A 55,594-nucleotide genomic window follows, 5' to 3' on the forward strand; every position below is an offset into this window, starting at 1 on the left:
TGCCGAGTTTTTGCGCGGCCACGATCAGGTATTTCATCAGCAGCGTGCCGAGTCCCTTGTTCTGCCACGCGTCGAGGACGGTCACGGCAAACTCGCAGTCCTTGCCGTCCGCCTGCGTGCTGAATCGCGCAACGCCCACCTCGAACTCCCTGGCCCCGTCCTCGACGACGGCCACATATGCCACGTCGGTCAGCGGATCGAGCGTCGTCAGCTTTTCAAGCAGCGCATCGCTGGGCGAGTTCAAGGTGTCCAGGAAGCGGAAGCGCCGGGATTGGGGCGACAAGGCCTCGATGAACCTGCGCTCCATTTCGACATCGTCTTTGTGAATCGGGCGAATCAGCACACGGTCGCCGCCGCGCAGCATTTCATGCCAGCCGCCGCTCGCCCCTTCCTTGCTGGAGGCGGAATTGCTGTTGGCCGCCTCGTCCATCGATGTCCTGATGCTGATCATGGTGTTTCCTTTGAGATCGCGAGTTGCTGCACCGCGGACACCACGCAGCGTCAGGGTTGCTCGATGCGTCTTCTGGAGCGAGGTGCTGGTATTCGTCATCGCGATGCAGTCATGTCTAAAGCTTGCGCCGGTTGTGGCAATCCAGTCTGTGCGGTGACGTACCTATCATGATCGCTTCCTTGCCGAGAAAGTGATCGATGCGGAAGATTGCATCTTCGTGGAAGACTTCGAGCGCAATGCGGCTGAGTTCACGCGCCGAGCCAGGTCGCGCCCGAACGGCTTCTCGATGACGACGCGTGCATCCGCGGCAAGCCCCGCTGCACCGAGCGCGCGGATGACGGTCGCAAACAGCGCGGGCGGTATCGCCAGGTAGTGCGTGGGGCGCCGTGCCGCGTCGAGGGTCTGCTTCAATGCGTCGAAAGTGTTGGCGTCGCCGGCCAAGCGAATTGTCGCCACCCACATCCGCACCGCGAGCGCACAACGTTCCTTGACGATGTCGCCACGGGCGCGGGTGCGAGCGGCTCGCCCAGGTGTCCGTCCTTGCGGATACGCCGGAAGAGAGCGCCCTCCTTGACCCCTCGTTCCTCTAATTCTGCGAGCCAGACCCGCATGGCCTGTGCCGCTCTGCCCACTTGAGCGAATTCTTCGTCGTGCAATCGAGCCGAAGAATGGGCGCCGAGGTGCGTTTCCCAAGTTGGATGTAGAGCCTGACCAGGTCAGGTACCACCATCCATTGGTATACACGATGCCTACGCCTCCTCCCAGCAGGTCGGTGGAAGCCGTTCGGGTTCTTCGTTGAGTTGATGGACGTCTGATCGATCGCCCCAGTCAATTCGTCGTTGAGTGTGAACACCCTCAGGCCGCCAAGAGAGGTGACCATGTAGGTTCTACCATCTGGACCAGTGTTGATGCCCATGTCGACGAGGCCGGGCGTGACGCCGGGGGCGTTCCGCGGCGCAAAGGGTGTGTTCCAGGGACCCGTGGGACTGCATGATCAGCATGGCGCCGTTGGCGCCCGCCTGTCCATCGAAGACCCACATGTTGTAAAGGCCGGTTTTGGGGGAATAGATCACCCGCGGCTTCTTGATGTAATAGTGCTTGCCCGTGGTCTGATCCTGGAAGTATTGCGTCCCCAGGAACTTCCAGTTCATCAAGTCCGTGGAGCTGTATACGGCAGTCCACAATAGCGGTAGAAGGATCGGGGGTTGGTCGGGATCACGGGGCCCGTGCTGACGCCGATGGCGATATTGAAGGAGCCGCAGGTGAACGAAGGACCGTACAGATAGTACCGGCCCTCGTAGTAGCGCAAATCGAATTCGTCGACTGCTTGGATTGCGTTCCCGTCAGTGTCGGCCACCATGTTAATCGCACCGTACTTCAACGGGGCTACGGGAGAGGGTGGGAGACCGTTGTCACCTGACAGCGGGTCGTCCGAAATGAAGTTCTGGAGGACCGCCTTCTCGGTGAGAGGCGGCCTCGACATCATCGGGGAGTCAGTCGACCCGCTCGTCGAACGTCTCAGGGGCAAGCGAATGACGGCAAATCGAGTCAGCCAGGCTCAGGGCCTAGCTCCGGCGCATTTCCTACCATCATCACGCTCAAGAGACGGGCCAGCGTCTCGCGCTGCTCCGCGTCAAACATTCGAAGCAGATGAAGCTCGGCTGCGGCATGTTTGGGCATTGCTTCATCCACGAGGCGGTGACCCTTTGCGGTCAGTCTGACCTGCACTCCGCGTCCATCTCTCGGATCGGTCGACCGCTTGATGAGTCCTTCACGCTCTAGTCTCTTCAGGAGATTCGAGAGTCCTCCCGATGTAAAAAGCAGCGTCGCTTGTAGAAGTGAAGGAGAAAGGCGATAGGGTGCCCCGGAGACCCTGAGGGTAGCTAACACGGCGTACTCCTGGTATTTCAGGCCGTACGGTTGCAAGACGGCGTTGATGGATCTCAATACGACTTCTTCGAGTCGAAGCAGCCGTCCGACGACTGCTTTTCCCGTGCTGTCGAGATCAGGTCGCTCCGCTTTCCATTGCTTGATACCGCGACCAACCAAGTCATCTTCTACCGCATAGCCGCTCGGCGGCAATATGGCGTGGACCTTGGATTGACGAGTTGCCGCTCCCTTTTGGGGCGCCGGCAAAGCGGACGGTTCATTTGTGTGCTTCATGGACGATTTCTCCGCCTTGTTCGCGCCAGTTCGATCCCAATTGGTGCGCTGCAGCATGTCGCGCAAACTCCGATTCTAAATGTCTTGCGTTTATCTTTTGCGAAAGATAAAGTGTGCCTGACGGTTGTCCTTTCCTTGGTTGGATCCGCAGAGGTTGCCCCTCCGGCTCGTAGTTCTTTTTTCAGGAGCTTCCATGAATCACACGTTCTCACGCGGTCTGGCTGCCGGTGTTCTGGCCGGACTCATGTCATGCGCGGCGCACGCCGAAGACCTGGTGGTAGGAATCTTCGGAGGCTCGTTTGCCGACGACTCGAAGACTTGTCATATCGCGGCCTTCGAGAAGAAGACGGGAGCCAAGGTCTCCCTGAAACTTGGAAGCTCCTCGCAATTTGCCGCGTCGATCCGGGCGACGGGCGGCAAATCCGATTTCGATGTGGTCTACATCGACAATTCGCTTGCGGCGCAGCTCAAGAACGAGAAGCTGTTGGAGTCGATCGACAAGACGAAGCTCGCAAACGCAGGAGAAATTTCTGCCAAGGCATTCGACAAGGATGGTCAGTACGTCGTCTTCATGACGGGTGCAACGGTGATCGTTTACGACACCAAGCAGATCAAGACCCCGCCCACTTCGTGGGCCGATCTTTCGAAGCCCGAATACGCCGGCAAGCTGGCGATCGGCGATATCAGCGGCACATCGGGCTCGCAGTTGCTGATGGCGCTCAATCGCATGAAAGGCGGCACGCTGAGCAACATGGATGCCGGGTTCGAGGCGGTAAAGCCGCTGGCCAAGGCTTCGGTGACGCTCTATACGCAAGCCGACCAGATCGTCTCGCTGTTCGAGCGCCAGGAGATTGCCATCGCCGTGTGGTACCCGGATCGCGCCGGTTCCGCTATCGACAAGGGCCTGCCGCTTGCCGTGGTCTACCCCAAAGAAGGGGCTGTGGGCATCCTTCCTGCGCTGGTGATCCCGAAGGGTGCCAAGTCGCCGGCGCTGGCGCTGAAGTACATCGACGAGGTCCTCTCGAAAGACGGACAAGCCTGCTTCGCGGAGCGCAAGTACGCAGGCCCCGTCAACACGCAGGTCAAGCTCAGCGACAAGGCCGCGAAGATCGTTCCCTACAAGGAGACGTTCGACAACCTGTGGTTGCCCGACCCGGAAGCCGTGGCGAAGTCGCTGCCGGATTGGACAAAGCGCTGGCAGCGTGAAGTCGCACGCTGAGCAGCCATCAAGGCCAGATCCCCATGCCAGCCCTCACACTCGAACGACTGGAAAAGCGCTATCCGGGTCACACGGCGGCGTCGTCAGTCTCGCTGTCGGTCAAGGATGGTGAGTTCATCTCCCTCCTGGGTCCTTCCGGGTGCGGCAAGACGACAGTGCTGCGCATGGTGGCAGGACTCATCCAGCCCATGAGCGGCCGCATCCTCATCGACACGAGGGATGTCACGAATCTTCCGACCAACAAGCGCAAGATCGGCCTGGTCTTTCAGTCCTACGCCCTGTTCCCGCACATGAGCGTATTCGACAACGTCGCATTCGGCCTTCGACGCCAGGGCATCGAAGGCGACGAGTTGAAAAAGCGCGTGAGCGAAGCATTGACAAGCGTGCGGCTCACGTCGTATGGCGATCGTCTGCCGCGACAGCTTTCTGGTGGACAGCAGCAGCGCGTCGCTGTGGCGCGCTCCATTGCGCCGCGTCCGAGCATCTTGCTTTTCGACGAGCCTCTTTCGAATCTCGACGCATCCTTGAGAGACGAGATGCAGATCGAACTCAAGCGTCTGCAGCGCGAAGTCGGAATCACGACGCTGTTCGTGACGCACGATCAGGGCGAGGCGATGTCGATGTCGGATCGCGTCTGCGTGCTCGCGCATGGGGTCGTGCAGCAATTTGCGACGCCCGAAGAGATCTATCACCGGCCGGCGACCGGATTCGTGGCCGGCTTCATCGGCCGCCCGAATCGTTTGTCGGGACGTCTCGTGCACCGCGCGGGTCAGGCATGCCACGTGCAGATCAAGGAGGGCCCGTTGCTTGCAGTCGGTTCGACGGCGGGACTTGCAGACGGTGCGCCGGTGGACGTGGTGGTTCGCCAGGAAGACCTTCGGTTCGTCCATGCGCAGGATGTGGGGCGGCCGGCGGTGGATGGGCGCATCTCCCTTCGCTCCTTCGTCGGATCCCGCGTTCAGTATGTGGTCGCGTTGGGAAGCGTGGAGGTCATCGTGGAAGCGCCCACGAACGGTCCTGATGCGGGCCTGGAGGTTGGCGCGCCGGTACGCATCGCCATCGACCCCGAGCACGTCTACGTCAACGCCGAACGAACCGCGGAGGGCGCATGAGATCGCGAAGGTTGCCGGGATTCATGCTCGTTTCCCCGCTCCTTCTCGTCCTTGTGCTGGTGTTCGTGGCGCCGGTGGTGCTCATGATGCCGTTGAGCTTGCACGAATACGTCCCCGGGACCGGCATCTCGGCCAACTGGACGCTGACCAACTACACCAGCATCCTCACCGATGAGTACTACCGCGAGGTGGTGTTGCGCACGCTTGTGCTGGGCTTCGGTGTGACTGCGATCTGCCTGGTGATGGGCTACCCGCTCGCGTACTACATCGCCAACGCGGGGCCGAAGATGAGGTTGACCCTGACGATGTTGGTCATCTTCCCGATGTTGCTGAACCTAGTCGTCCGCTCTTTTGGCTGGATCGCGCTCCTTGCCAACCGCGGACTCATCAACAACCTCCTGATCGACCTGGGTTTGATCGAGCGACCGATCAAGATGATGTTCAACCTGTTCGGCCTGCTCGTGGGGATGTCGCACATCTTCTTGCCGTTCATGGTCCTGATGCTTGTCCCCGCCATCCAGGCCATCTCCAAGGATGTCCAGGCGGCTGCCTACACGTTGTCGGCGAGCCGTCCGCGTGTGTTCTGGTCCGTGACGTTGCCGATGAGTGCGCCGGGCATTCTGTCGGGATCGATCCTGGTATTCGTCTTGACCATCAGTGCGCTGGTGACGCCGCGCATGCTAGGTGGCCCGACCTACAAGGTGATGGCCACGCTCATCTACGACGACTTCCTCCAGACACTGGACTGGCCCGCGGGCGCGGCGATGTCGTTTGCCCTGACCGGGCTGACCCTGTTGGTCATCGGGCTCTCGAGCGGGATCCTCAAGCGCTGGGGAGGCACGGCATGAACGACGAACGTGGGCAGGGGCGGCTGCTCGGCGCGGCGGCGATCGCGGTGGTGGTGTTCCTCCAGATTCCGGTTCTGGTGGTCATGCTGGCGGCGTTCAGCAAGACTGCTTACCTCACGATCCCGCCCAAGGGACTGACCTTTCACTGGTTCGAGGTCGTCCTGCGCGATCCTGAGTACCTCAGTGCCGCCTGGACCAGCCTCTGGCTCGCGGCGGGGTCGACGGCGGCCGCCCTGGTGATCGGGCTCATCGCGGCCTATGCGATCCATCGGCGCCTGGTGCCCGCGGCGGGCGCGCTGACATCGCTCTTCATGGCGCCCCTGATCCTGCCCTCCGTGGTGCTCGGCGTCGCGCTGCTGCAGTACTACACCCTGACCGGGATGCGCGGAAACTCGCTGGGCCTTTGGTTGGCCCACGTCGTCATCACGGTGCCCTATGTGGTGCGAGCCAGTCTGTCGAGCCTGTCCTCGATCGATGAGTCCCTGGAAGACGCGGCGCAGGTGCTGGGTGCAAACGGGTTCACGAGCTTTCACCTGATCACGTTCCCGCTGGTCAAGCCGGGCCTTGTGGCTGGAGGGCTGTTTGCCTTCATCACCTCGCTCGACAACGTGCCTGTCTCGGTGTTCCTGCTGTCGGCCAGCCAGACGACGCTGCCGGTGAAGATTTTCACGTCGGTGGAGCAGGGCGTTGACCCCAGCGTGGCTGCCGTATCAACGCTGCTGATCGTCACCACCGGAATCGTGCTGCTTCTAGCGGAGCGATGGACTGGCTTCCACAAACATGTTTGAAATCAAGGACCTCTCATGCCTGTAACCAGTAAGGGTTTCCCACTCATGCTGACGTTCGACCTGGACGCGGAAACCATGTGGACCGGTCGGGACCCAGCTAACGCGAAGCGGCCCATTCTCATGTCCCAGGGTGCATATGGCTGGAAGGTCGGCATGCCGCGTGTACTTGCCTTGCTCGACCGATTCGGCATCAAGGCCACGTTCTTCATCCCCGGAGAAGTGGCTGAACGCCAGCCGGCGCTGGTGCGCGAAGTGATCGACAAGGGCCACGAGGTCGCGCACCACAGTTACAGCCATCGTTGGATCGTCAGCCTGAGCCCGGAAGAAGAGCGCGAGGAGATGCGCAAGGGCATGGAGGTCCTCACCGCGCTGACCGGCTGCCGGCCGCGCGGGTGGCGCTCTCCCGCCGCGGAATTCAGCAGCATCACGCTCGATCTGATCAAGGAATACGGGTTCGACTATTCGTCGAACTTCTTTGACGACGATTCGCCCTACCTGCTGGAAATCGGTGGCCAACGTACCGACATTGTGGAATTGCCGTTCCGATGGGTGCTCGACGATGCCCCTTTCTTTCAGTACTCGATCGTGCTGCCCGGCCGCACCTTGCAGGCGCCTTCGGCCGTGTTGGAGGCGTGGAAAAGTGAATTCGATGTTCTCTACGCGGAGGACCGCATGATGATGGTGGGCATGCACCCCGAGATCATCGGGCAGCCCTCGCGCATCAAGGTGCTTGAAGGCCTGATCAAGCACGCGCTCGCGCACGAAGGGGTGTGGATCGACCGTTGCGACAAGATTTCAGACGACATGCGCCCGCGCCTCAAGGCGCAGGCCGCGGCGAGCGCGCAATGAGTCACCCGCGATCGCAGCAACGCTATGTCGTCAGCGGTGCCGCCAGCGGAATCGGCTTGGCGGTTGCGCGCCTGGCGGTGGCCAGGGGCGCAACAGTCGGCCTCCTGGATCGGGACACGGCGGCCCTGGCCGCGGCCGCGGAGGCGCTGGGCGAGTCGGTCGTGCCGATCGCCTGCGACGTAGCCGATGCGAACGCGGTCAAGGCCGCAGTCGATCAAGCTGCTCATTGGCTTGGGGGGATCGACGCCGTCGTCAACTGTGCCGGTATCGACGCGCGCGCTCCGCTCGAGCAGTTGAGCGATGCCGATTGGGCCCGTACGCTGGCGGTCAACCTGACCGGACCCATGCTGCTTTGCCGCGCGGCCTTGCCGTATCTGCGCAGTGCAGGTGGCGGAACGATCGTGAATGTGTCCTCTGCCGCGGGTCTGAGTCCACTGCTGCATCGCACGGCCTACTGCGCGGCGAAGGCCGGCGTCATCATGTTCGGGAAAGCGCTGGCCCTCGAAGTCGCATCGGACGGCATCCGGGTGAACGCCGTGTGTCCGGGGGCGGTCGACACGCCGTTGTTTCGCACCAGCTATGAGCAAAGCGATGATCCCGAGCGCGATCTGGAGGCCATTCGCCAACGCTATGCGATGCGCCGGATCGCGGCGCCGGAGGAGTTGGCTGAAGCCGTGCTCTACCTCAGCGGCCCGGGATCCAGCTACATCACCGGGACGGCGTTGGCCGTGGACGGCGGGCGCACGTTTCACTGACTCGGAGCATGACGATGAAATTCGACCACAGGGTTGCCGTCGTGACAGGGGGAGGGCAGGGGCTCGGTGCCGCCGCGGTACTAGATTTCCTCGCAAATGGCGCGCAGGTGGCCGTGTTGGATCTCGACTGTGAGCCTTTGATCCAGCGACTTTCCGACTTGCCTGTCGCGAGCGACCGCTCCATCTGCGTGAGCGGCGATTGCACTGATCCCACCGTGGTTTCGGCATTCTTCGATCGTGTCGAATCCGAGCTGGGTCCGGTCGACATCCTGTTCAACAATGTCGGGCAGAGCGCGCGCGAACGGGGTGGCCCATTCGCAGAATCCGAAGAGTCGACGTGGCGCTTTGTTATCGAGGTCTCGTTGCTGACCGCCATGCGTGCCTCGCGCCGGGTTGCATCCGGCATGCGTGATCGCGGCTTCGGACGCATCATCAACATGAGCACTGACGCGGCCTTCGTGGGCGACGTCGGTCTGGCGGACTATGCGGCCGCAAAAATGGGCATCGTGGGCTTCACCCGATCCCTCGCCCGCGAACTGGCGCCGCACGGTGTCACGGTCAATGCCGTGTGTCCCGGCGCCATCCGCACGCGTGCGCACGAACGACTCAAGCCGGAGGTGTTGGCAAAGATCGTGGCAGACACGCCGGCAGGATTCATCGGCGCGCCCGAAGACGTCGCTGCTGCGGTCAGCTTTCTCGCGGGCAACGATGCCCGCTTCATCACCGGCCAGACCTTGCTGATTGACGGCGGCCGCTGGATGGTTTGACGCCAATGACAGGAACGACAATGGACTTGATGAACCGCAGTGCCCGAGACCTTGCATCCCTGATCAGGCGCAAGGAGCTTTCTCCGGTCGAGGTGGTGCGCGCGGCCCTGGACCGCATCGATGCGCGCAGCGAATTGAATGCCTTCATCACCATCACCGCCGATCAGGCGATGGATGCGGCGCGCAAGGCGGAATCCGAAGTGATGGCCGGGGGCATTCTTCCGCCTTTGCATGGCATTCCCTATTCGGTCAAGGACCTGACTTTGACGGCCGGCGTGCGCACGACAATGGGTTCGGCCATCTACGAGGATTTTGTCCCCAAGGAGGATGCGGTGGCAGTGGCCCGGTCGAAGGCCGCCGGTGCGATCTTGATCGGCAAGACGACGACTCCCGAGTTCGGTCACAAACAGGTGCCGACTGCGCCGATCTTCGGTCGCACACTCAGCCCGATTAATCCACGGTACATCCCGGGGGCTTCGAGTTGCGGGGCCGCGGTGGCGATCGCCGCCGGCATGGGGTCGCTGGCGCTGGGCACGGACGGAGGGGGATCGATTCGCATACCCGCCTCCTGCTGCGGAATTGTCGGCCTGAAGCCGACCTTGGGGGTCGTGCCTCATCTCCAGGCGCCGGACCTGTTCTCCGTGAACTCCTTCGTCGGACCGATGGCGCGCGACACCGCCGATACGGCCCTATTGTTCGACGTGATCCGTGGTTTTGATTCGCGTGACCCCTATGGCCAGTGCCAGATGCCTGCGGGCAGGTCCGCTCCGCTCACGCTCAAGGGCGTGAAAGTGGCGTGGCTCCCGACGGCCGGAAACCCGGTTGATCCCGAGGTCGCGAGCATCACCGAGGCCGCTGTCCGCTTGATGGAGCGACAAGGCGCGATCGTCGAAGTCGTGAACCTGGACTTCGTCGCATTGGAGCGGCACTTCCTGGTGGTCCTGCAGTCGATGCTGGCCGCGCGTGTCGGCGCCAACCTCGAGCGGTTCGGCCCGCGCCTCGATGCATCGCTGATTGACACGGTGATGAAGGGCCGCCAACTGAGCGCCGTCGCGCTCAACGAGGCGGGCTTTGCGAAGACACAGTGCTTTGCGAAGCTGCAGGCGCTCTTCGAAACCTTCGATGTTTTGGTGTCACCCACCGTATCCGCGCCGCCCTTGCCGGTCGACATGGACGTCAGCGGCGACATCGAGATCGCCGGCAAGCCGGCGGGCACGGTTCGCGGCGCATGGTATCCCTACACCTATCCAATGAACCTGACCGGGCATCCGGCGCTCTCGATGCCCTGTGGTCATAGCGCCATCGGGCTCCCGATTGGTCTTCAGCTGGCCGGCCGTTGGTACGACGACGGCTATCTGCTGGGCATCGCGTCGCTGCTGGAAGAATTGCTCAAGCCATGAACCGGGTCACGCCCGACTCGCATGCGCAGCGAGCAGGCAGTCGGCGAACAGCTTCGTCGTCCGCGAGGGTGTTGGCGAGTTGCGTACGAGGCTGACAAATCGGCAGGTGTAGCGAAAGCGCTTGGGTGCGATGACTTTGAGCAGGCCGCGTTGCTCGAAGGCTTCGGCGTAGTGGTCGGGCAGAAAGCCCAGAAACCTGCCCGAGAGGATGAGCGTGGCAATGGCTTCCTGATCGAAGCCTGTCGCCTTGCGCGGCAGGCGCGCCCGATGGCTCAACTGCATGTTGGGCGAGTGATAGCCGAGCCCGGCGAACGCATGCGCTCGGAGTTTTTCCCAAGTCAGCCCCGTGTGGGGCGCTGAGAAGAGCGGGTGACCGGCGGCGCAATAGAGCAACATCGTCTCGCCGAAGAGATCAGCGTAGGCCAGGCTATGGGAATTGCGGTGGGACGGAATGATCCCGACCTGGAAGCCGCCGTCGATGACACCACGTTCGATTGAATTGATGCTCGCGACGTGGATGCTGAGACTCACGCCAGGCGCGGCTTCGCTGAAGCGCGCGACGGCCTCGCTCAGGCGAGCCTGAGGATTGGTCACCGTCTTGTCGAAGACCGCCACATCCAGTTGGCCACCAAGCTGATGATGGATGTCGTCAATGCTGTTGCGAAAAGCATCCACCGACGCCAGCAACTTGAGGGTCTGCTCGTACACCTGCTGCCCGTCCTGTGTCAGCGCAAAACCTGCGCGGCCTCGTCGGCACAGCACCAACGCCAGGCGTGTTTCGAGGTCCTTGATATGACGGCTGACGGTGGACGTGCCGATATTCAATTCGAGTTCGGCCGCCGCCATGCCGCCGCATTCGACGACGCTCTTGAATACCTTGAGAAGTCGCAGATCGACGTCGCTCAGCTGCCCCAGGACGGCGCGCGGTTTGGCAGTTGTCTTTACTTTCATGAATGGCCAAGTAAACAGCGACATTGATGCATTTGCAAGAGTAAGACTGTGCCAAAGAATCAAGGCACCGAAACCAACTGACTCGCATTGCATGCGGGAGATCGAATGCCTGACCTCACTCTCATTTCGCCGACCGCGGCACCCCGCACTGACGCCGCCTGGCTCGATGCCTATTGGATGCCATACACGGGGAATCGCCACTTCAAGGCCGATCCGAGAATCATCGTGGAGGCCAAGGGTTCCTACTTCACTGACGGGGACGGAAGAAAGGTGTTCGATGGGCTGTCCGGCCTCTGGTGCAGCGGTCTTGGCCATGGGCGGCCGGAAATCACCGAGGCCGTGGCCCGGCAGCTTGCAAAGCTCGACTACGCGCCCGCATTTCAGTTCGGGCATCCGCTCGCGTTCGAACTCGCCAACAAGCTGAAGGAACTGACGCCCGCAGGTCTGGACCGCGTGTTCTTCACCAATTCAGGGTCCGATGCCGCAGATACATCCTTGAAGATGGCGCGTGCTTATTGGCGAGCCAAGGGACGGGCCAGCAAGACACGCCTGATCGGCCGCCAGAAGGGCTATCACGGCGTCAACTATGGGGGAGTGTCCGTCGGTGGGATAGGCGCCAATCGGAAACTGTTCGGGCAGGGCCTGGAGGTCGACCATCTGCCGCACACACAACTGCCCGGTAGCGCCTTTAGTCGCGGCATGCCCGCGCAAGGCGCCGAACTCGCGGACCACTTGCATGAACTCGTCGCGTTGCACGACGCCTCCACTATTGCCGCTGTGATCGTGGAGCCGATGTCTGGCTCGGCGGGCGTGGTGGTGCCGCCGGTGGGCTACCTGAAGCGTTTGCGCGACATCTGTACGGCGCACGACATTCTGTTGATCTTCGACGAGGTCATCACTGGGTTCGGGCGTTGCGGTGCGATGACCGGGGCCGAGGCATTCGGTGTCGTGCCCGACATCTTGAATGTCGCCAAGCAAGTCACCAACGGTGCCCAGCCGCTCGGCGCAGTCATCGCCAGCAATGAGATCTACGAGACCTTCATGGAGGCGGGTGGCCCTGACTACATGGTGGAGTTTCCGCATGGCTACACCTACTCCGCGCACCCGGCCGCGTGCGCGGCCGGGATCGCGGCGCTCGGCGTGCTGCAAGCCGAAGACATGGTAGGTCGCGCCAAGGCGCTGGCGCCGCATTTCGAGGACGCGGTGCACAGTCTCAGGGGTAGGCAGCATGTGACTGACATCCGAAATTTCGGACTGGCAGCAGGGATTACGCTGGCTTCGCTGCCGGGCGAGCCGGCGAGACGGCCCTTCGAGGTCGCGATGGCTTGCTGGCGCAAAGGCTTCTATGTCCGCTCCGGCGCCGACACGATCCAGCTCGCACCTGCCTTCAACAACGAAAAGGCAGACATCGACCGCTTGGTCAATGCCCTTGCCGATGCGCTTGACGAATGTGCCTGATCCGGAGCAGGCAGTTTGGTCCTTGAAATGGGCGTGACCGCCGTCGAGTGCAGAAACTGTGCGACTTCGATGAGACGCCCGTTATCGGGGTACAAAAACCGTCTCAGGATAGCTAGGGGCGAATATTGCCTACGGATGCCAGGTCGACCGCGCCATCGTCACCCGCTGGACAGCAGAGTCGTCGTCATAGCTAAGCGAGGCTGACAGCGACTCTGCCGCGCGCTTCAATCGCGGAGCGAGTTTTGCCAGGCTGGCTGCGACATTGGCGTCGGCGGGTGCGCCGATGCACAGCGCGCCCACGACGCGCCAGCGGCTGCCGAATACCGGCACCGCGATGCTCGCCGATGCTTTCTTAGCCTCGCCGACCGTTACGTGAAAGCCGTTCGCCCTGATCTGGTCGTAGAGCTCGCCGCGCTGGCCCATCGCAGCCAGCATCACCTTGCCTGCCGCGCCCTGATCGAGTGGTGCGACTACGATCAGCGTGAAATGCCGGCTACGTTCATCCTGAATCGCCGACTACGCTCGTCTGAAACTGGCCTCCGGGCTCTTCACGTAGTCCCGGCTCATTAGGCCCCATGCCTTGCTGCTGGTGAGGATGGCCGTCCAGACCTGCTGCGCCTCCACGGTGCGCGCATAAGTCTGGGTGTTGTTGAAGCTCACGATCAGCGCCGTGGCCGTGCCGATCAGCGCCACCACCGTCCATGGAATGGCCAGCCAGTGCCAGCCTGCGAGCTCGTAGAGGCACACCGGCACGATGCCCAGCGCGAGCAGCACGTACAACTCGCGCCGCGTCCACAGGAAGAACTCGCGCAACCGGTACGCACGGCCGACGTTCACCGTGCAGCCAGCCAGGCGGCGAGCGTGGTAGCGCCGACCCGTGCATCTGCGCCAGTGGTGAGCGAGCCGTCATTCACCCGCACGCCGAAGTAGGGCGCGCTCGCGTCCGGCATCACGGTGCGCGCGTCACCGTTGGCGCGCAGCCAGCGCTCGACCATTGCAGCCATGCCTGCACGCTCCGGCCCCCCGACCTCGACCATGCCGTTGAGTGGCGCGCCCAGCGCCGCATCGGCCATGGCGGCGGCCACGTCCTGCGCGGCCACCGGCTGCAGGTGCGCCGACGGCAGCCGCACCGCGTCGCCCTCGGTGCCCGACTGGGCGATGGCCGGCAGGAACTCCATGAACTGCGTGGCCCGCACGATGGTGTAGGGCAAGCCTGACCCTTCGATCAGCTGCTCCTGCACAAGCTTGGCGCGGAAGTAGCCACTGCCCTGCAGACGCTCGGTGCCGACCACCGACAGGGCCACGTGGTGCTGCACGCCGGCCGCTACCTCGGCCGCGAGCAGGTTACGGCCCGAGGTCTGGAAGAAGCTCATGACCGCCGTGTCCTCGAACGAAGGCGAGTTGGCCACGTCGACCACCACCTGCGCGCGGGTCAGCGCTGCGGCCAGGCCCTCGCCGGTGAGGGTGTTGACGCCGGTGTTGCGCGAGGCCGCGACGGCTTCGTGTCCGCGCTGCCGGAGCAGCGCGATGAGCTTGCTGCCGATGAGGCCGGTGCCTCCGATGACGACGATCTTCATGGTGCGTGCCTTGGTGTGATCAGTTGTTGGTGCCTCGATGGTAGGCATGGAACAATATGGCTGAAATGACGAAGATGCCTGAAATACTGCCAAATACTTCCTCGCGCCGGCCGCGCCCGAAGCGTGTGCTTTTCGTCGCCTTTCCCGAAGTCGGCCTGCTCGACCTGACCGGCGCGCAGACCGTGTTCTGGGCCGCCACCAAGGCAATGGAGGCGCGGGGCTTGGCGGGCTACGAGCGCTGCACCGCCAGCCTCGAGGGTGGCCCGATTCGCAGCGCCGAAGGGCTTGTGCTGCACACCGATGCTCTCGCAGGTGTTCGTGCGTCGTCGGTCGACACGCTGATCGTGCCCGGCTCGCCGTACATGGCGCAGGTGCTCGACCACGCCGCGCTGCTGGTGAAATGGCTGCGTCGCGCGGCCGGCAAGACACGCCGCACCGCCTCGGTGTGCAGCGGCGCCTTCCTGTTGGCCGCGGCCGGGCTGCTCGACCACAAGCGCGCCACCACCCACTGGCTGATGTTCGACATGATGGGCCAGCGCTTTCCGTCGGTGCAGATTGACCGCGACGCCATCTTCGTGCAGCAGGGTGCGGTGTGGACGTCTGCTGGCGTGACGGCCGGGATCGACCTGGCCATGGCGCTGGTCGAGACTGACTGCGGGCACGAGGTGGCGATGGAGGTGGCGCGCGAGCTCGTGGTCTACCTGAAGCGCCCTGGCGGCCAGTCGCAGTTCAGCGGCATGCTGCAGGCCCAAGCCGAGGACTCGGCCGCAATGTTCGACGAACTCAACCTCTGGATCGCCGGCAACCTCCAGCGGCCGAACCTTGGCGTGGAGCAGTTGGCCGAGCAGGCCCGCATGAGCCCGCGCAACTTCGCCCGCGTCTACAAGCAGAAGACCGGCCGCACGCCGGCCAAGGCGGTGGAGCTGTTCCGGCTCGAGGCGGCCAAGCGCCTGCTGCAAGACTCCACCCGCAACGTCGATCAGATCGCCATGCAGTGCGGATTCGGCGCCGAGGAGCGCATGCGGGTGACGTTCCAGCGCCACTTGGGCGTGGCGCCGCGGGACTATCGGCGGCGCTTTGCGGCGCGAATTATTTAACTGTTAGCGCTCCAATTGCGTGAATCCCGCCAAGCAACCTCCCTGCGATGCAGCTTTAGACTGTCTGCTGTCCTTCGAGTTTGTCGGCCGAATGACAGCGACCATCGAAAGCTGAACTCGACGCTTTTCCTCGCGAACTACCGGTGTGCTTTGAAACCCGACCTTCGCCGACATCGATGAAAAAATCAGAGCGAAGGACAGCACTCCCGATCGGCGGGCGGCAACGGGGGGACCAAGGCCTCTTCGCGCACCAACGCCCGCTTCGAATTTCCATGAAATGGTGTTCGGGGCCCACTGCCGCCCTTGGGAATCGCGCCTTGATCGTCCGCTTGCAAATGCGAAGCAGCCGTTCGTGTCGTGCATTGATGTTCAGCCCTCCTCGTACCAGCGGTCCTTGGCCAGCATTACGCGATGGTGGCCCTGTCCTGACGGCATCATCGGAAAGCAATTCTCCAGTGGCGCAACCTGCACATCGAGGAAGAAGGGTCCATCGAAGGCCATGCACTCGGCCAGGGCAGCTCTCAACTCGGCCGGGTCGGACACGCGGCGCGCACCCCAACCGAAGGCCCTGGCCAAAGCCACGAAGTCAGGCAGCGCTTCGTTCCAGCTATGGCTCAACCGGTTGCCGTGGTTCAGCTCCTGCCATTGGCGCACCATGCCCATGTAGCCGTTGTTCGACAGCACGAGCTTCACGGGCGCACGGTGCTGCACTGCCGTCGAAAGTTCCTGGATGTTCATCAGCACCGACGCATCGCCGCTCACGCAGACCGTGAGCGCACCTGGATGCGCGATCTGTGCGCCGATCGCGGCCGGCAGGCCGTATCCCATGGTCCCCGCGCCACCCGACGTGAGCCAGCGATGCGGACGCTCGAAGCGCAGGTATTGCGCGGCCCACATCTGATGCTGGCCGACATCGGTGGAGACGATCGCATCGCGCCCCGCAAGTAGCTGTTGCAGCTCAGCTATCAAGTGCTGCGGCAGGATCACGTCGCTGCGCGCCTCGAAGTCCAGGCAGCGCTGAGCGCGCCAGTGCCCGATGCGTTGCCACCAGGGTGCCAGGCGCTCGGGCTTGAGGCCGCCCAACTCGGGCATGGCGAGCAGCGCGTCGAGCACCACACCGCAGTCGCCCACCATCGGCACGTCGACCTTCACCACCTTGTTGATGCTGCTCGGGTCGATGTCGATGTGGATCTTGCGCGCATGCGGGCAGAACTCGTCGAGCTTGCCGGTCACGCGATCGTCGAAGCGCGCACCCACGCAGACGACGAGGTCGGCCTCGTGCATGGCGAGATTGGCCTCCAGATTGCCGTGCATGCCCAGCATGCCGACGAAGCGCGGGTCCGAGGCCGGAAACGCGCCGAGCCCCATCAGCGTCAACGTGCACGGCGCGCCGGTGCGCTGCACGAGGCGCGTGAAGGCCTCGCAGGCTTGCAGTCCGGCATTGATGAGCCCGCCGCCGCCGTAGAGGATGGGCCGGCGTGCAGTCGACAACAGGTCGGCCGCGCGCTGCAGGCTTGCCCGGGGCGGCAGTGTGGCGTCGCGGCTGCGGCGCGCCAGCTTGCTCGAGGGCTTGGCCGATCCGCGGCCCAACGTCGTCAGTTGCACGTCCTTCGGCACGTCGATCAGGACCGGCCCAGGTCGACCCGACGCGGCAATGTCCAGCGCACGCCGAACCACATCCGGGATGTCGTCCGCCACGCGCGCCTGATGGTTCCACTTGGTCACCGGCCGCGACATCCCGAGCGCGTCGCTCTCCTGGAACGCACCGGTGCCGATCGATGCTGTCGCGACCTGGCCGCTAATGCACAGCACCGGCACCGAATCGCTGAGTGCGTCGAGCAGCCCGGTGATGGTGTTGCCGACACCCGGGCCGGAGGTCACCAGCACCACGCCGACCCGGCCCGTGCTGCGTGCATAGCCTTCGGCTGCGTGCACAGCCGCCTGCTCGTGCCGTACCAGGACGTGCCTCAGGCGCGGCTCGCCGTGCAAGGCGTCGTACAGCGGCAATGCGGCACCCCCCGGGTAGCCAAAGATCGTGTCGATGCCGCATTCCACGAGGGTATCGAGGAGGGCTTCCGCGCCGTTGCGCACGCGCAGCGGGAGGTCTTGTACCGGGCCGGGATTGGGGGTCGTCGGGTGGGTGATGGTTTTCATGCACTGATTCTTTACGCCTTGCCGCAGAATGTGCTTCGTTCTTTTGCCTGATTCTGCTCAATACATGAAAACCAATCGCTCAAAATCGAAAGAAGACGAATATTTTCTGGACAAGTTCGATATGCAGATCTTGCGCGTCCTGCTGGACGACTCCCGCAAGCCGCTGCAGCAGATTGGCGCCGAAGTCGGCTTGTCGCCCACGAGTTGCTGGACGCGAATCAAGAAGCTGGAGGCGCAGGGCGTGATCAAGCGCTACACCGTCGACGTCGACGCCGCCAAGTTGGGCTATCAGGACTCGGTGATCGTCCAGCTCACGCTGGAGAGCCACAGCGACGAAACGCTCTACGAGTTCGGCCGCGTGCTGGCCACCATTCCCGAGATCCAGGAAGCCTACCTGGTCTCCGGCGACTACGACTACTACATTCGCATCGCGGTGCGCGACACGCGTGACTACGAGCGGTTGCTGCGCGAGAAGCTCTACAAGATTCCCGGCATCCGCCACAGCCAGTCGCACTTCGTGCTGCGCGTGCTGAAGGAAGCGACCGTGCCCTTGATGTGATCGCATTGGCGCTTCGCGTGCGCCATCAAGAATTTCAAGGGATGGAACTTTGCCATCGGGCACTATGTGCAGTGGATGGGCCAGTCGATATTCTGAAAACATAACTTTCGGAGACGACATGCATTGCCCCACCTTGAACAAGAGCAGACGGCGCCTCCTGGGCGGCGCGCTGGCTTCCCTCGCCTTGTCGACAGCCGCGCTGGCGCAAGGCTTTCCGAACAAGCCCGTGACCATCGTCGTGCCCTTCGTCGCCGGCAGCCCGACCGACGTGGCCGCGCGTGCATTTGCCACCGACTATTCGCTGGCCTTGAACACGCCCGTGATCGTCGACAACCGGCCCGGCGCCAACCAGACCATCGCGGGCTCCTACGTCGCGCGGGCCGCGCCGGACGGCTACACGCTGTTCTTCGCGAATCTGCCCGCCGTGGTGCCGCCGTCGATCCAGGCCCACCTGCCGTACAAGGGCCTGCGCGACTTCGCGCCAGTCTCGGACATCATGACCATCGGCTTCATCCTGGTCACGGCGCCCGATGTGCCGGCCACGTCGCTGAAGGAATTCGTCTCGATGCTGAAGGCCGATCCTTCGAAGTATTCGTACGGCTCTTCCGGCATCTCCACGCCCATCCACCTGATGGCCGAGATGTTCGACAAGGAGATCGGCGTGAAGACGCTGCATGTGCCTTACAAGGGCGGCAACCAGGTGCAGATGGACCTGATCAGCAACCGGCTCACCTATGCCTTCCTGCCCACGGGTTCGATGGAATACGTGAAGGCCGGCAAGCTCAAGACCTTCGGCCTCGCCTCCGAGAAGCGCGACCCCGACTATCCCGACCTGCCCACGATGGATGAAGGCGGCCTGCGCAACTTCAATGCCACGGTGCGCTTCGTGCTGGTCGGCCCGAAGCAGACTCCGGCCGACGTCGTCGGCAAGCTGAACGCCGCCGCCAACAAGGTGATCGCGAGCGAGGCCTTCTACACGCGGGTGAAGTCCGTGGGTGGCGTAAACATGTCGAAGCCGGCCACGCCGGCGCAGGTCGGCGCGCGCATCGCGGAGGAAGAGGCGCAGTGGGATGCGGTGGTGAAGAAGGCCGAGATCCAGCTCGAATGATGGTGGTGTGACCCATCGACAAAGAAGGCCGCCGGAATTCTGCTCCGGCGGCCTTCTTTGTCGTTGGCCCCGCCGCCACGCGAGACCGGCGGTCACTTCATCCGTTTCAGTTCACGATGTCCTGCAGCAGTTCGGGACTCGGCGAAAGCTCTCCCTTTTCAATGCGCTTGATGATCTCGTTCACGCGGCGGTGGCATGTGACGTCGATGCCGACTTCCTCGCCGCGCCGGGCGACCAGGCCATTGATGTATTCCGTCTCGGTGCGCCGGCCCTTGCGGATGTCCTGACCCATCGACGGCCGCTGGCCATCGCTGCGCGAGCTGGCTACTTCCATGATCATCCGGGTGATGGCGTCGCGGGCCGAGGCGTCGACGTCGGCACGCGCCAGCAGGTCGAGGTCGAGCCCGCCAACGGGCTCCAGCGCCAGGCCCAGCGCCTGGCCCACGCGGATGCTGGAACTGCCAAGCCGAATGGTCAGGTCGCGAGCCACCTCGTTCATGTCGCGCTCCTTGCCGGTCAGGCCGGTCAGGGCACAGACACCGTTGCGCATGGCATTGATCGTGAGCTTGGACCAGCGCTCGCCCCAGAGGTTCTGGGTGACCTTGCACGTGTCTCCATGCGCGAGCAAGGCGGCGATCGTCCGGGCCCGCGGCGTGACCTGCCCGTGCAGTTCGCCCACACGCATGCCGGCTTTCTTCTCGTCACCCAGCGGCGAATTGCGAACGATCTGCCCTGGTGCCACCAGCTCGGCGGCCAGCGCGCTGACGGAGCAACCCAGCGTGCGCCCCCAACCCGCAATGCCGGCAATGGTCTCTTCATTGATGCCGTTCTGCAGCGAGACGAGGCAGCCTGTGGGCGCCAGATACGGCAGGATCAACTGCGTGGCCCACTCGGTGTCGTAGGCCTTCACGGCAATGAAAGCGACGTCGATCGGCGCCTCGCGCAGCAACTGCGGCACATCGCTGATGTGCAACGCCCTCAGGCGCGCTTCCACCGAGCCGGCGCCGTTCATGCCTGTCACGCTGATGCCCTTCTGACGCATGGCCTCGACGTGTTCCGGCCACGCGTCGACCACGAAGGCGTCCACGCCCGCCTTGACCATGTGCGCCCCGACATAGCCGCCTACCGCGCCCGCTCCGACGATGCATACCCGGGTCATTGAATGCTCCTTTGCGCCATTGGCTTCACAGATTGAATTTGCAGGCGTCCGCGCCCAGCGTCGCGGCCGCGGCTCCCAGTTCGTCGCGCAGGCTCTCCAGCCGCTGCTCGCCATACAGCTCGGGCGTGCCCAGCAGGCACAGTGCCGCGAAGGTCGCGCCGCTCGACCCGCGCACAGGCATGCCGAACGCATGCACCCCCGGAACGACGTCACCCAAGTTCACCCCGAAGCCATGCCGGTCGGAACGCTCGCGCATCTTTTGCAGTGCAGCCAATCGCCCTGTGCCGCAACGCGCAACTTCCTGCGCCACGTTGTCGAGCAACACTTTGCGCGCCTCTTCGGCGGGCAGGGTCTGGAGGATCGCCACGCCGCCTGCCGCGGTGAACAACGGCCGGCGCGAACCCGGATAAAGCACCGAGCCCGACAGCGGCAAAGATCCCGCGCGCGCGCTGCACACGTACTCATTGCCACTGCGTAACAGCAGCACCGCGACGCCACCCATGCGGCGCGCGAAGGCCTGCAACGTGGCCTCGGCACGGCGCTGGAAGTGAACGTGTTCCGGCAACGCGAGGCCCAGCTCGTGCATCAACGGCCCGGGCAAGTAGTGCCGGTCGCTCGCGCACTGCACCACCAGGCGCTCTTCGATCATGCAGCCGAGCATGCGGTGCACCGTGGCCCGGTCCAGGTCGCACGCGGCGGCCAGGTCGGACAGGCGCCAGCCAAACTGCGGCCGCGAGGCGATCATGCGCATGAGCTTGATGCCGCGCGTGAGACTTCGCGTTCCGAGTCGCTCCGGGGCGGCAGCGTTGGGGCTCTGCTGGGCAAGCTGGTCTGTGTCCACCGTGGCGGGCTCCTTGTGCATGTTCACGATTCAGTCGCCGAAGCCATAGAGCCGCTTCGGGTTGTCGACCAGGATCTTGTGCAGTGTCGAATCGTCCAATGACCACTGGCGCAACTGGCCGAGCACGTGGCCCGAGTCCACGTCGAATGGGGGGCACACGTCGGTCGGGGCCGGCATCACGCCCGGTTGCGGATGGGGCCAGTCGCTGCCCCACAGCATGCGATCCGGATTGCTTTGGATGAAGCGCCGCGCCAATGGCGCGAGGTCGGCGTAGTCCAGGCTGTCGGAGCAGCGATACGGCGCGGAGAGCTTCACGTAGGCCTTGCCGCCCTCCACGAGTGCGAGCACGGCATCGAGCCCCTTCTGGCTTGCGGCTCGGCTGGCGTGCGCGCCCGCATAGTGGTCGAACACGACCGGAACGGGCAGCGACCGGATGGCGTCGTTGCAACCCGAAAGCAGCGGCAGACTCGCATAGACCTGCACATGCCATCCCCAAGGCGCGACGCGGTCGGCGATGCGTCGCATATGGTCGGAGGCCTTGGCCGTGTCGCCTTGCTTGTCGATTTCCAGGTTGACGCGAACACCGCGAACGCCAGCGGATGCCATCTCGTCGAGCATTGCGTCCGGAGCGTTTTCATCGATCACCGCGATGCCCCGTGCCCGGCGGCTTCCGAGAATGCGAAGGGCATGCAGCGTGGCCGAATTGTCGAATCCGTAGACGCTGGGCTGCACGATGACCACGCGCTGTATGCCCAGGCCGGCGTGCAATTCCGACAGTGCTTCGATCGATGCGGGCGGCGGCGTGTACCGGCGTGAAAAGCTGAAGGGGAACGCCCCACCGTCCAGGAGGACATGCGTGTGGCAATCGCACGCGCCGGGCGGCAGGGGCGGCAGTGTCGAAGGCGTTTTCATGCGGCGCGCGGTTCACGTGCGAGAGTGACGGGGTGGTGGGCACGATAGCGGATCGCCCCCGAAGATTGATGCCGCGCGCATGCGCGAATTTCAAGGAGTGAACTTTCAGGTCCACCGCGCGGGTAAGTCTGGCGCACCCGTCTGGCGAAATCCCCGCCACTTCCCAAAGCTCATTAATTCCATATACTGAACAAACGTTCTCAATACCGAATATTGTTTGGTGCACAAACGCTGAAACGCGCGGCGTCGCCTCACTCCGCGGCGCCACTTTCCCCCATTCACTGGCCATCAACATCATGCAAATCAAGAAGATCGCAGGCGCGCTCGGCGCCGAGGTTTCAGGCGTGGATCTCACGCAGCCGCTGCCCGATGAAGAGGCTCGACGCATTCACGGCGCACTGCTGGACCATCAGGTCATCTTCCTGCGCAATCAGAAGCTCACGTTGCAGCAATTCCTGGCTTTCGCCAATGCGATGGGGCAGCCGGTCGACTATCCATTCGTCAAGGGGTTGCCGGGATTTCCGCAGATCATCGAGGTGAAGAAGCTGGAGCACGAGACCTCCAATTTCGGCGGCATCTGGCACTCTGACACCACCTATCTCGAGGAGCCGCCGATGGGGTCGATGCTGCTCTCACGCGAAATCCCACCGTACGGCGGAGACACCATGTTCGCCAACCAGTACATGGCCTATGACGCACTGTCGCCGACGATGAAGGACCTCCTCGCCCCGCTGGTTGGCATCAGCAGCTCGGCCAAGGCCGACGTCTCGCGCACGCGGGAGGACCGGATCAAGACCGATGGTGCGGGCGATGCGAGCCAGCAGCATCTGGCCGAGCATCCGGTCGTTCGAACTCACCCCGAGACAGGTCGCAAGGCCCTGTACGTCAACATCGCACACACCGCGGGCATCAAGGGCCTGACGGACGACGAGAGCGAGCCATTGCTGAAGTTTCTGTTCCAGCACCAGGTCAAGCCGGAGTTCACGTGCCGCTTCAGTTGGGAGCCGGACACCATCGCGTTCTGGGACAACCGCTGCACGCAGCACAATCCGGTCAACGACTACCATGGCTTTCGGCGTGTCATGCACCGCATCACGCTCAAGGGCGACCGGCCCGTGTAGGCGCGCTCACTTCACCTGGAACTGGCGGGAGATGAAGCTGCAGGTCGCGACGAGCAACTGCGCGCATTCGGCGAGGCTGGCCTCCATGCGGTGCCGCGGCCCCGCCACCGCGACGGCCAGCGTCTCGTTGTGCACCGCGAAGAAGGCAGCGACGGCCCACACGTCGATCACGTTTTCGCCGCGCGTCTGGAAGTAGCCGGCGCGTCGGCTCTGCAGGATGTCGGTAATCAGGGCTTCGGGGTCCGTGATCGTCGAGGTGGTGATGGAGGGCAGGGTCCTGCCATCGAACCAGGCGCGCAGGTCCGCCTCCTTCAACGAGCCCAGCAGCGCCTTGCCGATCGAACTCGAATGCAGCGGCTTGATGTCCCCCGGCTTGGCGGAATAGCGGATCGAGTTCGTGCTCTCCACGACCTGCAGGTACACCACGCTGTCGCCCTGCCGCTTGCCAAGGATCACCGTCTCGCGCGACGTCTCGCGCAAGCGCTCCAGCATGGGCGTCATGCGCTCGACAAACGGATCCTTGTCGAGGATGTCGCGCGTCACGTCGTACATGCGCTTCGTCGGATAGAGCGACCTCGGGCGCGCGAGCGAATACAAATAGCCGCGCGCCGTGAGGGTCGAGACGATCGCGTGACAGGTGCTCTTTGGGATGCCCACCGCATCGGCGAGATCGGTCAGGGACAGCGGCCGCTGGCTCGCCTGGAAGGCTTCGAAGATGTCGATGACACGTTCGACGGCGGTGACATTGGATGCGGTCATGGGGGATTCCTGGGTAGCAGTGGCTTGCTGGGAAATTCTGCCGGCTGAACAAACATGCTCGCTGACGCCTCAATTGCATCGTACAAAGCACGCTTGTTCGAAATATAGAACATTCGTTCTTGATTCAGAAATTGTCGAATCATACGATTCGTGTAACAGATTTCTGGAGACCGCCTCAGTGCCCTACGGCCAAGACATCACAGTCGACCAGCGTGCGACCGGCGCGTGCTGGATCACCATCGACCGCGCGCAGAAACACAACGCCCTCGCCCGCTCGGTTCTTGCGGATCTGGCGACCGCCGTGCGCGAGGCGGGCACACGCGCAGGGACGCGACTGGTCGTGCTCTCCGGCGCAGGTGAACGCTTCTTCGCGGCCGGCGGCGACCTGCTGGACCTGGCCAGCGTTCGCGACGAAGCCGCAACCCTCGCCATGACGGACCAGGCGCGCGGCGCGCTGGATGCGATCCGCGATTGCCCCTTGCCTGTCCTCGCACTGCTGAACGGCGACGCGATCGGCGGCGGCGCCGAACTGGCGCTCGCCTGCGACATGCGGTTGCAGTCGTCGCATGCGCGCATCGGGTTCATCCAGGCACGCTTGGCGATCACATCGGCCTGGGGCGGCGGGCCAGACCTGTGCCGCCTCGTCGGCGGCGCCCGCGCGATGCGCATGATGAGCCGCTGCGAACTCGTGGACGCCCCCACTGCCCTCGCATGGGGACTGGCCGATGCCGTCATCGGCGACGGCCCCGCGGGCAACGACATGCAGGCCTTCCTCGAACCCATGCTGGCCTGCGCACCGCAGGTCTTGCGCGGCATCAAGGCGCAAACGCTGGCGTGGCGGCGTGGAGAAACCTACGAGGCATCGCGCGCCATCGAGCAGCGCCAGGTGCTTCAGACGTGGCTCCACGACGACCACTGGCGCGCCTCCGAAAAGCTCCTGTCCAAAGGAAAGCGATGAGCAGCAGAGACAACATCCAGGTTCCACCCGAACTTCGCCCCATCAACCGCAGCGGCGTCGACGTGCCAACCAGCGTCGATGCCTCGGCAGTCGATCCTGCGTACATCGGCGAGCCGGGCGAATACCCGTTCACGCGCGGCATCTTTCCGGACGGCTACCAGGGCCGCCTGTGGACCATCCGCCAGTACTCGGGCTTCGGCACGGCAGAGGAATCCAACGCGCGGTACAAGTTCCTTCTGGGCAAGGGACAGACCGGCCTGTCGGTGGCGCTCGACCTGCCCACGCAGTGCGGCCTGGACCCCACGCATCCGATGGCTCGACCGGAGATCGGCAAGGTCGGCGTGTCGCTGTCGAACCTGAGCGAGGCCGAGATCCTTTTCGATGGGCTCGACCTCTCGAAAATCTCGACGTCCTTCACCATCAACGGCACCGCCGCCATCATCTACGCGATGTATCTGGCGGTGGCCGACAAGCAGGGCGTGCCGCGCAGCAAGCTCACGGGCACGATCCAGAACGACATCCTCAAGGAGTACGTGGCGCGCGGCACCTGGATCTTTCCGGTGAAGCCATCGATGCGGCTGATTGCCGACTCGATCCTGTACTCCAACGATGTGTCGCCGCGCTTCAACCCGATCAGCATTGCCGGCGCCCACGTACGCGATGCGGGCGCGACGGCCGCCGAGGAGATGGCCTATACGCTGGCCAACGGCCTCGCCTATGTCGACGAACTGCGCGAGCGCGGCGGCGACGTGGAGAAGTTCGCCAAGCGGCTGTCGTTCTTCTTCTACGTTCACATGGACTTCTTCGAGGAGATCGCGAAGTTCCGCGCTGGCCGGCGACTGTGGGCGAAGCTGATGAAAGAGCGCTACGGCGTGCAGGACCCCAAGGCGCAGCACTTCCGCTTCGGCGTGGTCTGCGGCGGCTCTTCCCTGGTGGCGCCGCAGCCCTACAACAACGTGGTGCGCGTGGCCGTGGAAACCATGGCCGCGGTGTTCGGCGGTGCGCAATCAATCTTCACCTGCGCATTCGACGAAGCCTTCCAGATACCCACCGAGTTCTCCGCCGAGTTGGCGGTGCGCACGCAGCAGATCATTGCCTACGAGAGCGGCATCGGCCGCACGGTCGACCCGCTGGGCGGCAGCTACTTCCTCGAGGAGCACACCAATCGCATGGAAGAAAAGATCGTGCAGGTGATGGACGAGATCGAGGCCTACGGCGGTGTGACCCGTGCGATCGAGGAAGGCTGGATCCAATTGCGCCTGGCCGAGCGCGGACTGGAACGCAAGCTCGACACCGACTCCGGACACAACGTCATCGTCGGGCAGAACCACTTCAAGAAGGCCAACGAAGAGATCAAGGTCGGCGAGGTCTTCACGCTCGATCCGACAGTGGCGCAACGCGCGCTGGAGAAGTTCCAGCGCGTGCTCGACACGCGCAACCAGGCGGCGGTCGACACGTCGCTGGGGAAGCTTGCCGCGGCCTCCGCGAAGGACCGAGAGAACGTCATGCCCTATCTCGTGGAGTGTTGCCATGCCTACGCGACGGTGGGCGAGATGGTGGCGTGCCTGAAGAAGGAATGGGGCGAATTCAAGGAACCGGTGAATCTATGACCACACAACTTCAGCCCTCGCCCGCACTGGCCGGCAAGCGCATCCTGATTGGCAAGCCCGGCCTCGACGGGCATGACATCGGCGCCAAGATCGTCGCGCTGACGCTGCGCAATGCGGGCGCCGAGGTGATCTACACCGGGCTTCGGCGCAGCCCGCAGCAGATTGCGCAGGTGGCCATCGACGAAGGCGTCGACGCGGTGGGCCTGAGCATCCTGTCGGGCAGCCACAAGGAACTGGTCGAGGATGTGATGACGCAGCTTCGCGAACTCGGCGCAGGCGACGTCAAGGTATTCGTCGGTGGAACCATTCCGGCGGAAGATCAGCCGCACCTCAAGCAGCTCGGCGCCGCGGCCATCTTCACGGCCGACATGCCGCTGGACGACGTGGTCAGGATCCTGGCGGAAAGCCTGGCATGAGCACCGGGGGTTCGCAATGAACGCGCCGCTCGAAGGCATTCGTATCGTGGAAGTCGGGCACATGCTCGCCGGCCCCTATTGCGGGCTGATGCTCGCCGACATGGGCGCGGAGGTCATCAAGATCGAGACGCCCGAAGGCGACATCGGCCGCACCGTCAGCCCGCATTTCATCGGCCCGCACAACGCCTATTTCGCGAGCCTGAACCGCAACAAGAAGAGCGTGGTGCTCGACCTCGCCAGTGACGACGGACGCGAAGCGCTCGGCCACATCGCGGCGCAATCGCAGGCGCTCGTGACGAACCTGCGCCCTTCCGCGATTCACAAGCTCGGCCTCACCTACGACACCCTGCGCAAATGGAACGAGAGGATCGTGTGCGTTGCTCTGACCGGGTACGGTCTCAAGGGGCCTTTCTCTGAAAACCCGGCCTACGACTACGTCATCCAGGCCATGACCGGGGTGATGGCCCTGACCGGCTCGCCCACCTCGCCGCCGACGAAGGCTGGCTACTCGGCCGTCGACAACTCCGCCGGACTGGTGGCCGCGCTCGGCCTGCTCGCCATGATCGTGCAGGGGCGCGGCGGGCAGGTCGACGTGTCGATGTACGACGTGATGCTGTCGCAACTCAACTACCTGGCCGGCGCGGATCTCAACGCCGGGGAGACGATCCAGCGGATGCCCGATTCGGCACATCCGTACGTGGTGCCGGCGCAGATCTTTCCGACGGCGGATGGATGGCTTACGCTGTTCATCACGCACGACAAGTTCTGGAAGAAGTTCTGCGAGGAGATCGGCCGGCCGGCGTGGTTGGTCGACCCGAAGTTCGCCAGCATGGCAGGCCGCCGCGCGCATCGCACCGAAGTCGTCGCGGCCATCACTGCCGTGCTCTCGGAGGCCTCCGCGGCCGCATGGGTGCGGCGCCTGGGCGCGCTTGGGGTCGTTGTCTCCGAGGTGGGCACGCTGAGCGACGCGCTGCGCAGCGACATCGCCGCGGACCGGTCGATGGTCGTGGCACTCGGCGACGGCGAGTTGCCGCTGAGAGCTGTCGCGAGTCCCATCAAGTTCGATGGCTACACGCCGTCGTATGGGCTGCCTCCCTTGCTGGACCAGCATCACGACGAGGTGCTGGGTTGGGCCACTGCGTGACGTCGACGCCGCTCGATCGGCGGGCGCTGGGCCGCACGCTCACGCAACTCGCGAATGCGAACGCCGTCGATCTGGCCAGGCGGCCACTGCGTACGCCGGCGGCCAGCACAGCGCGCCGCATCGGCATCACCGGCGCGCCCGGTGCCGGCAAGAGCACGCTGCTGGGCCATCTCGCGCTTGCTCGCGCAGCCAACGGCCGACTCGGTGTTCTGGCCGTCGATCCCAGCAGCCCGAAGAGCGGGGGCGCGATCCTCGGTGACCGTGTCCGCATGGACGAACTGCCTGGCGCGTCGGAGCTCTACATCCGGTCGCTGGGGTCGCGCAAGACATCGGATGGCCTCGCAGACAACTTGCCCGAGATGCTCGACGCAATGGACGATTTCGAGTTCGCGGAAGTCCTGCTGGAAACGGTCGGCGTCGGACAGGCAGAGTACGCGGCACGCATACAGGTCGACACGCTGGTGCTCGTGTTGCTGCCGGAAAGCGGCGACACCGTGCAGGCGATGAAGGCCGGCATCATGGAGATGGCCGACATCTTCGTCGTCAACAAATCCGACCTGCCGGGTGCCCGGAGGATGGCCACCGACATCAAACGCATCTCGGCGATCACGCGCCACGCGCAAGGGTCGTGGATTCCGCCGGTGTTGCTGACTTCGGCTGCGCAGTCGCAGTCGATCAGCGCACTCTCCGAGTCGATCGACCGTCATCAATCCTGGCTGGCGAGCAGCGGACGCACCGAAGCGCTTCGCCTTCAGCGTGCCCGCTACCGACTCAGGCGCCTCGTGGAAATCCGCGCCGCGGAAGTCATTGCCCAACAAGGCGCCGAATTCTTCGCCGCACCGCTGGCGCACCAGTTGGCCCAGACGCTCGACATCGTCGGAAAGACAGGCGTTTCGACATGACAACAAGGAGACTTTCCATGCCCAGATTCCCGTGGCTGATGGCGCTGCTCGCGACACTGATAGCTGCGCCGCTCGGCGTTCAGGCGCAGGGCTTCCCGAGCAAGCCCGTGAGGATCATCGTGCCCCAGACGCCCTGCGGCGCGTCCGACGCACTCGCTCGCATCATGAGCCAGAAGCTCAGCAACAAATGGGGGCAACCCGTGATCGTCGACAACCGCGCCGGCGCAGGCGGCAACGTGGGCATGGAAGTTGTCAACACGGCGGCGCCCGACGGCTATACGCTGCTCATGAGCTACGTCGGCACGCAGGCGATCAACGGTGCGCTGTACAAGAACCTGCCGTTCGACCCGGGCACTGACTTCGCGCCGGTGGCCACCGTTGCGACACTGCCCTTCGTGATGGTCACCCGGCCCGACGCACCCTTCAAGACGGTGCCGCAATTGATCGAGGCCGCGAAGAAGCAAAGCATGTGGTGAAGGCCTCGGGCGCCAGCGTCGACTGATGATGACGCGGGCAACGATCCGACACTCAAGCGCCAGGTGCACGTGGGCATGCGAGACGGCGCGACGCAGATCGAATTGCAATTCGCAAGGGAATCGGCGATTGCCCTGCTTCAACGAAGCGTTGCCATGAAGCATGATCGCCTCGCCATGCACAGGCTTGTCGATGCATTGAATCTCAAGGCAAGCGTCGATGCCCATGCATGGGACAATTGCACTGCGATGGCAAGCGACCCGGCGCGTTTCGCGGCGCTAGCGAAAACATTCCCCTCGTTTCCCCGCCTCGTTCAGGAGATGAGCGGGCAGACATAGCAAAGACTCCCACGTGAAGACCTCGCCACGATGCCAGCCACTGAGAACACCGGAACACAGAGCATCGAGCGCGCCTTGCGGATCCTGCGCGAACTTGCAGCGCGCGGCGAATTCGGCTGGCGGCTGTCGGACCTTTCGGCGCGCTGCGAGGTCGACAAGGGAACGGTGCATCGCGTGCTCGCCTGTCTTGTGCGCGAGCGCTTCGTGCAACAGCGCCCGACCGACAAGCACTATTTCCCCGGCCCGATGCTGTATGAACTCAGCCTGTCGCTTCCGGGCTATGCCGCTTTTCAGCAGGCCTGCGAGCGTCGCCTTGCGAAGTTCGCCGTGCAGACCGAGGCGATCGCGTGGCTGATCCTTCGCAGCGGCAACGAGTACGTTTGCGCCGTGCGCAAGGGCACGCTCGAGTTGCGCGGGCTCATGGTGCATGTTGGCACGAGGCGGCCGCTGTTCACGTCCGTCGGCGGGGTCGCGATCCTGCAGACGCTGCCATCGCTCGATACCGAAAACATCCTCGTGGACAACGCGCAGCAAGAGATCGCGCAGCGCGGTGAAGGCCGCCTCGCCGCACTCAGGAAGATGCGAGATCGCTCTCAACGCCATGGGTTCGGCGTCAACCTCGGAGACGTCGCGCCCGGCGTGCATGCGTTTGCCGTTCCCGTGTGCAGCAGCGACGGCCACGCGGTAGCCGCAGTCTGTCTCACCGGCCTGCCGGAGCAGTTTCCCGAGGAACGCCTCGCCGAGATCCGGAAGGCACTGGGCGAAGTCGCTGCCGGTGTCGAAGGCGACGCGTACAAACTCCTCGGCTCCGTGATGCAGGTGGCCGCGGCGTTCTAGCGTTGTCTCGCAAGACTTCATCGAGGACCAGGGTCCGACGAGAAGTTCAAATAGTGAAACTCGGATTCCCAACCCTATGGGCATCGAAAACAGCCGTCGATATTCTCGAAGTGAGAGACAACTCCACGACGAGAAGCGATGAACGTAAACACGGCGGTCAACCTCGAAGACCTGCGACAGATAGCGCGGCGCAAGCTGCCACGGATCGCTTTCGATTTCATCGATGGTGGTGTGGACGACGAGGACTGCATGCGGCGCAACCGCGAGCAGTTCCGGCGCTATCAACTGGTCCCGCGCTACCTCATTGACGTATCGAAGCGCGACCAGTCCACCGAATTGCTGGGCCGCCGCTACGCGAGCCCGTTCGGCATCTCTCCCACCGGCCTCGCGGGGCTCTTTCATCCCGGTGCGGATGAGCTTCTTGCACAAGCGGCCAAGGCAGCCGACATTCCGTTCCTGCTTTCCAGCGCCAGCAATTGCGCAGTCGAGACGGCGGCAAAGCTCGCACCCGATCACGTCTGGTTCCAGATCTACGGCACGCGCGACGAGCGCATCAACAGCGACCTGGTGAAGCGTGCCCGTGACTGCGGCGTGCGCACGCTGGTGCTCTCGGTCGACGTGCCCGTCAACTCCAATCGCGAGCGCAACCGCCGCAACGGTTTCTCGCGCCCCTTCCGGATGACACCCTCTGTCGTGCTAGAGGCGCTTGGCCATCCGGCGTGGGTATTGCGCTACCTGCGCACCGGCGGCATTCCGATGATGAGCAACTGGGCACCCTATGGTCGGGAAGGGGCCACCGCAGCCGAGGTGGCCGATCTCTACGGCACGCTCACACCAGCGCCGATGATCAAGTGGCAAACGCTGGAGCGCATCCGTGCAGACTGGAACGGCCCACTCGTCGTCAAGGGCCTGCTGCATCCGGACGATGCGCGCCAGGCCGCGGCCCTCGGCGTCGACGCACTAATCGTCTCCAACCATGGTGGCCGGCAACTCGACGTGGCGCCAACGCCGATCGAGATGCTGCCCGCCATCCGCGCGGCCGTCGGCAACCGCGTGGAGCTGATGGTGGACAGCGGCGTGCGGCGCGGCTCCGACATCGTTATCGCGCGCTGCCTCGGTGCGCGCTTCGCATTCTTCGGGCGGCCCACGCTGTTCGGCGCGGCGGCCGGCGGCGCACACGGCATCGCGCGTGCGCTGCAAATCGTGCGCAACGAGATCGACATGGTCATGGCGCAGATCGGATGCAGCACCTTCGATTCGCTCGATGAGCGTTACCTGCGAACCGAAGACGCCGGCCCGGACTGGGGCCACGCCGCGCCGGCTGCCATTGAACTACCCATCCCGAACATCAGGAGACAACGATGATTTCAATTTCCAGGTCGATGCGCCGATTCGCGGCGCTGTCGGCGGCGCTCATGATCGCCGGCAGCGCCTGCGCGCAGGGCTACCCCAATCACCCGATCAAGATCGTGGTCGCCTACCCGCCCGGGCAGAGCACCGACATCGCCACACGCTACTTCGCCGCAAAGCTCGCGGCCGCGTTGAGCGAGGGCGTGGTGGTCGAGAACCGGCCCGGCGCCTTCGGCAACATCGGCACGGCCTACGCCGCCCGCGCCACGCCCGACGGCTACACGCTGATCATGGGTGCCTCGGGCACACATGCCCTGAATCCGGCGCTGTACGACAACACGGGCTTCGACGCCGAGAAGGACTTCGAACCCATCATCGCCACGGCATTCATTCCGATGGTGATTTCGGTCAACCCGTCGACGAACATCCACTCATTGTCCGAACTGATCCAGCGCGCCAGAGCCCATCCCGACAAGGTCGACGTCGCCCTGCCCAGCGTCACCGCGCAGCTCGTGCTTGAAATGATCAAGCGGCAGAAGGTTCCGCTGTTCGGCATCAAGTACAAGGGATCGGGCGAAGCGATGACTGCCCTGCTCGGCAACCAGGTGCCCGTGCTGATCGACACCGTCGCCGCATCGCGCGCCCAGTTCGGAAAGATGAAACCGCTGGCCGTGACATCGGCAAAGGCGATGAGCGCGCTGCCGGAGATCAAGTCCGTGGCGGAGCAGGGACTGGACGGCTTCAGCGTTGTCGCCTGGAACGTCCTGATGGCGCCACGCGGCACGCCGCCCGAGATCCGCGACCGGCTCGAGACCGAGATGCGCAAGATCCTCGCCCTCCCCGAAACGGCCAAGGCCCTCTATGACCTCGGCTTCGAGCCCGCACCGGCCATGAACCACGCCCAGCTGGTCGCATGGCTGCGCTCGGAGCGCCAGACCGACGCGGACATCGTTCGCACTTCCAGCATGAAGGCGGAATGACGCCGTCGCCATTCCACCTCACCTGAATCCTTCCACTCGCCAACACTCAGGAGCCACATCCATGTCCGCCGTTGCCACCGAACTGAAGTACCGCAAGCTGCATTCCGATTTCGTGATCGAGATCGAGGAGCCGATCAACGAACTGCTGAAGGACCCCGATGCCATCGAGCAGATCCGCCAGCTCTGGCAAACGTCGCCGCTCATCATCTTCCGCCGCCAGTCGATCGAGGAAGAAGAGCAGGTGCGCTTCACCTCGATGTTCGGCCAATGCGAGAGCGCGAACCGCAAGGACATCCAGTCGCCCTATCGCGACGAGATCATCTATTTCAGCACCCTGCGCTACGCGGACGGGCGCTTCGTCGGCGGGTTTGCGGGTGGCGACGACGTGGACTGGCACTCCGACCAGACCTTCAAGGTGCGCCCGGCGACGGGTGCGATGCTGTACGGCGTCGAAGTGCCCAAGGGTGGGGGCGACATCTACTGGGCCAACCAGTACGGCGCCTGGGACAAGTTGCCGGCCGACATCCAGCAATTGATCGACGGGCGCACCGGTACCTATCGCTACGCCAAGCGCATGGCGATCATGAACACGCTGGAACTCAAGGACAAGGAAAGCGCGCAGGCCAAGGAGATGGCCAAGCTGCCCGATGCTTTCCATCCCGTCGTGCTCACGCATCCGCTCACCGGCCGCAAGGCGCTCTACGCCGACCCCACGACCCTGGTCTCGATCGAGGGCCTGAGCGAGGAAGAGAACGCCCGCGTGTTGCCGATCCTGTTCGAAGCCGGCGGCAGCGCCGAACTGGTGTACCGCCACAAGGTGCACAACGGCGACCTGATGATGTGGGACAACGGCTGCACCATGCACCGGCGCGACGAGATGCAGCTCGACCAGCCGCGACTGATGAAGCGCACCACCTTCCGGCTCTCAGGCGACGCGCACTGCGTGCCTCACTGAAAGCGGGGAAACATCTTGAACAGCTCCAGGGTCTTCCTGCGCGTCAACCGCGTCGACGCCAACCTCTGCACGCAGGCGCGCGAGGTCACGGTGTCGGATCTGCACGAGGCCGCCATATCGCGCGGCCGCGGGGGCCTCATGTCCAGCCGCATGCGGCCGATCCAGAAAGGCGCCCGCATCGCGGGCCCCGCGGTCACCGCCTTCTGCGCCCCGGGCGACAACCTCATGATGCACCGCGCGCTCTACCTCGCGCAGCCGGGCGACGTGCTCGTGGTGGTCAGCGACGCCGAGACCTCGGGCGCGCAATGGGGCGACATGGCGGCGCGCTATGCGGTGAAGAAGGGGCTTGCGGGCGTCGTCGTGCAAGGCTGCGTGCGCGACACCGACACCGTGGAATCGCTCGGCTGCGCGGTCTGGGCCACCCACATCCTTTCGATACATCCCGACAAGTGCGGCCACGGAATGGTCAACACGCCTGTGGTGTGCGACGGCGTGCTGGTGAACCCGGGCGACCTGATCGTGGCGGACGGCGACGGCGTGATCTGCGTGCCGAAGGGCGAAGCCGCCGCCACCGTGCAGGCCGCCGTCGCGCGCATGCGCAAGGAAGACGAGATGGCCAGGGCGGTGGCGCGCGGCGAGGCCGTATGGGATCTCGGCGGTTCGGCCGCGAGCTATGCATCCATGGGCATCGAAGAGATTGACGCGGCCTTCGACGACCACTGATTTCCCGCAACCGAACGGGCAGCACCCGTCGCGTCGATTCCATCCAACGACCAGGAGACGAAAGAATGAAGTTCAGGAACATCGCCTTCACAAGGCTGGCCACGATGGTGGCCGCGGCCGCCCTGGGCTTCGCCGCCATCGGCATCGCCCAGGCGGCCGAGGTCTGGCGCGCCTACACCTACAACGCCGTCGCAACCGTCACGGCCGTGAAGGGGCTGAATGCGATGTTCGAGGACATCAAGGACAAGACAGGCGGTCAACTGTCGGTGCGACTGAACCTGGGAGGCACCCTCCCCATCGCCGCGACGAACATCACGCAGGCCGTGGCGGACGACGTGGTGCAACTCGGCGACGACGCCTTCTTCGTCGGTAGCGTGCCGGCCGGCGGCGTGGTGCGCCTGCCGATGCTGCTGCGCACGCGAGCCGACTTCGAGAAGGCTTGGGACGTGGAGGCACCCTACCTGCGCGCCGCCTACGAGAAGAAGAACATCGTGCTGCTCGGGCGCTACATCTTTCCCGAGAACGTGATGTGGTCGAAGAAGAAGCTGACATCGCTGGCCGACATCAACGGACAGAAGATCCGCGTGATCTCCCCCGAGCAGGCAGAGTTCATCAAGCTGCTGGGCGGCATTCCCGTCACGCTGGGCACATCGGAAGTGGCTGCGGGCATCGACCGCGGCGTGATCGACGGGGCGTTGACTGCCAGCTCGGGCTACGGCTACGTCTGGCGCGACCTGCTGAAGTACAGCTATCGGCTCAACGTGAGCTTCATCGATTCGCTGATCCTCGTGAACAAGGATGCCTGGGACAAGCTGCCACCCGCCTCCAGGACGCAGGTGCAGACGATCGTGAACGAGCACACGGCGCGCATCACAGCTGCCATGGCCGCCGAGGACGAGGACCTCACGCGCAAGCTGGCCGCAGGCGGCATGGTGGTCACCGAGCCGACGGCCGCCGAACTGGCAGACGCCGAGAAACGCATCACGCCTTATTGGAAGGAATGGGGCGAGAAGCGCCCCGCCGTGCAGGAAGCACTGCAGAAGGCGCGTGCCGCCGTGGGGCGCTGAATGGCCGCTGCCCTCAAGCAAGCCCTGCATGCGGACCCCGGAGTGGCAGGCGCATTGCCCGAGCAGTTGCCGGTGGTCGATGTCGACGGTTCAAGCGTCGATGACGACGCCTTCAGCCCGCTCGAGGATTGGACGGCGCGGTCGGCCCGCTGGATCACGCAGGCCATCGTCGTCGGGCTGGTCGTGATGATGGGCGCGGAAATGCTGGTGCGCTCTGCCTTCGGCTGGTCGGTGCAGTTCAGCAACGAGATCGGCGGCTATTCGCTGGTGGCCATCACTTTCCTGTCGCTCGGCTCCGGACAATTGCTCCACGCCTACCACCGCGTGCACTTCCTGGATGGGCGCTTGGGACCCATCGGTCGCGCGCGAATGCGGCTTTTGTTCGACCTGGCCGCCACCGCGGTCGCAGCCGTGTTGCTGTTCGAGATGGCGCGCTTCGAATGGCTCACCTGGAAATCCGATGACGTCGCGGCGACCGGCCTCATGACACCGCTGTGGATCCCGCGCCTGGTGATGCCGCTCGGCGTGCTGATCCTGACCTGGGCACTGCTGCGCACGCTGGCCGGCGACTGGCGCCGCCTGGTTGCTGCCAACGCCGGACGAGGAGAATGACATGGGCGAATACCAGATCATCCTCATCTTCATCCTGTTCATCGGGCTCTTGGCCGCCGGAATGGCCGTGCCTTTCGCCATCCTGCTGCCGGGCATGTTCTACCTGTACCTGCAGGGAGGCATCGGTGCCCTGCACGGCCTTGGCCTCACGAGCTGGGGCAGCATGGACAGCTACACGCTGACCTCGATACCGCTCTTCGTCCTCATGGCCGAGATCCTTCAGGGCAGCGGACTGGGGCTTCGCGTGTACCGCGGCCTTTCCAGCCTGGTGCGCAAGGTGCCGGGCGGATTGCTGCAGACCAATGTCGCGGGCTGTGCCGTGTTCGCTGCCGTCAGCGGCTCCAGCATCGCCACGGCCGCTTCGATCGGCCAGGTGGCGCTGCCGCAGCTCAAGGCGCGCGGCTACGATTCGCGGATCGCGACCGGCTCGCTTGCGGCCGGCGGCACGCTCGGCATCCTGATCCCGCCGTCGATCGCGATGATCGTCTACGCCACCTTCACCGAAACCTCCGTGGCCAAGCTGTTCATGGCCGGCGTGGTGCCGGGCATCTTGCTGACGCTGCTGTTCATGACCTACGTCGCAGTCGCTGCGTTGATGCGGCCGGAGATCGCACCGCCCGAGCGTGGCGCGCTGACGCGCCAGATGGTGGCCAGCGCGCTGATCGACATCGTGCCGTTCATGCTGCTGATCGTCGGCATCATGGGCGCGATCTACACGGGCATTGCAACGCCGACCGAAGCCGCCGCCGCAGGCTGCATCTTTGCGCTGATCATCGCGCTGCTTTTCGGCGACCTGCCCTGGAGGGTGTTCGCGGAGTGCCTCAAGCGCTCGACGCTAATGGTCGCGAACATCCTGCTGATCACCTACGCTGCCTTCATCTTCTCGTATGCGATGAGCTATGCCGGCGTGGGCGAGCACATCACGAACTTCATCATCGGCCTCAACCTCAACAAGATCCAGTTCTTCATCGCGCTGCTGATCCTGTTCACCGTGCTGGGTGCGCTGGTCGAGAGCCTGGGCATGATCGTGATCACCGTGCCGCTGCTCTACCCGCTGCTCGCCAACTACGGTATCGACCCGGTGTGGTTCGGCATCATCGTGGTGCTGTTCATCGAGATGGGCCAGATCACGCCGCCGATCGGCATCAACCTGTTCGTGATCCAGAGCATTTCGAAGGGCAACCTGTCGGACGTGGTCATGGGGACGTTGCCGTTCCATCTGCTGATGTTCGTGCTGCTGGGCCTGCTGGTTGCCTGGCCGGAGATCGCGCTGTGGCTGCCGGGCCGGCTTTCCGGCGGCTGAAAACGGAGAGGACATGTTCGCACCGCCAGTACGACTGACCGCCGAGGTCTTCGCCCGCCTGCCCGACGAATTCATGGTGCGCGACCGGCATTCGACGTGGGCCCACGCGCAGTTGCACGGCGCGCCCGCGCCGGTGTTCCTGGAGGGGCCATCGTTCGACCGTGAAGGCAACCTGTGGGTGGTAGACATCCCCTGGGGCCGTATATTCAAGATCGATCCGCAGGGACGCTTCACGCTCGTCGCGCAATACGACGGCGAGCCGAACGGACTCAAGTTCCACGCCGACGGACGCGCCTTCATCGCGGACTATCGGCGCGGCATCATGGTGCTCGACCCGGCCACCGGAAAGATCGAACCCTATCTGGAACGTGCACGGCTGGAGCGCTTCAAGGGGTGCAACGACCTGTTCTTCGCATCGAACGGCGACCTGTACTTCACCGACCAGGGACAGACCGGCCTGCACGATCCCAGCGGCCGGCTGTTCAGGCTGCGCACGTCCGGGCAGCTCGATTGCGTGCTGGCCGGGATTCCGAGTCCAAATGGTTTGGTGCTGAACCTCGACGAGACCGCCGTGCTGCTCGCGGTGACGCGCGACAACGCGATCTGGCGCGTGCCGATGATGAGCGATGGCACCGCGACCAAGGTTGGCGTGTACATCCGGATGTCGGGCGGCGGCGGGCCCGACGGCATCGCGCTCGACAACACAGGCGGCCTCGCTGTCTGCCACGTTGGCTTCGGTGCGACCTGGATCTTCAGCCCAAAGGGCGAACCGCTCTACCGCATCGATTCGCCCGAGGGGCTTTACACGACAAACTGCGCGTACGGTGGCGCCGATGGAAGACGGCTCTTCATCGTGGAATCGCGGTCGGGGTGCATCTCGACAGCGGAGTTGCCGGAAGCGGGACGCCCGATGTATTCGCACACGTCGCCGTGAGCATAAAAGGTGACACGGTCATGCAACATCAAGTGCAAGGCTGAACTGGACGACTGCAATCACCTTGCAATTATTTGATGAGCGCCGGGGATGGTCGACGTCTGCGGGTAGCACCCAGCGGACTTCGAAGCCATCGGACGTCGGCCATCAGGTCTAGAGGTGCCGCCCGCCTGGCTCGGGCAAAGGACCGCTCATGGCCGCGAGTACCAGTTCGCTGCCGTGCCCGGCTGCTGACATTGATTGTCCGCGCCCATACCTTGTGGGTCAGTTCCCTGGCGTGAAGTGATGTGGCTTACCGGCCATCTGACGCCGGACTTCAAGACCATCTCCGACTTCCGCCATGACAATGGTCCCGGGATCCGCAACGTCTGCAAGCGCTTCATCGGCATGTGCCGAGAGTTGAAGCTGTTCACGCAAGCTATCGTCGCGATCGACGGCAGCAAGTTCAAGGCGGTCAACAGTCGAGATCGCAACTTCACCCCCGGCAAGATCGATGCGCGCCAGTGGCAGATCGAACAAAGCATCCAGCGCTACCTTGATGCCATGGAGACGGCGGATCGCGCCCAACGTGCGGAGGTCGAAGCCAAGACCAAGCGGTTGAAGGAGAAGATCAAGAAGCTGCGCGAGCAAATGCGGGAATTGGATCGGACCAGAGAGCAACTGAAACACGAGCCCAACGGCCAGCGGTCGACCACCGATCCCGATGCGCGCTCGATGAACTCGCAGGCCAAGGGCACTGGCCTGGTGGGCTACAACGTGCAGGCAGCCGACGAAGCCCTGCACCACCTGATCGTGGCGCATGAGGTCACCAACGTCGGCAGCGACCGCTCGCAACCGAGCAAGATGGCGCTGAGTGCACGCGAAGCGATCGGAAAGACCAAGCTTCAAGCGCTGGCCGATCGCGGGTACTTCAATGGCACAGAGCTCAAGGCTTGCGAAGACGCGGGCATCACAACCTACGTTCCCAAGCCGATGACCTCGAACGCGAAGTCCGAGGGGCGCTTCGACAAGAGCGACTTCATCTATATCGCGAAGGACGACGAGTATCAGTGCCCCCGCGGGTGAGCGGGCCATCTTCAGATTCGGCACGATCGAAAGGAATGGTCTCAACGCGCGCCTCTACTGGACCAGCGCTTGCCCCAGGTGTCCCATTGAAGAGTAGTGCACGCCCAGCGACTACAGACGCATTCGAAGATGGGAATACGAGGCGGTGCTCGAGCGCGCCCAGCAGCGTCTTGATCGCAAACCTGTCGCGATGACGCTGCGACGGTGTACCGTGGAGCACGTGTTCGGCACGCTCAAGTACTGGATGGGTTCAACCCATTTCCTCACGAAGACACTGCCGCACGTAAACACGGAAATGAGCTTGCACAGTGCTGGCATACAACCTGAAGCGTGTCATCGCGATCTTCGGCATAAGCAAAACGATGAAAGCAATGTCTTTCAAACCGCTGTGCGCCCGTTCCGAATCCGTGCCTGTGTGAGTGGGCGCCTGCTTTCATCGCCACCCTACTTCAACACACCGAAGAGGTTGTTGAAGTCGTCGGTCCAGGGTTGCAGGCCGGCTATCGGCTTGGGAACGGAGGTCGCACCTCGGATCGGATCGCGCATCAGTGCCTGCGGATCGCGCGTGACCAGCACAAAGTCGGTGCGCCGAAAACCGGTGTTCTCCGCCTCGTCGTGAATCAGCGCCGAGTACAGGCCCTTGGCGACGGCGATCTTCTCGACCACCGGAGCGAGCGCGATGTAGCGGTTGGTGACGTTGAAGACGATCAGGCCGCCGGGCTGCATATGCCGCAGATAGACATCGACTGCCTGGGCGGTGATCAGGTGAACGGGCACCGACCCACCGGAGAAGGCATCGACCGCCAGCACATCGAAGTCTTGCGGCGCTTCACGTTCAAGTGCAAGCCGGCCGTCGCCCAGAACGCGCTCGATGCGCGCGGCGCTGTCCGCCAGGAAGCTGAACTCGGTATCGGCCAGGTCGAACACCTGCGGGTTGATCTCGTAGAAGCGGAAGATGTCTCCAGGCCTTCCGTAGACCGCGAGCGTGCCGGCACCGAGCCCGATCACGCCGATCCGGCGCGGTCGCTGCGGCGCCGCGGCAATCGCCCGACCAATGCCCGAGGAAGGGCCGAAATAGGCGGTGGGCTCGCGCCGGCGCGCAGGCGCCAGGTATTGCTCGCCATGCTTGACTGAGCCGTGATACATCACCCGCACATCGTCTGTCGGCTCGCTGCGATGCGCGTCGATCGTGATCAGCGTGCCGTAGAAATTGCGCGACATGCGGCGCGCATCTGTCACGTCGCTGCGTACCTGGAGCACGAGAAACCAGACGCAGCAAGCGGCGAGCGCGAGCGCCGAGAACACGAGGAGGCGCCGGGCGCGCAACAGCCCGACGCCGGCCAACGCCACCAGCACCAGGCCGATGCCCAGTTCATAGTAGGCCGGGAGCAGGTGCGGCGCGATCAGCCCCACCGTCACGCCGCCAACCGCACCGCCAAGCGCGAGCATGAGGTAGAAGCGCGTGAGGTAGCGCGCACCAGGGCGCAGGCGCGCCATCTCGCCGTGCAGAAACATGCACAACACGAACAGGCCGACGATGTAGATCGGCAGCGCGGTTTTGACGTTGGCGCCGATGGGGTCTTGTAACCCGAAGGCGCACAGCACCAGCGTGAACGCCGCCGCCGGCAGCACCACGGCGCGGCGATACCAACGGTCGCTCTCGAAAGTCAGCACGAATGACAGCAGATAAACCGATAGTGGCAGCACCCAAAGGAAGGGGATGGCTGCCACGTTCTGCGTAATGTGGTTGCTGACTGCCAATAGCAACCAAGACGCAAGCGCCGGCAAGGCCAGCCAGAACAGGTAGTCGCTGGGCCGTGGCGCGGTTTCGACCGTTGCGTCGGCTGGAGCCGCGGCCGGCGCGGCGCCGCCCCAATGCCGCGCCACGTGGACTGCCGTTCCCCCGCACAACAGCACGAAGACGCAATAACCCAGCGACCAACCCCAGGCTTGCTGCAGCAACGAACTGTAGGGTTCGACCAGCACCGGGTAGGCCAGTAGTGAGGCCAGCGATGCCAAGTTCGATAGCGAGAAGTAGCGATACACCTGCGCTCCCCATGGCGTGCGCGATACCCACGTCTGCACCAGCGGCCCGGTCGTCGACAGCAGGAAGTAGGGCAGCCCGATGGTCGTGACCAGCAGACCTAGGATCCACAGCGTCGGATCTTCGGCGCCGGCCGGCTTCCAGCGCGCGCTGGTGACGATCGGCAGGAACGCTACGCTCGCGAGCAGCAGCGCGGCATGCAGCATGGCCTGCGTGCGCACCCGCAGCCGGCGCGTGATCCAGTCCGAATACGCGTACCCGGCCAGCAGAACGACCTGGAAGAACACCATGCAGATCGACCACACCGTGGCCGAGCCGCCGAACCAGGGCAGGATCTGCTTGGCGATCAGCGGCTGGACGAGGAACAGCAGGAACGCACTGGTGAAGATAGTGCCTGCGAAAAGAGCCTTGGCCATTGAGGGTCCATATACGGGAGGTGCGGGATCATTGAGCGTCGTTTGGGGCGAACTTCAACACGATCCCAAGCAGCTTCCAGGCCAGCGGCAGTCCCTTTCATCGAGACGTGATCCTCTGACGCAGCTTGCGTTCCTGCTCAGGTTGGCTTGGCGGCCCGCATTCGTGACGGTTGGTTGCAGGCCAGATCCTGTGACCAAGCACTTCACGGTGCCAGAAACCAGCACCTCGCCAGCTGTTGCGAGCGCGGCGACGCGGGCGCCAACGTGCACGGCAATACCGCCAACCTTGTCCCCGACAGTTTCGCATTCACCAGTATGGAGTCCTGCGCGCATCTCGATTCCAAGTGGACGGAGATCTTCGACGATCGAGCACGCACATCGGACCGCTCGGGCGGGGCCGTCAAATGTGACGAAGAAGCCGTCGGTGGGGGGTTGGTGGCGCAAGACGCGATCTCTGACGCAGCTTGCGTTCCTGCTCAGGTTGGCTTGGCGGCCGGCATTCGTGACGGTTGGTTCAACTGATCGTCGTCGGCGGAGCACGCCGAGTCGCACTTGTGCATGGGTTTTCATCAAGGCGGCGAAGCCCTTCACGCACCGACAATGCGCGCCATGAACCCGGAAACGCCCACTCAAAGCCTCGACCGCCTAGTCCACGCTGCCGGCGCGCGGATGTTGACGCGTGGCTTGTCGCCGGTGTCGCTGTCGCTCGCCTGGGCCGACTGGGCTTGGCACCTGATGCTATCGCCCGGCCGGCAGATGGAGCTCGCATCGCTGGCGTCGCGGCTCGGGTTGGACAGCGTGCGCGTCGCCGCCGGCGGCACGCCCGGCGACGAACACCTCGGCGCCGCCGACGACGACCCGCGCTTTCGCCACGATGCATGGGCGCAATGGCCGTTCGGCGCGCTGCGCCATGCGTTCCGCAACCAGGAGGCGTTCTGGCGCGAGGCGGCGAGCACGCCCGGCATGAAGGCTCAGCATGCCGCTGAGACGCAGTTTTTCGCGCGCCAGTGGCTCGGCATGCTGACACCAGCGAACTGGTTGCCGACGAACCCGGTCGTGCTCGCCGACGTGATCGAATCCGGCGGCGCGCACCTGGTCCAGGGCGCGATGAACTGGCTGCGCGACACCACCGGACAGCCGGACCCGCAGCTGCTCGCGCAGGCGTCGCGCTTCGTCGTCGGCCGCGACCTCGCGGTGACCCCGGGCAAGGTCGTCTACCGCAACCGCCTCGTCGAACTGATCCGCTACACGCCGCAGACGAAGACGGTCTGCCCCGAACCGGTGTTCATCGTGCCGTCGTGGATCATGAAGTACTACATCCTTGACCTGTCGCCGCACAACTCGCTCGTGCGCTACCTCGTCGGCGAGGGCCACACCGTCTACATGGTGTCGTGGCTGAACCCGGACGCGAGCGACCAGGACCTGTCGATGGACGACTACCTCGGCCTCGGCGTGTTCGACACGCTGCGCGCGATTGGCGACCTGCAGGGCGCAGACCAGCCGGTGCACGCGGCCGGCTACTGTCTTGGCGGCACGCTGATGGCGATTGCCGCTGCGGCGCTCGGCCGCCAGGGCGGCAGCGCGTCGACCGCGGGGCTGCCGCAGCTCCGGTCGCTGACGTTGATCGCGGCGCAGACCGATTTCTCCGAGCCAGGCGAGCTCGGCCTGTTCGTCGACGAAAGCCAGATCCGCCTGCTCGACGAGATCATGCGTGGCCAGGGCTACCTGACCGGCAAGCAGATGGCCGGCACGTTCCAGTTTCTGCATTCGCGTGAGCTGGTGTGGACGCGGCGGATGCGCGAATACCTGCTCGGCGAACGAGAGGAGCGCACCGACCTGAGCGCCTGGAACGCCGACACGACGCGCATGCCGGCGCGCATGCACCACCAATACTTGACCGGCCTGTACCTGCGCAATGCGCTTGCCGCGGGGCGCTGGCGCGTCGATGGCCACGCGGTCTCGCTCGCCGACATCCGCGTGCCCGTGTTCCTCGTCGGCACCGAGCACGACCACGTGTCGCCGTGGCATTCGGTCTACCAGCTCCACCGGTTCTGCGACGCCGAATTGACGTTCGTGCTCGTCGCCGGTGGCCACAACGCCGGCATTATCTCCGAGCCGGGTCATCCGCGGCGTTACTACCGAATCGCGCTACGCCGGTCGGAGGGCCCCTGGTTGCATGCCGAGCGGTGGCAGCAGCAGGCCCAGCAGCACGAAGGAAGCTGGTGGCCGGCATGGCACACGTGGCTCGCCGCGCGGTCGGGCAAGCCGGTGCGCGCGAAGCCGATTCCTGCCGACGTGGTGGTCGCTGACGCGCCGGGCACCTTCGTCCTGACGCGCTATGCAGACTGAAGCTTGGGGTCGTCGTACCTTTCTTGAAGATCGCGGTCTGGCCCAGGCAATTTGGGTGCAGGATGAGTTGGAGGCGGCGTATCGGCAGGTCGGTAGATCGCGCGCAAAGTCGTTGAGTCGCTGATGGTGTGCTCAATCGCCGTCCGCGCTTCACCTCAAGGTAAAAATTCCCGATGAGATGGCTGGTCGTGACTCTCTCACAACATCATCCGGATCACGCGAACTCCCGCCTTGAGGGAGGGGGAGTATGTAACAGTGACCGGCCTCGGGGGCACAAATGTCGTCGTGCCCGCAGCGGGTTTCGATCCCGTGTATCGGCCATGCCGGCTCCGCTGACACGCGTAGTGCTGTAGGACGTGAGGCGTAGCCGCATAGTGCGCGAGGAGCATCCGCGACCGCGCAGATCAGGTTTGCCTTCGGTCGCGTGATTGAAATCGGATTCGCCGCATACGAGCCAAGTCCGGGTGTTGGTTCTGTCGCGGTAACGTCACCGAGCCCAGTAAAGCCGGGCTGTCGCGTGCCACTCAAAATGCGAGCGAGTAGAACTTTGACGCTGCGGACGAGGCTTGGCCTTCGGGGCAGTCGAGTTGCCCCTTCTTGATCATGTGCGCGGTCTCATATCAATGCCGGCAATGAGAATGCGTGCGCAGTGGAAAGACTTGAACCCGAGCGTTGGCCGAACAATGGGTCTTGGAATGCGCCAGCGTGTAGACATAGGACTTCGCGTCGACACGCCGCAGGTGTCAAGGGCAAACGAATTCTCCCCAGTGTGGTAACTCAAATTTCCCCACCCGGTTGAGAACTGTCGTTATCGTTGTGTGACCGGATCAATCCGGCCTTGAGCTTTACCTTGAGGCGGTAGGAGTTGCCGCGGATGTTCACGGTCACCGCGTGGTGCAGCAGCCGATCGAGGATCGCGGTGGCGATGATGCGATCGCCAAACACCTCGCCCCACGCGCCGAAGCTCTGGTTGCTGGTCAGGATCATTGGTCCGCGCTCGTAGCGCCGGCTGATGAGCTGGAAGAACAGGTTCGCGCCCACGCGATCGATCGGCAGGTAGGGGTGATCGTCCTCCCGGTGCGGATTGTCACGGTGGCGAGTGAAAACACCATTGAAATCAGCAACTTGCATTTCGGATGTCTTGCGCGAAAGCCCCTTTACCCACCGTAATGGTATTTTTGCCCTAACCGTGACAATTCGCACCGAAAGGACGATCACCCCCTATTACGCTATGTCGCCAAGGCCGGCACGCCGCCAGGTGTCGTCGACAAGCTTCTTCGCTCATCACCGAGGTCCTCAACGACCCGGAGATTCAAAAGAAGATGAAAGAAATGGGCGTCGAAGTAATTGCCGGCACGACCAAGAAGTTGACGGCACGCATGGACGCGGACACCGTTCGCTGGAAGGCTGTGATTGAGAGCGCCGACATCAAAGGGGATTGAGTGGCGCATCGGCGCGCGGTGAAGTCTTTCGGTGCGCCTTGCCTAGGTCGCGGCTGGCGTCGCTCACGAGCTGGAAGGTGCAAGTCCGCTTGGCGATTTCGGCGACGTTGTATCCCAGCGCCGAGTGCGGATATTTCAGGAAGTAGCATGCGTAATCGACCGTTGGGGCCTCCGGCTGCGTCTTCAGCAATTCCAGGTCGCCACTGGCAAGAGAAGCCTCGAACAGCGGCACCGGCAGGCAACTGATGCCCACGCCCGCCGATACAAGTCCGGCGAGCGCCACGATGTTGTTGCCGCCATTGAGGCGCTCAGGACGGACGCCGGCACTCTCCCAAAGACGTGCGCAAAGGCGGCTGATGATCGAATGCTCTGATTGCTCGATAACCGGGTGCAAGGCCAGCTCAGGCAGAGAATGCACTTCCCGGCTGGCGAATTTACCGGGTGCGGCGAACCAGCCGAAAGGCACCGTACCCACGGGTACGCGTGCCAGATCGTCCGTATCGGGGATGTCCGGGAGGATGGCAAAGTCCAGGTGGCCCTCCTTGACCTTTCTCAACAGCAACGACGAAAGATCGATCTCTGGTTGGATCGTGACGTTGGGATAGGTGTCCTTCATCCGCTTGATGAACGCCGGAAACCACGTGAGTGCCGTGAGCTCTCCGAGGCCGATGTGGAGTTCGCGCGCGGGTTGGTCCGTGCTTGCCTTCATCTTCTGAAGACGCTCGAGCATCTCGAAGAGAGGTTCGCTTTCGACCAGGAGGTTTTTGGCTGCGGGGGTAAGAAGATTCTTGCGGGCTTTTCGCTCAAAGAGCGGCGCGGCCACGATGCCCTCGAGTTCTTGCAACCTCTTGGTGACGGCGGATTGCGTCACGTGGAGTTTGTCGGCGGCCTTGGCGATGGTTCCGAGGCGACCCACCCAGTAGAAGGTTTCGAGTTGCTTGATCGTGAACATCGGCTTCTTTTGCCTTTCCAGAAGACGGGGAGTCAGTAGCCATGGAACGTGGAGGCGAAATCGCATTGCTCGCGCGCAAGCGTGGCGACACGGCGATGGAGATCGGAAATAGCGTCGATGCGAACGAGCGCAATGTAGTCCATCTGCGGCGCGCCGATCGGAATCCTCACCTCCCGCAGAACGCCTTCCTTCAAAGGTCCCTGGGCCACGGCGCTCGGCATCCCGGCTACGCCGAGGCCTGCAGCACAGATTCCCGCGAGCGCCATCAGGCTGTCAACGGGAATCGAACTCGTCGGATGGACGCTGCGCTCCTGGAGCCATTGACCGACGACGCTGCCGCCCGACTGCACATCGCCCTGAAGCAGCAAGGTCTCGCGCTCGAACTCTGCGAGGGTAAGCGTGGGTGCGATGGGAAGTGAGCTTGCGCAGTACCAACCGAACTGCGCTTGACCGATCGGCAGCCTGGCCATCTCCGTTGTGCGCACGGCGCTCAGGACGATCGCGATGTCCAGTTGGCCATCGCGCACCCTTGAGTGCAGATACGCCGAGGATCCGACCTCGGGTTCCAGGCGCATGCGCGGGTAACGCCGGCGTAGTTCCGCGATGAAGCCGCCCAGCCACGTCATTGCCGCCAGCTCCGTCACACCGAGCCTGAGTGTCGAGGACACCAGGTCCGCGTTGGCGAATCGTTCGGCAAGGTTAGAGCGTTGGCGCAGCAGGCCGCGAGCGAGTTGCAGCACCTCCTGACCCGTCATCGTGAGACGGGCGGCACGCTGGTCCCGGTTGAAGAGGGGTACGTCGAAAGAGGCCTCAAAGCTGGCGATCTGGCGGGAGACGTTCGATTGCGAGGTGTCGAGGCTCCTGGCGGCCTTCTCGAAGGAGCCCAAGTCCACGACCGCAACGAAGGCTTCGAGCTGTTTGAACGTTGTCACCGTGAAAACCCCCGCAATCCATACCATTCAGGAAATATTCTACTTGCATAAATATCGCTTTTCGGAACGATTGGAAAGTAAAACAATTCATGCACTCGCAGGCAAGACGACCAGCGGGCCGCTCAAACACCCAACTCCTTCAACGAACTTGTCACGACCATGAAGCTCATCAAATTGCTCTCTTGTACGACGGCCGCGGCCGCCCTCGCTGGTGTAGGCGCCGCTCACGCAGACCAACTGGCCGACGTCAAGGCGAAAGGTGTACTCACCTGCGCGGTGGTGAGTTCCCTGGAGCCATTCGCCTACCAGGACACCAATACCCGCGATGTGGTCGGCTACGACGTCGACTACTGCAAGGCCGTCGCGAAGCAACTGGGTGTCAAGCCCGAACTCAAGGTCGTCTCCCTCGATGCGCGCATCCCGGAGCTGACCCAGAACCGCGTCGACATTCTGGCGGCCGTGCTTGGATACAACCCCGCGCGCGCCGAGCAGATCGCGTTCTCCAAGTCCTACTTCGTCAGCAACCAGTCGGTAGCCGCGAAAAAGGGCGTCTATAAGCAGCGCGACGACATGGCCGGCAAGCGCATTGCGACCATCAAGGGTTCGAGCAACATTCCGATCATCCAAAAGGTGATTCCCACTGCGCAACTCGTGAGCTACGACGACGCGCCTTCCTCATTCACAGCGCTGGTTCAAGGCAAGGTCGATGGCTACGTGCTTTCCGAGTCCCTGATGCGACGTTTTATCGCGCGCCTGGGTGACGAGGGCAACATCGAGGTCCTGTCGCCGCCCGTTGGCCGCGAAAGCTGGGGACTTGGCATGCGCAAGGGCGAGCCCGCTTTCGTGCAGGCCGTCGACAACGCCCTGGACTCGATCGAGAAGTCGGGCGAGGCGCAGCAGATCTTCAACAAGTGGATGGGCGAGGGCACCATCTACAAGATGAAGCGCGACTTCAAGACCGAGAAGATCGCCGGCTGATCGAGCGACCCAAGCAGGCGCCAATATGTCGATCAATCTCAACTTCGGTTCGCTGCTGGCGCCCCCGCACGCCGAGCACCTCTGGGCAGGCGTGAAATTCACGGTCATGCTCACAATGTCCAGCTGGCTGCTGGCTGTCGCGCTCGGCGTCGTGCTTGCCACCTTGCGATCGGTGGGCCACAAGGGACTAGACCGGGTCGTGGGCGCTTGGGTGTCCTACCAGCAGAACGTTCCGCTGCTTGCGCATCTCTTCCTCTGGTACTTCGGTATCAGCGCGATCCTTCCTGCTGCCGCTCAGTCGTGGGTGAATGCGAACAACGGAGAGCTCATCTTCGCATCGATCGCTATCGGTCTGTGCATGTCCGCGTACTTCTGCGAGGACGTACGAAGCGGCCTGCGCTCAGTCTCGCATGGCCAACAGGAAGCTGCGCGATCGTTGGGTCTGAGCTTCGTGAGGTCTATGGGTTACGTGATCCTGCCGCAAGCAATCCGAACGGCCATGCCGCCACTGATCAATCACACCGTCATCTTGTTCAAGAACACCAGCCTGGCTATGGCCTTGGGTGCGGCGGAGCTTACGTACGTGGTGCGTGAGATCGAGAACCAGACTTTCCGTACGTTCGAGGCTTACATGTTGGCGACGGCTTTCTACCTGACTGTGTCGCTGGGATTGATGGGCCTGGGTGCGCTCGCCGCACGCCGCATGCAGGTTCCTGCGAGGTAAATCATGGGTGAAATCCTTTCCCACCATCTTCCGAGCCTGCTGATCGGGCAGTACCCGAATGGGCCCCTGGGCGGTCTGGCGCTGACGCTGATCCTCTCTATCCTTGGCCTCGGCTTCGCTTTCCCTCTGAGCGTTGCCCTCGCTTTGTGCCGCGTCTCGCCGTACGCAATCCTGCGGGTCCCGAGCACGGTCATCGTCTACTTCGTCCGCGGCGTGCCCCTGGTGCTCCTTGTCTTCTGGAGCTACTTTCTGGTCCCCGTCTTGATCGGACAGGCGGTGAGTGCATTCACAACGCTCCTCGTCACGCTGGTGATCTACCAGGCCGCCTACATGTCGGAGATCGTTCGCGCCGGCATGGAAGCACTGCCGAAAGGCCAGACCGAAGCGGCTCGCTCGCTCGGCCTGGGTTACGGATTGACGATGCGACAGGTTGTCTTGCCGCAGGCGCTCTACAACATGCTGCCGAGCCTGATCAGCCAATTCGTCTCGACGATCAAGGAAACCTCCATTGGCTATGTGATCAGCGTTCACGAACTCACGTACTCGGCCAATCAGGTCAACTCGTCCTTGCTCACGATGCCGCTGCAAGTCTTCGCAATGCTGTCAGTCATCTATTTCATTGTCTGCTTCGCATTGACCCAGTGCGCTGTAGCCGTGGATCGCATCGTCACCAAGCGCCGGGCCGGCTCGACCATCACCTCCATTGAAAGCACCGCAAATGATCCGATTCTCCAAAGTCAATAAGTGGTACGGCGAGTACCACGCGCTTACCGACGTGACCGAAGAGGTCAAGAAGGGCGAAGTTGTCGTTGTGTGTGGCCCTTCGGGCTCAGGCAAGTCCACCTTGATCCGCACCGTCAATCGCCTGGAAGAGATTCAGCAAGGCGAGATCACCTTGGACGGACAGGACATTCACGCCAAGAACCTGGATCTCAACCACTTCCGGACCAAGGTCGGCTTCGTATTCCAGCAGTTCAACCTGTTCCCGCACATGTCCGCCATCGACAACGTGTGCCTTGCGCCAGTCAAGGTGTCGGGCAAGTCGAAGTCCGAAGCGAAGGAGCGAGGGATGGCACTTCTCGACCGCGTGGGACTGGCCCACAAGGCGAGCTCGTACCCCCAGCAGCTCTCCGGCGGTCAGCAGCAGCGGGTCGCGATTGCCCGTGCGCTTGCCATGGAACCGCCCGTGATGCTGTTCGATGAGCCAACCAGCGCACTGGACCCTGAAATGGTCGGCGAAGTGCTCAACGTCATGAAGTCCCTGGCGCGTGACGGCATGACGATGATGTGCGTGACGCACGAGATGGGCTTCGCACGGGAGGTAGCCGACAACGTGTGGTTCATGGATCACGGCAAGCTGGTGGAGACGGGCAAGCCCGACGCCTTCTTCGCCAATCCGACCAGCGACCGGGCCAAGCGGTTCCTGTCAGACCTCCGCTCGCACTGATCAGGGGTCTTCGCAGTGGCTTCGTGCTCAATACCCCTCTCTGTCGGCGTCGTCGGCGCCGGGATCGTCGGCCTGTCTATCGCGCTTGAGTTGCAGCGTCGTGGCCACCAGGTCACAGTGATAGACCGCGACACGCCGATGCTCGGATGTTCGTCCGGCAACGCCGGATACTTGTCGGAAGCGAACATCTTTCCGCCGGCGGCGCCCGACATGCTCATGAAGCTGCCCAAGCTCATGCTCGACAGCGATGGCCCGCTGGTGATCAAGCCGACGTACGCACCACAAATGATGTCGTGGGGCTGGCATGCGTTGGCGGCCGTCAAGGGGGACGTCAGGGCCTCGATCACCCGGACCCTGGCCGCGCTCACCACGGGCGCCTACGAGGCAATCCTTGATCTGGCTTCCCACGCCAACGCCGGGCATCTCCTTTCTCGGGACGGGGGTCTGGTAGCTTTCAAGAATCGCGACGCCTTGGAGGCCAAGTGCGCATCGCTGCCTGTGTTCCAGAACTACGGCATCGCAGTTGACCGACTGGACGCCGCGGAGATCCACGAGTTCGAGCCCGCCTTGGCGAAGGACATCGTGGGCGGCCTAATGTTTCGCAACTCCGGACGCTGCAGCAATCCACGCCAGCTCGGCTTGCTTTACGCGGAACACCTGCAAGGCAACGGCGCCCGTTTGCTACAGGACAGCATCGAGTCCGTCGATCCTGCGGAGGGGGGAGGGGCATGGCTCCGAGGCTCGAAAGAGCGGCTGCGTTTTGACCGAGTTGTCGTGTGCGCGGGGTTCTGGAGCAAGGAGTTGCTTCGGCCTTACGTCTCTCGCATTCCGCTGGCTTCCGAGCGTGGCTATCACCTGATGCTTCCGAAGCCGGGAGTCCGTCTGCGCCGTCCGGTTGTTTTTGGCGAGCCGCACTTTGCAGCGACGCCGATGGACGAGGGGTTGCGTCTCGCAGGCACTGCGGAGTTCGCTTCGGCGGATGCGCCACCAAACGTTGAGCGCGCCACCATGCTGCTGCGATTGGCACAGCAGTACCTGACCGGCCTTGACGGCCAGGATGGACAGCCGTGGATGGGCGTTCGCCCATCGCTTCCGGACGGTCTGCCCGCCGTGGGCGTCGTCCCGGCACATCCGACGATTCAGTACGCCTTTGGCCATGCCCACAACGGACTGACCCTGTCGGCCGTGACGGCCAAACTCGTCGCTTCACAGATTGAGGGCGCCGGCCCTCACGCTCACTCGTCCAGCCTGGACTTGCATCGCTTCCAACAAGGCTTTGCGCGCGCCGCCTGAAGAGGCGGCGCGGCCGAGAAATACGTATCACGAAAGGCATCCATGACTCAAATCACTCGCTATCCCTCGCCGTTGACGGCGCCCCTCTCGAAGGCCGTGCGTGCGGGCGACTTCGTGTTCCTGTCGGGACAGACTCCGAAGAACGCCGACATGACGCCGCTTCGCGGAGACATCGCCGAACAGACAAAGAATGTGCTTGATGCAATCAATCTCAGTCTCAGTGAGCATGGGCTCGACCTGAGCACCGTCGTTAGGGCGACCGTCTGGCTGTCGGACATCAAGTTGATGGCAGCTTTCAATGAGGTCTACCGGTCCTACTTCGCCGGCCACCTTCCCGTTCGCAGCACCGTCGAAGCCAAGCTTTCGCAGGACGTAGATGTGGAGATCGAGGTCACCGCTTTCGCGTCCCGTGTAGCGTCTATTTGAGGCCAGACCCACCCGCGAGACCATCTGACATGAGCAATACCAATGAAATCGTCGCGACCCGTCTGGCCGTGGTGAAGCCCTCGGCGAGCCTTGCCGCGAAGGCCAAGGCGGACGCACTGCGCGCCGCCGGTCGGGATGTCATCGACTTCACCACCGGCGAGCCTGACTTCCCGACGCCGCAACACATCGTCGAAGCTGGAGTGCAGGCTCTTCAGAGCGGGCACACACGCTACACCGCGTCTGCCGGCACGCCGGCGCTGCGCCAAGCCATCGTGCGCAAGCTGCAACGGGAGAACGGCCTCTCCTACGAGTTGAACGAAGTCGTCGTGGGCAGCGGCGCGAAGCCGATCATATTCAACGCGCTGATGGCTTCGCTCAACGAGGGCGACGAGGTGATCATTCCGGCACCCTACTGGGTCTCCTACCCTGACATGGTGCTGCTGAACGGCGGAACGCCCAAGATCGTGTACTGCCCGGCATCGGACGGCTTCAAGCTGACTGCGCAAGCTCTGGTCAATTCGATCACGCCCAAGACCAAGTGGCTGGTCCTGAACTCGCCCAACAACCCAACGGGCGCGGTGTATACCCATGCCGAACTGCGCTCCATCGCTGACGTGCTCGTCAAGCATCCTCACGTTCATGTACTGACGGACGAAATCTACGAGCATTTCGTCTACGGCGACACCAAGCATGTGTCCCTCTTGAATGCTGCCCCCGAACTGCGGGACCGTACGCTTGTTGTGAACGGCCTTTCCAAGGCCTACGCGATGACTGGTTGGCGTGTGGGCTATGGCGCCGGCCCGGCGGCGCTGATCAAGGCGATCACCTTGCTGATCACGCAGACCACCACTTGCGCGACTGCTGCAGCTCAGGCGGCAGCCGCCTTCGCGCTAGACGGGCCGCAAGTTTGCGTGGACGAAGGCCGACAGCTCTACATGGGGCGCCGCGACCACATGGTGGCGCGCCTCAACGCGATCGAAGGGATCGAATGCGATCTGCCCGGGGGAGCCTTCTACGTCTTTGCATCGGTCGCTGGTTTGATAGGCCGCCAGACCCGCCTGGGCAAGACGCTAAAGAACGATCTCGATGTGACCGAATTCCTGCGCGAAGACGCCGGCGTCGTGGTGATCGACGGCACCTCTTACGGACTTCCTTCCTACCTGCGCTTCTCGTTTGCAACGTCGATGAGCGAAATCGACCGCGGATGCGACGCGATCGCGGCTGCGGTCTCGCAGCTCGAACTCTCTTGAACCGAATCCTCGAAGACCCAGATCATGAGCTACCAACAAGCATCCGAATTCGATCGCGTGCCCGAACAACTCCTTGAGCGCGCGCGCTCCTTTCAGGCCGCGATCCTGTGCGACGTGGCCGGGCGCCGTGGCACGATGCACTCACGCATCCGCGGTCTGCATCCTAAGATGACCGTGTGCGGACCCGCCTTCACCGTCGAAGTGCGTCCCGGTGACAACCTGATGTTCCATGTGGCCCTCGCGGTCGCCAAGCCCGGTGACGTGATCGTCGTCGACGGCAAGAACGACCAGACTTGCGCGCTCTTTGGCGACCTGATGGTCACGCAAGCGGCGGCTGCGAAGCTCGGCGGCTTCGTCGTCGACGCTGCTTCGCGCGATACAGAGTCCCTTGCGCAAGGCGACTTTCCGGTGTTCGCCGCTGGCCTCAACCCCTGCGGTCCGACCAAAGGACTGCCCGGCCGCATGAGCATTCCGGTTTCTGTCGGTGGCGTTTCCGTCAGCCCGGGCGACCTCATCGTTGGCGACGTGGACGGTGTCGTCGTGATTCCGCGTCTTGAAGTCGAAGCGGTGCTCGAAGTGGCAGCGAAGAAGGTCGCAGCCGAGAAGCAGCGCATCGAGGAAATCGAAGAAGGCATTCTTGTCTCGCCGTGGCTGAACGATGCCCTCAAGCAGGCAGGGCTGGCCGCGCTGTAAGGCGTCGCCATGGACATTTCCAAGACAACAGAAGGACTTCCATGAACTCCCTCCCAGACAACGCTTTGGACCTCAACGTTCCCTTGCCCAAGATGCCCGTGGAAACGCCTTGCTTCGTGGTGATCGAGGAATCTGTCAAACACAACCTTCGGCAGACGGCGACGCTGGCCGGCGGGGTCGATCGGATGGTTCCGCACGTCAAGACGCACCGTTCTCCGTGGGTGACGCGCTACTTGGTCGCCAACGGCGTGAAGGCGTTCAAGACGGCAACGACTCGTGAAGTCGAAATGGTTTTGGACGCCGGCTCTCCAGAGGTCATCTGGTCGTACCCGACGACCAGCGAGGCCGGCATCGCCCGCGCAATCGCCGCGGCCGACGCTCACCCGGAGGCACGTGTGACTGGCGTGGTGGACGACGCGAGCGGACTGGCGGTCTGGGTCAAGCTCCTGGCCAACGGCAGACATCCCAACGTCGACTTGCGCGTGGACGTGGATCCCGGTATGGGCCGTACGGGCGTGCCCATTGGCGACAAGGCCGTCGAACTTGCAGTGGACGTTTCCAAGGCCGGGCTCTTCGCCGGTTGGCACATTTACGACGGCCACATTCAGGACCTCGATCTGACCGTCCGAGAGGCTCGGTTCCTGGATGTGCAAGCCAAGCTCACCGAGATGTTCAAGCGCACTGAATCAGCCGGCCTCAAGACCGACATCGTCGGCGGTGGAAGCTACACGTTTCCGTTCTGGGCGAAACACACACAGGCGCGCGTCTCGCCGGGCAGCTGGGTCTACACCAATTCGCAGCACCAAGCCGATCAGCCGCATCGGGGCTGGAAGGTCGGCGCGTACGTCCTTTCCCGCGTGGTGTCCGATCACGAGGGCACGCTGACGCTCGACGCAGGGTCGAAGGCCGTCTCGCCGGACATGCCCATGGAG

The 55,594-nt window shown here is 63.6% G+C and carries 55 protein-coding genes and 4 pseudogenes (1 of these 59 cut by a window edge); 41 read left to right on the plus strand and 18 right to left on the minus strand.

What is annotated here, in order from left to right; translation table 11 throughout:
* From WKW80_RS28250 to WKW80_RS28265, 4 genes and pseudogenes are all read right to left on the minus strand, one after another.
* Positions 1–451, minus strand: a 451-nt coding sequence (locus WKW80_RS28250) for a GNAT family N-acetyltransferase (RefSeq protein ID WP_340366915.1), incomplete at its 3' end; no start/stop codon positions are given.
* Between the two features lie 115 nt (positions 452–566).
* Positions 567–913 (minus strand): annotated as a pseudogene (locus tag WKW80_RS28255) (hypothetical protein).
* A gap of 425 nt (positions 914–1,338) precedes the next feature.
* Entirely contained in the window at positions 1,339–1,602 is a 264-nt protein-coding gene (locus tag WKW80_RS28260) for a hypothetical protein (protein ID WP_340366916.1), read from the minus strand.
* A 397-nt stretch (positions 1,603–1,999) separates the two neighbouring features.
* Entirely contained in the window at positions 2,000–2,671 is a 672-nt protein-coding gene (locus WKW80_RS28265) for a MarR family winged helix-turn-helix transcriptional regulator (protein WP_340366917.1), read from the minus strand.
* A 136-nt stretch (positions 2,672–2,807) separates the two neighbouring features.
* Between WKW80_RS28265 and WKW80_RS28270 the strand changes: the two genes are divergently transcribed.
* The 8 genes from WKW80_RS28270 to WKW80_RS28305 are packed head-to-tail and all read left to right on the plus strand — an operon-like array spanning position 2,808 to position 10,352.
* Complete coding sequence (locus tag WKW80_RS28270; protein WP_340366918.1) at positions 2,808–3,833, plus strand: ABC transporter substrate-binding protein; 1,026 nt, start codon at positions 2,808–2,810, stop codon at positions 3,831–3,833.
* Between the two features lie 23 nt (positions 3,834–3,856).
* A complete protein-coding gene (locus WKW80_RS28275) occupies positions 3,857–4,945 on the plus strand; it encodes an ABC transporter ATP-binding protein (RefSeq protein WP_340366919.1) in 1,089 nt (362 codons plus the stop codon).
* A gap of 23 nt (positions 4,946–4,968) precedes the next feature.
* Positions 4,969–5,793, plus strand: coding sequence for an ABC transporter permease (locus WKW80_RS28280; protein WP_340366920.1), 825 nt, complete (start codon positions 4,969–4,971; stop codon positions 5,791–5,793).
* Positions 5,790–6,581, plus strand: a complete 792-nt coding sequence (locus tag WKW80_RS28285) for an ABC transporter permease (RefSeq protein WP_340366921.1) — start codon at positions 5,790–5,792, stop codon at positions 6,579–6,581. Before WKW80_RS28280 ends, WKW80_RS28285 begins: the two co-directional genes overlap by 4 nt.
* A 45-nt stretch (positions 6,582–6,626) precedes the next feature.
* Positions 6,627–7,430 (plus strand): polysaccharide deacetylase family protein, encoded by an 804-nt coding sequence (locus WKW80_RS28290; RefSeq protein WP_340366922.1) that lies wholly within the window; start codon positions 6,627–6,629, stop codon positions 7,428–7,430.
* Entirely contained in the window at positions 7,427–8,185 is a 759-nt protein-coding gene (locus WKW80_RS28295; protein ID WP_340366923.1) for an SDR family NAD(P)-dependent oxidoreductase, read from the plus strand. The genes WKW80_RS28290 and WKW80_RS28295 overlap by 4 nt, the downstream gene beginning before the upstream one ends.
* 14 nt (positions 8,186–8,199) lie before the next feature.
* On the plus strand, positions 8,200–8,952 hold the full coding sequence (locus WKW80_RS28300) for an SDR family NAD(P)-dependent oxidoreductase (RefSeq protein WP_340366924.1): 753 nt from the start codon (positions 8,200–8,202) through the stop codon (positions 8,950–8,952).
* 29 nt (positions 8,953–8,981) lie between these two features.
* Positions 8,982–10,352 carry an amidase gene (locus tag WKW80_RS28305; protein WP_340367005.1) on the plus strand — a complete coding sequence of 457 codons (1,371 nt, stop codon included), beginning with the start codon at positions 8,982–8,984 and terminating at the stop codon, positions 10,350–10,352.
* 6 nt (positions 10,353–10,358) lie between these two features.
* On the opposite strand, the gene WKW80_RS28310 is transcribed toward WKW80_RS28305, so the two are convergent.
* A complete protein-coding gene (locus WKW80_RS28310) occupies positions 10,359–11,303 on the minus strand; it encodes a LysR family transcriptional regulator (RefSeq protein ID WP_340367006.1) in 945 nt (314 codons plus the stop codon).
* 105 nt (positions 11,304–11,408) lie between these two features.
* Between WKW80_RS28310 and aptA the strand changes: the two genes are divergently transcribed.
* The gene (gene aptA, locus WKW80_RS28315) at positions 11,409–12,761 is read left to right on the plus strand and encodes an omega-aminotransferase AptA (RefSeq protein ID WP_340366925.1); all 1,353 of its coding nucleotides are present in this window, start codon (positions 11,409–11,411) and stop codon (positions 12,759–12,761) included.
* A 129-nt stretch (positions 12,762–12,890) separates the two neighbouring features.
* On the opposite strand, the gene WKW80_RS28320 is transcribed toward aptA, so the two are convergent.
* The 3 genes from WKW80_RS28320 to WKW80_RS28330 all read right to left on the minus strand — a co-directional run bounded on the left by WKW80_RS28320 (position 12,891) and on the right by WKW80_RS28330 (position 14,338).
* A complete protein-coding gene (locus tag WKW80_RS28320; protein WP_340366926.1) occupies positions 12,891–13,196 on the minus strand; it encodes an IclR family transcriptional regulator domain-containing protein in 306 nt (101 codons plus the stop codon).
* Between the two features lie 81 nt (positions 13,197–13,277).
* Positions 13,278–13,598, minus strand: coding sequence for a bestrophin family protein (locus WKW80_RS28325; RefSeq protein ID WP_340366927.1), 321 nt, complete (start codon positions 13,596–13,598; stop codon positions 13,278–13,280).
* Positions 13,595–14,338 carry an SDR family oxidoreductase gene (locus WKW80_RS28330; protein WP_340366928.1) on the minus strand — a complete coding sequence of 248 codons (744 nt, stop codon included), beginning with the start codon at positions 14,336–14,338 and terminating at the stop codon, positions 13,595–13,597. The genes WKW80_RS28325 and WKW80_RS28330 overlap by 4 nt, the downstream gene beginning before the upstream one ends.
* Before the next feature lie 56 nt (positions 14,339–14,394).
* Between WKW80_RS28330 and WKW80_RS28335 the strand changes: the two genes are divergently transcribed.
* Complete coding sequence (locus tag WKW80_RS28335; protein WP_422822979.1) at positions 14,395–15,435, plus strand: GlxA family transcriptional regulator; 1,041 nt, start codon at positions 14,395–14,397, stop codon at positions 15,433–15,435.
* Between the two features lie 369 nt (positions 15,436–15,804).
* On the opposite strand, the gene ilvB is transcribed toward WKW80_RS28335, so the two are convergent.
* Positions 15,805–17,589, minus strand: a complete 1,785-nt coding sequence (ilvB, locus tag WKW80_RS28340) for a biosynthetic-type acetolactate synthase large subunit (RefSeq protein WP_340366930.1) — start codon at positions 17,587–17,589, stop codon at positions 15,805–15,807.
* A gap of 64 nt (positions 17,590–17,653) precedes the next feature.
* Here ilvB and WKW80_RS28345 point away from each other — a divergent pair, with 64 nt between their 5' ends.
* Positions 17,654–18,148: an Lrp/AsnC family transcriptional regulator gene (locus tag WKW80_RS28345; protein ID WP_340366931.1), complete on the plus strand. Its 495-nt coding sequence runs from the start codon at positions 17,654–17,656 to the stop codon at positions 18,146–18,148.
* 133 nt (positions 18,149–18,281) lie between these two features.
* A complete protein-coding gene (locus WKW80_RS28350; protein ID WP_340366932.1) occupies positions 18,282–19,256 on the plus strand; it encodes a Bug family tripartite tricarboxylate transporter substrate binding protein in 975 nt (324 codons plus the stop codon).
* 106 nt (positions 19,257–19,362) lie between these two features.
* Here WKW80_RS28350 and WKW80_RS28355 read toward each other — a convergent pair whose 3' ends face one another.
* From WKW80_RS28355 to WKW80_RS28365, 3 genes are read right to left on the minus strand one after another with little or no spacing between them, the layout of a single operon-like run.
* Positions 19,363–20,415: a ketopantoate reductase family protein gene (locus WKW80_RS28355; RefSeq protein WP_340366933.1), complete on the minus strand. Its 1,053-nt coding sequence runs from the start codon at positions 20,413–20,415 to the stop codon at positions 19,363–19,365.
* Between the two features lie 25 nt (positions 20,416–20,440).
* The gene (locus WKW80_RS28360; RefSeq protein ID WP_340367007.1) at positions 20,441–21,277 is read right to left on the minus strand and encodes an IclR family transcriptional regulator; all 837 of its coding nucleotides are present in this window, start codon (positions 21,275–21,277) and stop codon (positions 20,441–20,443) included.
* Positions 21,278–21,286: 9 nt separating this feature from the next.
* Entirely contained in the window at positions 21,287–22,168 is an 882-nt protein-coding gene (locus WKW80_RS28365) for an amidohydrolase family protein (RefSeq protein ID WP_340366934.1), read from the minus strand.
* Between the two features lie 296 nt (positions 22,169–22,464).
* On the opposite strand from WKW80_RS28365, the gene WKW80_RS28370 reads away from it, so the two are divergent.
* Positions 22,465–23,289: a TauD/TfdA dioxygenase family protein gene (locus WKW80_RS28370; RefSeq protein ID WP_340366935.1), complete on the plus strand. Its 825-nt coding sequence runs from the start codon at positions 22,465–22,467 to the stop codon at positions 23,287–23,289.
* Between the two features lie 6 nt (positions 23,290–23,295).
* On the opposite strand, the gene WKW80_RS28375 is transcribed toward WKW80_RS28370, so the two are convergent.
* Complete coding sequence (locus WKW80_RS28375; protein ID WP_340366936.1) at positions 23,296–24,048, minus strand: IclR family transcriptional regulator; 753 nt, start codon at positions 24,046–24,048, stop codon at positions 23,296–23,298.
* Between WKW80_RS28375 and WKW80_RS28380 the strand changes: the two genes are divergently transcribed.
* The 17 genes and pseudogenes from WKW80_RS28380 to WKW80_RS28460 form a co-directional block, all read left to right on the plus strand.
* Positions 24,011–25,006 (plus strand): enoyl-CoA hydratase/isomerase family protein, encoded by a 996-nt coding sequence (locus WKW80_RS28380; protein ID WP_340366937.1) that lies wholly within the window; start codon positions 24,011–24,013, stop codon positions 25,004–25,006. The genes WKW80_RS28375 and WKW80_RS28380 overlap by 38 nt on opposite strands.
* Positions 25,003–26,616, plus strand: a complete 1,614-nt coding sequence (locus WKW80_RS28385; RefSeq protein ID WP_340366938.1) for an acyl-CoA mutase large subunit family protein — start codon at positions 25,003–25,005, stop codon at positions 26,614–26,616. The genes WKW80_RS28380 and WKW80_RS28385 overlap by 4 nt, the downstream gene beginning before the upstream one ends.
* Positions 26,613–27,032 carry a cobalamin B12-binding domain-containing protein gene (locus tag WKW80_RS28390; protein WP_340366939.1) on the plus strand — a complete coding sequence of 140 codons (420 nt, stop codon included), beginning with the start codon at positions 26,613–26,615 and terminating at the stop codon, positions 27,030–27,032. Before WKW80_RS28385 ends, WKW80_RS28390 begins: the two co-directional genes overlap by 4 nt.
* A 16-nt stretch (positions 27,033–27,048) precedes the next feature.
* On the plus strand, positions 27,049–28,176 hold the full coding sequence (locus tag WKW80_RS28395) for a CaiB/BaiF CoA transferase family protein (protein ID WP_340366940.1): 1,128 nt from the start codon (positions 27,049–27,051) through the stop codon (positions 28,174–28,176).
* A complete protein-coding gene (locus tag WKW80_RS28400) occupies positions 28,173–29,078 on the plus strand; it encodes an ArgK/MeaB family GTPase (RefSeq protein ID WP_340366941.1) in 906 nt (301 codons plus the stop codon). The genes WKW80_RS28395 and WKW80_RS28400 overlap by 4 nt, the downstream gene beginning before the upstream one ends.
* Before the next feature lie 17 nt (positions 29,079–29,095).
* The gene (locus WKW80_RS28405; RefSeq protein ID WP_340366942.1) at positions 29,096–29,554 is read left to right on the plus strand and encodes a Bug family tripartite tricarboxylate transporter substrate binding protein; all 459 of its coding nucleotides are present in this window, start codon (positions 29,096–29,098) and stop codon (positions 29,552–29,554) included.
* A gap of 75 nt (positions 29,555–29,629) precedes the next feature.
* A complete protein-coding gene (locus WKW80_RS28410) occupies positions 29,630–29,890 on the plus strand; it encodes a hypothetical protein (protein WP_340366943.1) in 261 nt (86 codons plus the stop codon).
* A gap of 30 nt (positions 29,891–29,920) precedes the next feature.
* Positions 29,921–30,727: an IclR family transcriptional regulator gene (locus WKW80_RS28415; RefSeq protein WP_340366944.1), complete on the plus strand. Its 807-nt coding sequence runs from the start codon at positions 29,921–29,923 to the stop codon at positions 30,725–30,727.
* A 138-nt stretch (positions 30,728–30,865) separates the two neighbouring features.
* A complete protein-coding gene (locus WKW80_RS28420; RefSeq protein WP_340366945.1) occupies positions 30,866–32,092 on the plus strand; it encodes an alpha-hydroxy acid oxidase in 1,227 nt (408 codons plus the stop codon).
* Positions 32,089–33,057, plus strand: coding sequence for a Bug family tripartite tricarboxylate transporter substrate binding protein (locus tag WKW80_RS28425; RefSeq protein WP_340366946.1), 969 nt, complete (start codon positions 32,089–32,091; stop codon positions 33,055–33,057). The genes WKW80_RS28420 and WKW80_RS28425 overlap by 4 nt, the downstream gene beginning before the upstream one ends.
* 61 nt (positions 33,058–33,118) lie before the next feature.
* Positions 33,119–34,012 carry a TauD/TfdA dioxygenase family protein gene (locus WKW80_RS28430; RefSeq protein WP_340366947.1) on the plus strand — a complete coding sequence of 298 codons (894 nt, stop codon included), beginning with the start codon at positions 33,119–33,121 and terminating at the stop codon, positions 34,010–34,012.
* Positions 34,013–34,027: 15 nt separating this feature from the next.
* Positions 34,028–34,735, plus strand: a complete 708-nt coding sequence (locus WKW80_RS28435; RefSeq protein WP_340366948.1) for a 4-carboxy-4-hydroxy-2-oxoadipate aldolase/oxaloacetate decarboxylase — start codon at positions 34,028–34,030, stop codon at positions 34,733–34,735.
* A 65-nt stretch (positions 34,736–34,800) separates the two neighbouring features.
* Complete coding sequence (dctP, locus tag WKW80_RS28440) at positions 34,801–35,802, plus strand: TRAP transporter substrate-binding protein DctP (protein WP_340366949.1); 1,002 nt, start codon at positions 34,801–34,803, stop codon at positions 35,800–35,802.
* Positions 35,803–36,414: a TRAP transporter small permease gene (locus tag WKW80_RS28445; protein WP_340366950.1), complete on the plus strand. Its 612-nt coding sequence runs from the start codon at positions 35,803–35,805 to the stop codon at positions 36,412–36,414.
* Between the two features lies 1 nt (position 36,415).
* The gene (locus WKW80_RS28450) at positions 36,416–37,717 is read left to right on the plus strand and encodes a TRAP transporter large permease (protein WP_340366951.1); all 1,302 of its coding nucleotides are present in this window, start codon (positions 36,416–36,418) and stop codon (positions 37,715–37,717) included.
* Between the two features lie 13 nt (positions 37,718–37,730).
* The gene (locus WKW80_RS28455; protein WP_340366952.1) at positions 37,731–38,651 is read left to right on the plus strand and encodes an SMP-30/gluconolactonase/LRE family protein; all 921 of its coding nucleotides are present in this window, start codon (positions 37,731–37,733) and stop codon (positions 38,649–38,651) included.
* 279 nt (positions 38,652–38,930) lie between these two features.
* Positions 38,931–40,135: pseudogene (locus tag WKW80_RS28460) on the plus strand (IS1182 family transposase); the annotation flags it as partial.
* 25 nt (positions 40,136–40,160) lie between these two features.
* Here the strand turns inward: WKW80_RS28460 and WKW80_RS28465 are convergent.
* Complete coding sequence (locus WKW80_RS28465; protein ID WP_340366953.1) at positions 40,161–42,176, minus strand: spermidine synthase; 2,016 nt, start codon at positions 42,174–42,176, stop codon at positions 40,161–40,163.
* Between the two features lie 147 nt (positions 42,177–42,323).
* Between WKW80_RS28465 and WKW80_RS28470 the strand changes: the two genes are divergently transcribed.
* Both WKW80_RS28470 and WKW80_RS28475 read left to right on the plus strand, forming a co-directional pair.
* Complete coding sequence (locus tag WKW80_RS28470) at positions 42,324–42,698, plus strand: hypothetical protein (protein WP_340366954.1); 375 nt, start codon at positions 42,324–42,326, stop codon at positions 42,696–42,698.
* A 78-nt stretch (positions 42,699–42,776) separates the two neighbouring features.
* Positions 42,777–44,525, plus strand: coding sequence for a PHA/PHB synthase family protein (locus WKW80_RS28475; protein ID WP_340366955.1), 1,749 nt, complete (start codon positions 42,777–42,779; stop codon positions 44,523–44,525).
* A gap of 524 nt (positions 44,526–45,049) precedes the next feature.
* Here the strand turns inward: WKW80_RS28475 and WKW80_RS28480 are convergent.
* From WKW80_RS28480 to WKW80_RS28495, 4 genes and pseudogenes are all read right to left on the minus strand, one after another.
* Positions 45,050–45,210: pseudogene (locus WKW80_RS28480) on the minus strand (IS6 family transposase); the annotation flags it as partial.
* A gap of 92 nt (positions 45,211–45,302) precedes the next feature.
* Positions 45,303–45,596 (minus strand): annotated as a pseudogene (locus WKW80_RS28485) (ATP-binding protein); the annotation flags it as partial.
* Positions 45,597–45,953: 357 nt separating this feature from the next.
* Positions 45,954–46,919: a LysR family transcriptional regulator gene (locus WKW80_RS28490; protein WP_340366956.1), complete on the minus strand. Its 966-nt coding sequence runs from the start codon at positions 46,917–46,919 to the stop codon at positions 45,954–45,956.
* A gap of 32 nt (positions 46,920–46,951) precedes the next feature.
* Positions 46,952–47,851: a LysR family transcriptional regulator gene (locus tag WKW80_RS28495; RefSeq protein ID WP_340366957.1), complete on the minus strand. Its 900-nt coding sequence runs from the start codon at positions 47,849–47,851 to the stop codon at positions 46,952–46,954.
* Positions 47,852–48,010: 159 nt separating this feature from the next.
* Between WKW80_RS28495 and WKW80_RS28500 the strand changes: the two genes are divergently transcribed.
* The 9 genes from WKW80_RS28500 to WKW80_RS28540 all read left to right on the plus strand — a co-directional run.
* Positions 48,011–48,829 (plus strand): ABC transporter substrate-binding protein, encoded by an 819-nt coding sequence (locus WKW80_RS28500; RefSeq protein WP_340366958.1) that lies wholly within the window; start codon positions 48,011–48,013, stop codon positions 48,827–48,829.
* A 25-nt stretch (positions 48,830–48,854) separates the two neighbouring features.
* The gene (locus WKW80_RS28505) at positions 48,855–49,553 is read left to right on the plus strand and encodes an amino acid ABC transporter permease (RefSeq protein WP_340366959.1); all 699 of its coding nucleotides are present in this window, start codon (positions 48,855–48,857) and stop codon (positions 49,551–49,553) included.
* A gap of 3 nt (positions 49,554–49,556) precedes the next feature.
* Positions 49,557–50,297, plus strand: a complete 741-nt coding sequence (locus WKW80_RS28510) for an amino acid ABC transporter permease (protein WP_340366960.1) — start codon at positions 49,557–49,559, stop codon at positions 50,295–50,297.
* A complete protein-coding gene (locus tag WKW80_RS28515) occupies positions 50,272–51,000 on the plus strand; it encodes an amino acid ABC transporter ATP-binding protein (protein ID WP_340366961.1) in 729 nt (242 codons plus the stop codon). Before WKW80_RS28510 ends, WKW80_RS28515 begins: the two co-directional genes overlap by 26 nt.
* 15 nt (positions 51,001–51,015) lie before the next feature.
* Positions 51,016–52,293, plus strand: a complete 1,278-nt coding sequence (locus tag WKW80_RS28520) for an NAD(P)/FAD-dependent oxidoreductase (protein WP_340366962.1) — start codon at positions 51,016–51,018, stop codon at positions 52,291–52,293.
* Positions 52,294–52,335: 42 nt separating this feature from the next.
* Positions 52,336–52,719: a RidA family protein gene (locus WKW80_RS28525; RefSeq protein ID WP_340366963.1), complete on the plus strand. Its 384-nt coding sequence runs from the start codon at positions 52,336–52,338 to the stop codon at positions 52,717–52,719.
* A 29-nt stretch (positions 52,720–52,748) separates the two neighbouring features.
* Positions 52,749–53,969 (plus strand): aminotransferase class I/II-fold pyridoxal phosphate-dependent enzyme, encoded by a 1,221-nt coding sequence (locus WKW80_RS28530; RefSeq protein ID WP_340366964.1) that lies wholly within the window; start codon positions 52,749–52,751, stop codon positions 53,967–53,969.
* A 24-nt stretch (positions 53,970–53,993) separates the two neighbouring features.
* Positions 53,994–54,662, plus strand: coding sequence for an RraA family protein (locus WKW80_RS28535; RefSeq protein ID WP_340366965.1), 669 nt, complete (start codon positions 53,994–53,996; stop codon positions 54,660–54,662).
* 65 nt (positions 54,663–54,727) lie between these two features.
* Positions 54,728–55,594, plus strand: partial view of an alanine racemase gene (locus WKW80_RS28540; RefSeq protein ID WP_340366966.1) — the 5' portion only. It continues 207 nt past the right edge of the window; the window shows 867 of its 1,074 coding nt (coding positions 1–867); it begins with the start codon at positions 54,728–54,730; its stop codon lies beyond the right edge, outside the window.

It is taken from the genome of Variovorax humicola, assembly GCF_037889915.1.
Lineage (GTDB): Bacteria > Pseudomonadota > Gammaproteobacteria > Burkholderiales > Burkholderiaceae_C > Variovorax > Variovorax humicola.

What these genes read in the sequence shown, in the direction of transcription:
- WKW80_RS28260 (WP_340366916.1), bottom strand. Translation starts at nt 1,602, where the DNA reads ATGAACTGGAAGTTCCTGGGGACGCAATACTTCCAGGATCAGACCACG.
- WKW80_RS28265 (WP_340366917.1), bottom strand. Translation starts at nt 2,671, where the DNA reads ATGCTGCAGCGCACCAATTGGGATCGAACTGGCGCGAACAAGGCGGAG.
- WKW80_RS28270 (WP_340366918.1), top strand. Translation starts at nt 2,808, where the DNA reads ATGAATCACACGTTCTCACGCGGTCTGGCTGCCGGTGTTCTGGCCGGA.
- WKW80_RS28275 (WP_340366919.1), top strand. Translation starts at nt 3,857, where the DNA reads ATGCCAGCCCTCACACTCGAACGACTGGAAAAGCGCTATCCGGGTCAC.
- WKW80_RS28280 (WP_340366920.1), top strand. Translation starts at nt 4,969, where the DNA reads ATGCTCGTTTCCCCGCTCCTTCTCGTCCTTGTGCTGGTGTTCGTGGCG.
- WKW80_RS28285 (WP_340366921.1), top strand. Translation starts at nt 5,790, where the DNA reads ATGAACGACGAACGTGGGCAGGGGCGGCTGCTCGGCGCGGCGGCGATC.
- WKW80_RS28290 (WP_340366922.1), top strand. Translation starts at nt 6,627, where the DNA reads ATGCTGACGTTCGACCTGGACGCGGAAACCATGTGGACCGGTCGGGAC.
- WKW80_RS28295 (WP_340366923.1), top strand. Translation starts at nt 7,427, where the DNA reads ATGAGTCACCCGCGATCGCAGCAACGCTATGTCGTCAGCGGTGCCGCC.
- WKW80_RS28300 (WP_340366924.1), top strand. Translation starts at nt 8,200, where the DNA reads ATGAAATTCGACCACAGGGTTGCCGTCGTGACAGGGGGAGGGCAGGGG.
- WKW80_RS28305 (WP_340367005.1), top strand. Translation starts at nt 8,982, where the DNA reads ATGAACCGCAGTGCCCGAGACCTTGCATCCCTGATCAGGCGCAAGGAG.
- WKW80_RS28310 (WP_340367006.1), bottom strand. Translation starts at nt 11,303, where the DNA reads ATGAAAGTAAAGACAACTGCCAAACCGCGCGCCGTCCTGGGGCAGCTG.
- aptA (WP_340366925.1), top strand. Translation starts at nt 11,409, where the DNA reads ATGCCTGACCTCACTCTCATTTCGCCGACCGCGGCACCCCGCACTGAC.
- WKW80_RS28320 (WP_340366926.1), bottom strand. Translation starts at nt 13,196, where the DNA reads ATGCTGGCTGCGATGGGCCAGCGCGGCGAGCTCTACGACCAGATCAGG.
- WKW80_RS28330 (WP_340366928.1), bottom strand. Translation starts at nt 14,338, where the DNA reads ATGAAGATCGTCGTCATCGGAGGCACCGGCCTCATCGGCAGCAAGCTC.
- WKW80_RS28335 (WP_422822979.1), top strand. Translation starts at nt 14,395, where the DNA reads ATGGCTGAAATGACGAAGATGCCTGAAATACTGCCAAATACTTCCTCG.
- ilvB (WP_340366930.1), bottom strand. Translation starts at nt 17,589, where the DNA reads ATGAAAACCATCACCCACCCGACGACCCCCAATCCCGGCCCGGTACAA.
- WKW80_RS28345 (WP_340366931.1), top strand. Translation starts at nt 17,654, where the DNA reads ATGAAAACCAATCGCTCAAAATCGAAAGAAGACGAATATTTTCTGGAC.
- WKW80_RS28355 (WP_340366933.1), bottom strand. Translation starts at nt 20,415, where the DNA reads ATGACCCGGGTATGCATCGTCGGAGCGGGCGCGGTAGGCGGCTATGTC.
- WKW80_RS28360 (WP_340367007.1), bottom strand. Translation starts at nt 21,277, where the DNA reads ATGCACAAGGAGCCCGCCACGGTGGACACAGACCAGCTTGCCCAGCAG.
- WKW80_RS28365 (WP_340366934.1), bottom strand. Translation starts at nt 22,168, where the DNA reads ATGAAAACGCCTTCGACACTGCCGCCCCTGCCGCCCGGCGCGTGCGAT.
- WKW80_RS28370 (WP_340366935.1), top strand. Translation starts at nt 22,465, where the DNA reads ATGCAAATCAAGAAGATCGCAGGCGCGCTCGGCGCCGAGGTTTCAGGC.
- WKW80_RS28380 (WP_340366937.1), top strand. Translation starts at nt 24,011, where the DNA reads ATGACACGTTCGACGGCGGTGACATTGGATGCGGTCATGGGGGATTCC.
- WKW80_RS28375 (WP_340366936.1), bottom strand. Translation starts at nt 24,048, where the DNA reads ATGACCGCATCCAATGTCACCGCCGTCGAACGTGTCATCGACATCTTC.
- WKW80_RS28385 (WP_340366938.1), top strand. Translation starts at nt 25,003, where the DNA reads ATGAGCAGCAGAGACAACATCCAGGTTCCACCCGAACTTCGCCCCATC.
- WKW80_RS28390 (WP_340366939.1), top strand. Translation starts at nt 26,613, where the DNA reads ATGACCACACAACTTCAGCCCTCGCCCGCACTGGCCGGCAAGCGCATC.
- WKW80_RS28395 (WP_340366940.1), top strand. Translation starts at nt 27,049, where the DNA reads ATGAACGCGCCGCTCGAAGGCATTCGTATCGTGGAAGTCGGGCACATG.
- WKW80_RS28405 (WP_340366942.1), top strand. Translation starts at nt 29,096, where the DNA reads ATGCCCAGATTCCCGTGGCTGATGGCGCTGCTCGCGACACTGATAGCT.
- WKW80_RS28410 (WP_340366943.1), top strand. Translation starts at nt 29,630, where the DNA reads ATGCGAGACGGCGCGACGCAGATCGAATTGCAATTCGCAAGGGAATCG.
- WKW80_RS28415 (WP_340366944.1), top strand. Translation starts at nt 29,921, where the DNA reads ATGCCAGCCACTGAGAACACCGGAACACAGAGCATCGAGCGCGCCTTG.
- WKW80_RS28420 (WP_340366945.1), top strand. Translation starts at nt 30,866, where the DNA reads ATGAACGTAAACACGGCGGTCAACCTCGAAGACCTGCGACAGATAGCG.
- WKW80_RS28425 (WP_340366946.1), top strand. Translation starts at nt 32,089, where the DNA reads ATGATTTCAATTTCCAGGTCGATGCGCCGATTCGCGGCGCTGTCGGCG.
- WKW80_RS28430 (WP_340366947.1), top strand. Translation starts at nt 33,119, where the DNA reads ATGTCCGCCGTTGCCACCGAACTGAAGTACCGCAAGCTGCATTCCGAT.
- dctP (WP_340366949.1), top strand. Translation starts at nt 34,801, where the DNA reads ATGAAGTTCAGGAACATCGCCTTCACAAGGCTGGCCACGATGGTGGCC.
- WKW80_RS28445 (WP_340366950.1), top strand. Translation starts at nt 35,803, where the DNA reads ATGGCCGCTGCCCTCAAGCAAGCCCTGCATGCGGACCCCGGAGTGGCA.
- WKW80_RS28450 (WP_340366951.1), top strand. Translation starts at nt 36,416, where the DNA reads ATGGGCGAATACCAGATCATCCTCATCTTCATCCTGTTCATCGGGCTC.
- WKW80_RS28455 (WP_340366952.1), top strand. Translation starts at nt 37,731, where the DNA reads ATGTTCGCACCGCCAGTACGACTGACCGCCGAGGTCTTCGCCCGCCTG.
- WKW80_RS28465 (WP_340366953.1), bottom strand. Translation starts at nt 42,176, where the DNA reads ATGGCCAAGGCTCTTTTCGCAGGCACTATCTTCACCAGTGCGTTCCTG.
- WKW80_RS28475 (WP_340366955.1), top strand. Translation starts at nt 42,777, where the DNA reads ATGCGCGCCATGAACCCGGAAACGCCCACTCAAAGCCTCGACCGCCTA.
- WKW80_RS28490 (WP_340366956.1), bottom strand. Translation starts at nt 46,919, where the DNA reads ATGTTCACGATCAAGCAACTCGAAACCTTCTACTGGGTGGGTCGCCTC.
- WKW80_RS28500 (WP_340366958.1), top strand. Translation starts at nt 48,011, where the DNA reads ATGAAGCTCATCAAATTGCTCTCTTGTACGACGGCCGCGGCCGCCCTC.
- WKW80_RS28505 (WP_340366959.1), top strand. Translation starts at nt 48,855, where the DNA reads ATGTCGATCAATCTCAACTTCGGTTCGCTGCTGGCGCCCCCGCACGCC.
- WKW80_RS28510 (WP_340366960.1), top strand. Translation starts at nt 49,557, where the DNA reads ATGGGTGAAATCCTTTCCCACCATCTTCCGAGCCTGCTGATCGGGCAG.
- WKW80_RS28515 (WP_340366961.1), top strand. Translation starts at nt 50,272, where the DNA reads ATGATCCGATTCTCCAAAGTCAATAAGTGGTACGGCGAGTACCACGCG.
- WKW80_RS28525 (WP_340366963.1), top strand. Translation starts at nt 52,336, where the DNA reads ATGACTCAAATCACTCGCTATCCCTCGCCGTTGACGGCGCCCCTCTCG.
- WKW80_RS28530 (WP_340366964.1), top strand. Translation starts at nt 52,749, where the DNA reads ATGAGCAATACCAATGAAATCGTCGCGACCCGTCTGGCCGTGGTGAAG.
- WKW80_RS28535 (WP_340366965.1), top strand. Translation starts at nt 53,994, where the DNA reads ATGAGCTACCAACAAGCATCCGAATTCGATCGCGTGCCCGAACAACTC.